The following is a 57,671-nucleotide window of genomic DNA, read 5'->3' as shown; positions in this document are numbered from 1 at the left end:
CGATAGGTCGGCACGTCCTGCGACGGAATCCAGACATCAGCTGGCGGTGCGCCAGTCTGCCAGAACACATCAATCGGAATACCTCCGCGCGGATACCAGTAAGCGCCAATGCGCAGCCAGACCGGGTTCAGGCGTTCAACCAGTGTGGTGGCAATCTGCACGGAGCAGGCTTCGTGAAATGCACCGTGGTTGCGGAAACTGGTCAGGAACAGCTTGAGGGATTTGCTTTCCACAATCCACTGGTCCGGCACGTAATCAATCATGATATGCGCAAAATCCGGCTGGCCGGTAACCGGGCAGAGCGACGTGAATTCCGGAGCCGTAAAGCGCACCAGATAATTCTTGCCGGGATAGGGTGCGGGCACGCGTTCCAGAACGGCTTCTTCCGGGCAGGTCGGAGCAGGGGTTGCGCGGCCAAGCTGGGTGAGGGCGTCACTGCCGTCATCAGGGCGGGTCATGGCGTTTCTTTCCGTTAGGGTCTGTGTGTGTCTCATGTCGAAGCTGTGTGGAGTTTCGTCAAGCTTTTCAGAAAGTCAGGGGCTGCTGTCCGCTTCTTTTTCCCGTCAGGTGGTGTATGAAGGCAGACATGGCCAGAGCTTCCTCCCCCGCATTTCCCGAACCCCGCCTCATTTCCACAACGGACGATCTGGCGACCACTCTTACCCGCCTGCGTGCAGAGCCGTATCTGACGATTGATACGGAATTCATGCGTGAGCGCACCTACTGGCCGGAACTGTGTCTGGTGCAGATTGGCGGCGTGCAGGAGGTGGTGCTGATTGACACCATGGCGGACGGGCTGGATCTCGCACCTCTGGCTGACCTGATGGCGGACGAGTCCGTTCTGAAAGTTTTTCATGCTGCCCGCCAGGATCTGGAAATTTTCCTGCACCTGTTTGATGCCCTGCCCACACCGCTGTTCGATACGCAGGTTGCGGCTATGGTGGCGGGGTATGGGGATCAGGTTGGGTATGACAGTCTTGTCGGCTCGATCACCGGTCACGCGATTGATAAAAGCCATCGCTTTACGGACTGGTCCGTGCGTCCGCTTTCCGCTGCACAGCTGACCTATGCCGCAGGCGACGTGACATGGCTGCGCCTTGTGTATGAGCGGCTTCTCAAAAAGCTGGAGCAGGAAAAGCGGCTGGACTGGGTTTCTGCCGAAATGGCGGTCCTGACAGACCCGGCCACCTTCCGGGCCGACCCGGAAAAACAGTGGGAACGCCTGCGCGCCCGCACGACGAACCGCCGTATGCTGGGCATTCTACGCGCCGTGGCAGCCCTGCGGGAGCGGGAAGCGCAGCGCGTGAATGTGCCGCGTCAGCGTTTGCTGAAAGACGAAAGTCTGCTGGAAATTGCGGCGACAGCGCCGACCACGACTGACGCTCTGGCCCGCGTGCGGGGTGTGTCTCGTGGTCTGGCCGAAGGGCGTACAGGGCTGGGCTTGCTGGATGCCGTGAAACAGGCTCAGGCTCTGCCGGATGCGGAACTGCCGCGCCTGCCGAAAAACCGCAGCAAGGATGCCCCCCGGGCGTCCGCAGCCCTTATGGCTTTGCTGAAAGTGTTGCTCACCAGCTGCTGTGAAGAGCATGACGTCGCGCCAAAGCTGGTTGCGTCTATGGATGATCTGGAAGCGCTGGCGCTTGATCCGTCCGCACCCAACCCGGCGCTGGCCGGCTGGCGGAAAGCGGTGTTTGGGGATGCCGCTCTGGCCCTATGCAATGGTGAGATTGCGCTGGCCGTAAAAGGTGGAAAAGTCGATATTCTGACCCGCTGAGGCCTCTGCCTTCCGCAATAACAGGGAAGGCAGAAACGACAGCGAATAACGGAGAGGGCTTCTTAGAAGCCCATTTCCTGCCAGAGATTAGCCAGCGGGCGTGCGCCCACATGCGAGATAATTTCAGACGCCGCGACAGAGGCCAGACGCCCACATTCCGGCAGAGTGCGGCCAGAGGTCAGACCTGCGAGGAAGCCTGCGGCATAGGCATCGCCCGCGCCCGTTGTATCCACCACCTGCGTGGGGACCGGGGCGACAGTTGTCATCTGCCCATCATGAATGACGACACTGCCCAGACCTGAGCGGGTGAGTGCTGCAAAGGTGGTGTCTTGCAGCGTATGGCGCGCTGCTGTCTCAAAGTTTTCTGTTTCATACAGCGCGCAGATTTCATCTTCATTAGCGAAGAGAATATCGACGTGGCCTTTTACCAGATCCAGAAAAGCCTCACGGTGGCGGCCAACGCAGAACGGGTCAGACAGGGAGAGCGCAACCTGACGGCCGTTCTGATGCGCGAGTGTTGCTGCACGGCGGAATGCTTCCTGCGCATGCGGCGGGTCAAACAGATAGCCTTCCAGATACACGATTCTTGAAGCAGCAATCACGTCCGTCAGCACATCGTCCGGCGTGAAGTGTGTGCAGGCACCCAGATAGGTTGCCATGGTGCGCTGGCCGTCCGGCGTGACCATAACGACGCAGCGTGCCGTCGGCAGGTTTTCAGAAACATGGCCGTCCAGCGGCGTGGAAGGGAAGGTGATGCCGTTATCGCGCAGATCCTGCGCAAATTTCTGGCCAGCCGTATCGTGCGCAACTTTGCCCAGATACGCCACGCGTGCGCCAAACTGCGCGGCCACAACACAGGTATTTGCAGCAGAGCCACCACCCATCACCTGTTCCACTTTCAGGTTTTCGGTCAGGCTGTCGGCACGGGCCGCATCGATCAGCGTCATGCTGCCGGGGGTCAGATTCTGCTCAAGCAGAAACGTGGGTTCGACAGTGGCAAGAATGTCCGTAATGGCGTTGCCAATGCCGAGAATATCGTATTTTGCCTCAGAGCCAGTCATGACGATGTCTATTTTCCTGAAAAAATGAGCAGATCGGCTCTTTCGGTATCGCGCTGCCATAAAAAGGGCAACAGCAAGCGCTAACGGATGCTTGCCGCACGGTCTGTCAGCTGTATAACAAATTGGCTGCCAGCTTGATGGATCGACGCGGGCAAGTACAGACGTATAACCGCTGTCGCAGATACGGCAGCCAGCATGGCGGGGGGATTCTTGTTTAAAAGACGCAAGCCTGAAGATAACCGACCGGCCGGGCAAAATGCCGGTCAGAGTACCAGTCAGCCGGGCGCTGCGCGTCCTGCCGGAGCATTTGGTACACTTTTCCCTTCTTCTTCTCCCGCGGGTTCGCCTCCGTCATCCGGCACCGGCACGGCACCTGCTTCCCGTCCAGACGTAACAAAGGAGACCTCCATGGGTCGTGCGCCTCTCCCCCCCGGTTCCCCTCTCTCTCCTAACGCTGGCGTGCCCCCCATGCCGGGTGCAGCTGCACGCGGCATGAACCCGCAGCAGCCGAAAAAAGACGTTCCGGAACAGCGGACGCTTGTTGTCGGGCGCGGTATCAGCGTTCAGGGCACCGTGCAGGATGCCGAGCGTCTGGTTGTGGAAGGCACTGTGGAATCCAGCATGATTTCCGCCAAGGAACTTGCTGTCATGCCGGGTGGCCTGTTCCGCGGTGGCGTGGAAGTTGAGAACGCAGAAATCGCCGGGACGGTTGATGGCACGCTGACGGTGCGCGGTAGCCTGACGGTGCGTGCAACGGGCCGCCTGCTGGGCAAAGCTGCCTGCCGCCGCCTGAAGGTGGAAGATGGTGGTCAGATCACCGGTCAGCTGGAAATGCTGAGCGATGACAACAAAGCGCCGAAGCCTGCTGCCCCCGCAACGCCTGCTGCGGATGCACCGGTTAAAGCTGAAGGCTGATCTGGTTTGATCAGACGGGGGTGAAAGCCCCCGCTTTCAGAGAGGCACAAAAAAAGCGCGCCCTTTGCTGATGCAAAGCGGCGCGCTTTTTTATGGAACGTCGTGTGGGACGTCAGGCGACGTTATCGCGCCGGTCACGCAGTTTGACGTAAGCAATCTGTGCATGTTCTGCACAATAGGGCTTACCCGGCAGCGGCGTGGCTCCACAAAAATGGAAGCCCGGTGTGCCGGGGTCACCAATCGGCCAGCAGCAGGACGGGCCACGGCGCTTTTTGGGTTCCGGGTCAGAAATGCTGCGCAGGGACGTTTTGGGCTTTGCCGAGGCGCGTGGCGCTGCCGGAGCTTTGGCCGGTTTGGCTTCAGCCTTGGGCTGCGGAGCAGGTTTGGGAGCCGGAGCGTCCACAGCGGGTGCTGCAGCGACAGCAGGCTTGCTGTCTGCTACGGGGGCTGTAGCCTGAGGTGCTTTTTCCTTGGCGGGCGCTGCGACAGCCGGAGCCGCTTTTGCAGCAGTTTCCGTGCCAGCGACTTTGGTTTTGTCACTCCGCCGGATGGGGGACGGACGCGGGGGCAGGCTCAGACGATGCGCTTTGCCCACCACGGCGTTTTTGGTGATGGAGAGCCGACGGCCAATTTCTGCAGTTGAGAGGCCTTCCGCCCAGAGCTCTTTGAGCCGGGCGATCGTTTCATCGGTCCACTCCATGCACAGGCACCTTTTCGTATTGTCACGGGTCAGTGAAGCCAGATGCTTCAGTGCCGGGCATATTAAGGGCAGAGCAGGGGTATCTCAAGGAGAAAGGCCAGAAATTCTTGAAATCAGGCGGGTTTCTGGCTGTTTTACCTGCCTTAATGCGTGCCGGCTTCCATCATCAGGGGGTAGAGGGAGGCCACCAGCAGGGCGGCCATGGTCAGGTTGAACCCACGCAGGATGGCAGGCTGGCTCAGCCAGCGGCGCATCAGCGCGCCAAAGCTGGTCCACAGGCCAATGCAGGGGAGCGTCATCAGCCCACAAATCAGGCAGGCGAGCGTCAGGCCATAGAGAAAATTCTCATGCGGCAGATAGGCGGAGACAATGCCAATGGCAATAATCCACGCCTTGGGGTTAACCCACTGGAAGCCCGCAGCCTGCAGGAAGCTGATGGGCCTGCTTGCCCCGGCTTCAGCCGAAGCGGGTGTTGCTGTGGCAATTTTCCATGCCAGCCACAGCAGATATGCCGCACTCAGATATTTCAGCCAGACATACAGCAGAGGAAAGCGCTCAAACACCACACCCAGCCCCAGTCCAACCAGCGCGACCATCAGCACAAACCCAAGGGTAACACCGAGCATATGCGGAATGGACCGCCGGAAGCCGTGGTTCAGGCCCGAGGCAGCCAGCATGGTGTTGTTCGGACCGGGCGTGATGGAGGCCACCAGAGCGAAAGCGGTCAGGGGGCCGAAGGTGCTCCAGAAGGACATGATGCGCAAAACTCCGTTTGCAGAAGGCGGAAGACCCATCATATTCAGGAAAATGCCGGAACAGACCCGGTACAGTTTGCGCAACACTTTCCAAACTGTTCTGGAGGAAAGACCATGTCAGTTTCAAAACGAGGGGCGAACGCTCTCACACCACACTGGCACCCCGTGCGTGGGAGTGACACCACGCTGGTTGTGCAGCTTGAGCAGGAACTGACAAGCCGGATTGCAGACCACCTCCTGCGCGCAGGCAGCCGCCTGCCCTCTGTGCGGAGGATGGCGGAAAGTGCCGGGATCAGCCGCTTTACGGTGCTGGAAGCGTATGACCGGCTGGTGAGCAAAGGTCTGGTCGAACCCCGGCCGGGAGCGGGCTATTTTGTCCGGGCGGCTGTGCCGGCTCCACCTTTGGCGGATGCTGCCCCGGCACCGGCGGCACTCCCGTCCCATCTGGATGTGGCATGGTTGCTGCGGGGGATGTTTCCGGAAAGCACGCCGGTGGATATTCCCGCTGCCGCCGGGTTGTTGCCTGCCGACTGGATGAACCCGGACATGGTTAACGGAGCTCTGCGGGCGGTGGGACGCGGGGCCGGAGCTGTTTGCCTCAGTTACGGGCATCCACGTGGGTATGCGCCTCTGCGGGAACAGCTTGCCGCTCAATTGCAAAGTCAGGGGATTGCCGCACACAAAGACCGAACCGTGATGATGACGGCGGGCGTGACGCACGCGCTGGACCTACTGTTCCGCCTGCTGCTCCAGCCGGGTGATACCGTGATGGTGGAAGACCCCGGCTGGTTCCTGATTTTTGGGCGGCTTGCGGCCTGTGGTGTGCGGATTGTCGGCGTGCCACGGGGGCCGGATGGGCCGGATCTGGGTGTGATGGCGCAACTGGCCGCAGTTCATAAGCCCAAATTATTTCTGATTAACAGCGCCGTGCACAACCCAACCGGGCACACGCTCTCCGCCGCTGCGGCGCATGATGTGCTGAGACTGGCCGAAAAACATGATTTTCTGATTATTGAAGACGATACCTATGCAGATTTCCATCCTGGCGTGCCCGTTCGGCTGGCGTCACTGGACCGGTTGAAACGGGTGATTCTGGTGGGCGGTTATGCCAAAACGCTGGCGGCTGGTTTGCGTGTGGGCTTTCTGGCGGCTTCTCCGGAATTGATCGTTCGGTTGACAGATCTGAAACTTCTGGCTGGGCTGACAACGTCCAATCTGGGGGAGTGTGTGGTGCATCGCCTGTTGCAGGACGGGCAGTACCGGCGGCAGGTGGTGCGGCTGCGCCAGCGGGTTGATCAGGCCCGGCAACGCTGCATTGAGCGCGTGACGGAGTGTGGCCTGACAGTGCCGCATCTGCCCTATGCGGGTATTTTTGTCTGGGCTGATTGCGGGCGAAATTCCGAGGTGCTGGCGCGTCAGGCTGCGGAAAAGGGAGTGCTGCTGGCTCCGGGGGTTCTGTTCTCCCCCGTTCAGGCGCCATCCTCCTATCTGCGGCTAACCGTTAGTATGGCAGACCATCCAAAATTCTGGTCTATTTTGCGGGAATTAGTATAATATAAGAGAAATATTGTTTTCTTGTATTATGAAAAATTCCATATTTCTGCATATTTTGCGCAGAATGTGTAAAGCGTGCCTGGAAAGCGCTGGCGAGGAAAATATCGGATAGCGAAAGATGTTTTTCAAAGAGTATCCGTTATAGTGTAACATTCGGCCGTCTTGTTGTGTTTCCGATACAGATGTACCCTCACGGAAAAGCAGATGTGACCAGAGAACACGAGCAGCACGGTAGCTCTCGGGTTCAGCTTGGGGCTATTCTGAAAAACACACAGGCACCTGAGACGCGGTGCGCATAAACAGACGCAATACACAGGGGATGAGCATGGACGTACGGGCAGCCGTAGCCTTTGAAGCGGGGAAACCGCTGGAAATTGAAACCGTGCAGCTGGAAGGCCCGCGTGAGGGTGAAGTTCTGGTGGAAATCAAGGCAACGGGCCTGTGCCACACGGATAAATACACCCTCTCCGGCGCGGACCCTGAAGGTCTGTTCCCGGCCATTCTGGGGCATGAAGGCGCTGGCATTGTGGTTGAGGTTGGCCCCGGTGTGCGCCACCTCAAACCCGGTGACCATGTGATTCCGCTCTACACGCCGGAATGCCGGGAATGTAAATCCTGCCTCTCCCGTAAGACTAACCTGTGCACAGCTATTCGTTCCACACAGGGAAAAGGTCTGATGCCTGATGGGACCTCGCGTTTTTCCTTTAAAGGTCAGCCAATCCATCATTATATGGGCTGCTCCACCTTTGCGAATTACACGGTTCTGCCGGAAATCGCGCTGGCCAAAATTCGGGAAGACGCTCCGTTCGATAAGGTCTGTTACATCGGCTGTGGTGTGACGACCGGCATTGGGGCGGTGCTGTTTACGGCCAAGGTCGAGACGGGCTCTACCGTGGTAGTGTTCGGGCTGGGTGGCATTGGGCTCAATGTCATTCAGGGGGCCAAAATGGTCGGGGCTGATCGCATTATCGGTGTGGACATCAACCCGGAGCGGGAAGCCATTGCGCGCAAATTCGGTATGACTGATTTTGTGAACCCGAAGGATCTGGGGCCGAATGGCGATCTGGTTGCCTATCTGATTGAACTGACAGACGGCGGCGCGGATTACACGTTTGAATGTGTGGGCAACCCGACCCTGATGCGTCAGGCGCTGGAATGTGCCCATCGTGGCTGGGGTGTTTCAACCATCATCGGGGTGGCTGGGGCCGGGCAGGAAATCAGCACGCGCCCGTTCCAGCTTGTTACGGGTCGTCGGTGGATTGGCTCCGCATTTGGTGGGGCGCGCGGGCGGACCGATGTTCCAAAAATTGTTGATTGGTACATGGATCATAAGATCAATATTGATGATCTGATTACCCACAAGCTCCCGCTGGAAAAAATCAACGAGGGCTTTGATATGATGGCGCGCGGAGAAAGTATCCGCACAGTTGTAGAATATTAAAGTCTGTTTCAGCCCCGGCCTGTTTGTGCCGGGGCTTTTTTAGCGGGTTGATCAGGGCAGAAGGCGGAGCACTGTGTCCGCAGGCCGGCACGCCGCAGCCCCTTTATCCGTCACCACAATCGGGCGGTTGAGCAGAGCCGGGTGTTCGGCAATCGCGTCCAGAATCTGGTCATCCGTGACACTCGGGTCTTTCAGCCCCAGCTCTTCATAAAGCGTGCCTTTCTGGCGTAGCAGATCACGCGCTGTCAGCTCGGTCTGGTTTACCAGTTCGGCCAGCTTTTCACGGCTGGGCGGTGTTTTCAGGTACAGCACAATTTCCGGCTCAATCCCGGCATCCCGAATCAGGCCAAGCACCGTGCGGGACGTGCCGCAGGCGGGGTTGTGGTACAGCGTGACAGTCATGAACAGCGTCCTTGTTGCAAGTGAAAAAGAAAGACAGTCTCAGACGGGGAGAGGCCGATTATCGGCAATCGCTTCCATCGCCATGTAAGAGGTAACGGTATCAATGTCGATTTTTTCTATCATTTTGCGATAAATGGCATCAAACGCATTCATGTCCCGCGCGACTACCTTCAGCATATAGTCATACTCACCAGCAATCCGATAGAAATCGACAATATTGGGGATGGAGAGGATGATCTGTCGAAAGCTTTTCAGCCACTCCTGTGAATGATGACGCGTTTTAATAAGCACCAGCACAGTCAGATCCAGTTCCACAGCAGCACGGTCCAGCCGGAGCGTTTCCCCTTGCATGACCCCCGCTGCGCGCAGGGCTTGCAGTCGCCGCCAGCATGCGTTTTGAGACATACCAACCCGCTCCGCCAGATCCCTCTGAGACAGCGAGGCATCCTGCTGCAAGGCGCGTAGGATTGCACGATCAAAACTATCAAGTTTATGGCTCATAACAGATCATATGATCGAATATAGAGGGATTCAATCATGAAATAGGGAAACTTTTTTGGAGCGGTGTTTCTTATGATGACGGAACAGCCTTTTTCAGTCGTGTGGTTCCTGAATATGATGACGTCTGCCCCCGAAAACTTCTTTTCCCGTTTTGCTAAAATCCTGCAGGGTGATGATGTGATTACCCGCCTGCGGGACGACCTGATTGGCGATAATCTGACTATCCCCGGTCCGTTTGGCCCCAGAAAGCTGGTGTATGCGGATTATGTTGCCTCAGGCCGCGCTCTGGGCGTGATTGAGCAGGCCGTCGCCACGCAGGTGCTGCCTTACTATGCCAACAGTCATACGGAGGCCTCGTTCTGCGGGCAGGTTATGAACCGCCTGCGGCATGAGGCGAGGCAGATTATTGCGCGTCTGTGCGGGGCTGAGCAGGGTTTTGCGACAATCTTCACGGGGAATGGGGCAACCGCAGGCCTGAACCGCCTTGTGCATCTGCTGGGGGTGCGGGATGCTGTGCGGGCCGGCGAGTGCCCGCTTGTGCTGATTGGCCCGTATGAACACCATTCCAATATCCTGCCCTGGCGGGAAAGCGGTGCGGAACTGATTGAAATTGCGGAAGCGCCTGATGGCGGTCCGGACTTGACCCAACTGGAAGCCCATCTGGCCGCAGCGGACCCGGAGCGTCTGAAAATCGGTGCGTTTTCCAGTGCGTCGAATGTTACAGGTATTGTGACAGATACTGATTCTGTAACACGACTTCTTAAAAAATACGGCGCGAAATCTGTCTGGGATTATGCCGGGGGTGGTCCTTACCTGCCGATTGATATGCGGGCCGGGACAGATGCGGAAAAAGACGCCGTTGTGCTCTCCACCCATAAGTTCATTGGCGGTCCCGGCGCGTCCGGTGTGCTGATTGTGCGGGAGGCGGCTGTGGCCACGCAGGAGCCAACGCTGCCGGGTGGGGGCACGGTGCGGTTTGTCTCGCCGTGGGGCCATGACTATTCAGAGAGTGTTACGGCACGCGAAGAAGCCGGCACCCCGGATGTTGTCGGGAATATTCGGGCGGCTCTGTGTTTTCTGGTCAAGGATGCTATTGGCGCAGCTTTTATGGCAGAGCGTAACCAAACGCTTTATCAGCGGGCGTATGAAGTATGGAATGCCAACCCGCATCTGGAAATTCTTGGAAACCCACAAGCAAAACAGCATCTGCCTATTTTTTCATTCCGTGTGAAGGATGCAGACGGAAAGCTGATTCACCATCAGCTGTTCACGCGGATGCTGTCAGATCTGTATGGTATTCAGGCGCGTGGAGGTTGTGCGTGTGCAGGCCCGTATGCGCATCGGCTTCTCTCGCTTGGTCAGGACGAATCCATGCGGATGCATGAGGCAATCCGAGCCGGGCAGGAAGTAGAAAAGCCGGGCTGGGTGCGGCTGAATTTCAGTGTGCTGATGGATGATGCCAAGGTGGCGTATATTCTAAAATCCGTGAACGAGCTGGCTGAAAATGCCAGTGTTATTGCGCAGTCTTATCTGTGTGATACCGCGACGGCGCGCTTTAAATATCAGGAGATATTGGCTGCGGAATAAGCCGCAGTTGGCAGATATGTTCATTTCACGATGAACTTTTCTGCTCTTTTCCTGTTCACTTAGTCAAACGTGCGCGCAGAGATCGACCTCACCTTGTCGCTCTTTGCGTCCATAAGATCAGTTCCTTACCAAATCCGGCCTCAGAAGGAGCTGGTTGCCGAGAACTGAGTGAACAAAGAAGGAGCGCAGTCGCATCATGAAATTTGATCTCAAAGGCCGGAACGCTATTGTCACGGGGTCTACTCTCGGGATTGGTCTGGCAACAGCCAAAGGGCTTGCAGCCGCCGGGGCAGAGGTTGTGGTGAATGGACGCAAGCAGGAGGCTTGCGAGAAAGCTGTAGCTGCTATCAAAAAAGATATGCCGGATGCGCGGGTGACAGCCTGTGTGGCAGATCTGGGTACAGCAGAAGGATGTGACGCTCTCTTTTCGGCCCATCCTGCATGCGATATTCTTGTGAATAATGTCGGTATTTTTTCACCCAAAGATTTCTTTGAAACATCCGATGAAACGTGGACGCAGTTTTTTGATGTGAACGTTATGTCCGGCGTGCGGCTCTCGCGTGCTTATCTGCCTGCTATGGAAAAGAAGGGCTGGGGACGTGTTATTTTCATCTCGTCTGAATCTGCACAGAATATTCCAGTCGATATGATCCATTACGGCTTCTCCAAAACGGCGCAGCTTGCTGTCTCCCGTGGTCTGGCCAAGCGGATGGCCGGTACAGGTGTGACTGTCAATGCTGTCCTGCCCGGACCGACGCTGTCCGAAGGGGTGCAGGCCATGTTTAAAGAGAAAATGAAAGAAACCGGGAAATCTCTTGAAGAGGTCAGTGAAGAATTTGTGCGTACCCAGCGCCCGTCTTCTCTGATCAGACGCCCGGCCAGCGTGGAAGAAGTCGCTAACATGATTCTGTATGTGGCGTCACAGGAAGCCTCGGCCACAACGGGAGCTGCTCTGCGGGTTGAAGGTGGTATTCTGGAAACGATTTTCTGATATTGGAAAAGTCTTTAAATTAAAATTATCTTTCTGATGGCATGAGATGAGTGTCATTGCGGGGAATGAGAGGGGCGTATAGTTTTATGACATAATGTTCATAAACCCATATGCAACGTCTGCGCAGTTCCCTCGTTGGAAGGGTAAGGTTTTACAATGGGCGAGCACAATCAGCGCCGAGGCGACACAGGTGCTGGTGTTTCGTTTTTACACAATGCGGTGTAGAGACATCCTGATGCTTTCGTCCACTTTCCTATAAAGGGGACTATCATGACAGCTTCCACCACAGACAAAATCAGCTCTACCCTGACGGCTGTGGCCGATACGGTAACGGCGGCTACTACGGATAAATCCGGTCTGTCTTCCGCCCTCATCCATTATCTGGAGCGCAACAATAATGCGGGGCAGGCGACTGTGCGCCAGCATGCAGAACAGCATGGCTTGCAGTCCGTTGTGTCTCACTGGGAAAACCACGCTGTTGTGGAACCCACGACGGAAGACGTTGTGCAAAAGCTCCTGCCGTCTGAGGTGATTGATCGACTGGCCGCAGAAAGTGGCCTGTCCCGCAGCGCTACGATTACAAACCTACAGGAAGTGCTGCCGCCTGCTTGCCGCACGGACAAGGTTGATACGCAGCGTAAAGCACGCCAGGCCTAAAAAATCTCAGCCCGTAGGTTCATCCTACGGTTCGCCTTGCATTATCTGAGTGCTCTAAAAGCCATCGCGTTCCTTTGCTGGAGCGAGGTGGCTTTTTTTATGGGAGAATGCGTATTTTTAAATAAGGTGACGCAGCGCCGGAATGGCGGCAAAAAGCCCTGAGAGATCGGAATACCAGTAGGGTGGGCAAGATGCTGAAAGACCTGTTCAGGCGGTGGGGGCAGGGAGGCTGGGCCAGCACTGCGCGCGATAGTCTGGCGGGGCTTTCTCTTGCCTGTATGAATATCCCGCAGGTTCTGGGATATGCCCGTATTGCCGGGATGCCTGCTGTAACCGGGCTTTATACAGTTTTGCTACCACTCGTGGCGTTTGCTGGTGTCGGGTCTTCCCGGCATCTGGTCGTGGCGGCAGATTCTGCAACCGCAGCTATTTTTTCCAGTGCTCTGTCGCGCATGGCCCCGCCGGGCAGTGCGCATTACATGGCGCTTGTCAGCATGGTCGCGCTGTTGAGCGCCGGGTTCCTGCTGGCGGCGCGGCTGTTCAGGCTGGGGTGTCTGGCTGACTTCCTTTCCCGCACTGTGCTGGTGGGGTTCATGGCGGGTGTTGGCCTGCAGGTTGGCATTGCCATGACGTATGACATGCTGGGCTTACAGGCCACAGCGCATAACCCTTTTCTCCAACTTGTGGATTTGTTGCAGGCGCTCCCGCATCTTGCGCCATTGAGCGCTGCAATCTCACTTGTCATGTGCCTGCTTTTATACGCTGGAGAGAAATTTGCGCCGCATAAGCCGCTGGCATTGGTTCTGGTGGTCGGCAGTATTGCGGCCAGTTGGGCGCTGGGGCTGGAAGCGTGCGGTGTTGCGCTGGTTGGCCCATTGTCTGGCGGCTTGCCGTCTCTGCATTTTCCTAGGGTGGGATGGAATGACATGCTCAGCCTGTTGCCGGTGGCGGCTTCCTGCGTGTTCGTCATTATTGCGCAAAGTGCTGCAACATCCCGAACCTACGCGTATAAGTTTCAGGAAGATGTTGATGCCAACAGGGATATTCTGGGGCTGAGTGCTGCAAATGCTCTGGCCGGTCTGAGCGGAACATTTACCGTCAATGGCAGCCCGACGCAGACAGCCATGGCCGTGCAGGCCGGAGCCCGTAGCCAGAAGGCGCAACTTGTTTTTGCCGCTGTCACGTTGGTTGTTTTGCTCTTTTTCACGAGTCCTTTGCGCTATCTGCCACGGTGTGTGCTGGGGGCTATTGTTTTCAGTGTCGCGATGGGGATGATTGACCTGCGCGCCTTATGGCGCATACGGCACGAAAGCCCCGGAGAGTTCGGTCTGGCGCTGATCACCGCTGCTACGGTTGTAGGTGTTGGTGTGGAGCAGGGTATTCTGGTGGCGATTGTGCTCTCCCTGTTTCGCCATGTGCGGCACAGTTATGAACCACATACCATGGTTTTGCAGGAAGATGCGCAGACAAAGCTGCTGGAGGCCTCTCCCGTCAAAGCCGGAGTTGAAACGGAACCGGGGCTGATTGTGTATCGGTTTTGTGCGGATTTATTCTATGCAAATTGTAACCGCTTTGCAGATGATATCCGCTTTCTGATTACAACAGCCCCCAACCCGGTTCGCTGTGTTGTGGTGGATGCCAGCGCCATTACGGATATTGATTACTCTGCCGCCAGCCTTCTGCGTACCGTTTTGCAGGAATTGCAGGCCCAATCTGTTCTGATTGCTTTTGGGCGGGTTAATCCGTTTTTACGGGCCGATATGGATCGCCATCGGATTAGTGCTGTTCTGGGGGAGGGGAATATTTATGCCCAGCTCCATACCGCAGTGGCCGCGGCCCGCTCTCATGCCTGGTGCGAAAAGGCATGAGAGCGGCAGCTTGTGAGGCTTTTCGTCAGAACAGGCTCAAAGAGGAGGCGTGCGCTCCGCTGGAAGCCATGTCTGTAAAATACCATAGAAACCCAACAATAAAACAGAATTAATCATTAAAAACTTATGAAATAAAAAGAAGTTTCTGAATGATGTAAAAAACCCCACACCAGAGGTCTGGCGTGGGGTGGAAAAGGCCTTTCTGCACAGAGCCTGTTACGGGAAAAGCTTACGCACAACCCGATAGGCAATAATGTAAAGCAGAAGATAAAAGGCGGGAATAAACAGAATTATTCCTTCAAGATCACCGAGCATGCTTAAACCTCCTGATCGGAAGAGGAGCCGATTTTGCCGTCCTGCTGCGCATCCAGCAGGATTGCACCAGCACCGGAAATGAGAATGATCATGATGGTACCAATCACCCACGCGAAGTACCAGGGGCCCTGATCCCCCACAAAAACGGCAAACAGCAGGGAGACGACCAGAACAGCGGCCAGACCGGCCAGACGTAACAGTTGCATGGTAAAGTTCCCTTTTAGTAGCTGTGGCTATCGTTAACGATGTCCGCCGTGTGAACCTTGCCGCGCATCACGTAATAGCACCATGAGGTGTAGCAGAGGATGATGGGCACAAAGATCAGCGCGACAACCAGCATGCAGGTCAGGCCATAAGCACTGGCGGAGCTGTTCCAGATGGTCAGGCTCTGGTCCGGTGTGGTGGTGGAAGGCATGAAGAACGGGAACATCGCCGCAGCAACCGTGCCAATGGTGCCAATCCATGAACCAAGCCCAATCCACCAGGCAAGAATGACTTTATTCATCCGTGCGGCCAGTGTTCCGCCAACCATGCTGGCCAGCCCAAGCAGGGGCAGAAGCCAGAGGACTGGGTGGGCAGCGTAATTATGCAGCCAGCCCCCGGCAACCATGGCGACGTGCTGACCGTGCATGGGGGAAGCCGGCATAGCCGGGTCCACCGGGGCGGTGAACACAAAGCCCTGCATACGGGTAATAAAGAAACCCCCAATGATAAACAGCACTGCTGCCGTCAGGCCGCCGCGCAGGGCGTAGCGACGGGCGCGGTCATGAATCGGGTTTTCTGCCCGCAGCATCAGCATCACGCCACCCTGATACACACTCAGGGCAACCGACATCAGGCCGCACAGGATGGCAAACGGGTTCAGCAGATATGAGAAAAAGGAGCTGTCCTGATAATACTGCCCTGTCCAGCCAAAATGGTAGCCAACGCCGTGCAGGATATTCCCGAAGGCCGCGCCATAAATGAACATGGGCAGGAAACCGGAAACCAGAAACACCCAGTCCCAGCTAGCGCGCCAGAGGTGGGAGTCCGCCTTGGAGCGATATTCAAAGGCGACAGGCCGCAGGATCATGCTGAATAGCAGCAGGATCATTACGACATAAAAAACGGAAAAGGACGTGGCATACAGGGTGGGGAAGGCGGCAAAAATCGCACCGCCTCCCAGAATGAACCAGACCTGATTCCCATCCCAGTGCGGGCCGATGATGTTAAGGGCCGTGCGGCGCTCTCCATCATTCCGGCCCACAAAGCGGAGCAGGGTGCCAACGCCCATATCCATGCCGACCATCAGCCCCAGGCCGATTAGCAGCACGCACAGCAGAGCCGCCCAGATCAGTTTGAGAAGTGCATAAAGTTCCATATCAGGACCTTTCTTTCAACAAAAGCATCAGTGGCCTGAGGCATGCGGGGTGCCGACAACAGCGCAGTGTGCGGCATACGCATCATCACTGTGCGGGGCGTCATGCGCTTCCGGGCCAAGGCGTGCGAACTTGAACATCAGATACAGTTCTGCCGCGATAAAGATGCTGTAGAGCAGCGCAAAGCCTGCCAGAGAGAACACCATGTAGGACGTGCTGTGCGTGGAAGCGGACAGGAAGGTCGGCAGCGTGTTGAACACCGTCCAGGGCTGGCGGCCAGCTTCTGCTGTAATCCATCCGAATTCCGTTGCCAGAATAGGCAGCGGGATAGACCACATGCAGGCCTTAAGGATGAGCTTGTTCCGCTCCAGCTTGTTCTTCAGGCTCAGGTAAGCGGAAATGGCAAACAGCGCGAAGAAATACAGCGCCAGAAACACCATGATACGGAAAGACCAGAAGGTGACAAACACGTTCGGAAGAATGTCCGGTTTGGTCTGTTCCACAACGCTCTGCAGGGCGTCAGCCGGAATGGCGGTTACGTCCTGATTCGGGGCGTGGCGGGTGGCCAGAAAGCCAAAGCCGAGGTCGGCCTCATGCGCCTTGAATGCGTCCAGATCAGCCTGCTGGTGTGTTTCCTGATATCGGCGCAGGGCGGAGACAGCGGCAATCCCGGATTCAATACGCGGTGCGGCAGCATCTTCCAGCTCGTGCATGCCACGGATAGGCGTGTTGAAGTCATGCGTAATAAGCGGTGTGAGAACAAACGGAACACCGATTTCAAAATGGTTTTCCTGTTTGGCGTCATCCGGCAGGGCAGCCAGAATCCACGGTTCATACGGCGGTTTGCTGGTGTGCCACAGGCCTTCAATGGCAGCGATTTTGGTCGGCTGTTCCATATAGTCTTCACGGCCCAGAACATCGCCCAGCGTGATGACGGCAACGGTGGAGATAATGCCGAACAGTGCCGCCATGCGGAAAGACCGGGCTGCAAACTGCCTGTGCTGACCACGCAGCAGGTAAAACGCGCTCACACCCATAACAAGCAGAGCCGCAGAGACATACCCGGCAACAGAGGTGTGCACGAACTTGGCCTGTGCATCCGGGCTGAAGATCAGTTTTACAAAGCTGTCAAACTGCAGGCGCATGGTGTCCGGGTCAAAATGCGCGCCGTGCGGCACGTTCATGCCGGCGTTGGCAATCAGGATCCACAGGGCAGACAGGTTGGAGCCGAGGGCCACCAGATACGTCACGGCCAGATGGGCCTGTTTGCTCAGGCGGTCCCAGCCAAAAAACATCAGACCCACAAAGGTGGATTCCATAAAGAAGGCCATCAGACCTTCAATGGCCAGAGGCGTGCCGAACATATCCCCAAAAAAGCGGGAATACATGGACCAGTTGGTGCCGAATTCAAACTCCATGGTAATGCCGGTGGCAACGCCGAGGGCAAAATTGATGCCGAACAGCTTGCCCCAGAACAGGACCATATCTTTGTAAATTTTTCTGCCGGTTACGACATAAACTGTTTCCATGGCAGCCAGCATGAATGTCAGCCCCAGCGTAAGGGGAACAAACATGAAGTGGTAAAGCGCTGTCAGCGCGAACTGAAAGCGTGAAAGATCAACAACAGTCGGGTTGATCATGTCCATTTTAAAAATCCTTTATCATAGGAACTCTTAAGCGGGATCTTTGGGGTTAACGTCTCATGGCACCTCCTCCGCCGGGCAGATCTGGCCGCCTGCAAGCGTGAGTATCCGGTCCATAAACGGGATCAGGGTGCGCCGATGCGTAATGCACAGGATGGTGGCATCAGGCCTTGCGGAAATCAGGCCTTGCATCAGGGCGTATTCGGTTTTCTGGTCTAGCCCTTCTGTGGGCTCATCCAGAATAAGCCATGGGGTGTTGCGCAAAAGGGTCTGCGCAAGAACAAGTCTTCTGGCCTGACCACCGGAGAGTGCCAGGCCTTCATCCCCAATCAGCGTATCCAGCCCATGGGGCGCGTGCTGCACAAACTCTTCCAACTGCACGGGACGAAGGGCCTCAGCCATCTGCGCATCATCCGCATCCGAATCAGCAAGCCGGAGTGTGTCCCGAATGGTGCCGTTGAACAGATGGAAATCCTGTGCGGCAACGCTGATGGTTTTTGCGAGATCTTCCGTTGAAAACTGACGAAGATCCTGCCCTCCCAATGTGATTTCACCGCCCTGATACGGATAGAACCGGCTCAGAAGGCTGATCAGACTGCTCTTGCCAATGCCGGACGCCCCGACAAGCGCCACACGTTCCCCCTGGTGGATGGTGAAGCTGGCATGCTCCAGAACCCAGTGCCGGGTATTCGGATACCGAAAGGAGATATCACGAACGATAAGATCCAGCGGGTGGTGCAGAGCAGGCGTGGGGGCGGTAGGGGCAGGGACGCACGGGGCTGCATTGCAGGAGGCTTGCAGCCGCTCCGCGGCAATACGAGCGCGGGTGAAGGCCTGACAGGCTGCGGGCAGCGGTTGTGTGACATCAAACGCAGCGAGACACCCCAGCGCCAGCATTGGAATTTCCGGTGCAGAGAGCGCACCCTGATGAAAACCCTGAACCGCCAGCATAACGACGTAAAGAGCGGTCAGCAGGCCGATAAAAGTCATCAGTCTGCGTGCACCGCTTTCCAGCGCGGCAAGATGCCGTTCTGTAGCCTGTAGGGTTTTCTGGTGGGTATCCAGCGCCTCAATCCGGGCTTCACTAGCCCCCAAGGTCAGATACTCCCCTAAGCCAGCAAGCGTGTCTGCAAGGTCTGCCTGAAACGTACCGCGTTGCGTGGTGAGGGCGCGCAGGCGTGGCGCGGAGAAGAGACCCACACTCATGGGGATTGGCAGAATGCAGACCAGCAGGCCAAGAGCCAGAACAAGGCCTGCACTTTTCAGGAAAAGTCCTGAAATAAGCGCAAAGACGAGACCGCAGAGAATGGCGCGCGCAAAAGGGATGAACGTTTCTGTGTAGGACTGGCCGACACAGTCGGTATCCGACACAAAGCGAGAGAGCAGATCGCCACCCCGTTTGTCCGTCAGCCCTGCGGGGGCCTGAGGGGCGAGTTTTGTATAAACCCATACCCGCATGCGGCCCGTCAGACGCAGACTGGCATCATGCGTGACCAGTCGTTCCAGATACCGTGTGACAATGCGCAGCGTTGCAAAAAAGCGCACTCCTGTTGCGGGCAGCATCATGTTGAAAGCCTGCTGTGCCGCAAGCCCAGCAGCTCCGGCGCAGGCCGCCCCGGCCAGCAGCCAGCCTGACAGGAACAGCAGCCCGAAGTTGGCAAGGGCTGCCACACAGGCCAATGCCAGACCTAGGAAAACAGGCCAGCGTAGAGCGCGCGTGAAAAGCCCTGAGAAAGTAAGGGGATTCATGCGCAGGCCCTCTGTGGTGCGGAGAAGAGTTCTCCGTGCCCGTCACTGATATGCAGGCACTGGTCAGCCAGCGCGACCATGTCGGCATGGTGTGTGGCAACAAGCACAATCCTGTTTGCGGCACAGCGGCGAATGGCGTGGGCGACCCGCAGGGCACTCGCCGGGTCCAGGTCGGACGTTGGTTCATCCAGACACAGGATATCGGGATTGCGGAGCAGGGCACGTGCCAGCGCCAGCCGCTTGATCTGCCCACCAGAGAGGCATGCGCCTCTTTCCCCAACAGAGGTTGCAAAACCCTGCGGCAAGGCCTCGATAAATTCCAGCGCATCGGCCTGCTGAACTGCGGCATGCAGTTCCGCATCGGTTGCGTTGGGTTTGGCTAGCCGCAGAGTGTCGGCAATGCTCCCCATCGTCATCACAGGACGCTGCGGCACCCATGCGGTGCGGTTTTGCCAGTCTTTAACCGGGGCGTCTGTGGTGTCCCATGCGGTGATCTGGCCGGAAGATGGCTGTAAAAACCCCAGTATTACACGAAGGAAAGTTGTTTTCCCGGCGCCACTTTCTCCGGTGATAACGGTCAGTGTGCCGCGTGACAGCGTGCAGGAAAGCGCCTGCAAAGCCGGTGCTTTTCCCGGATAGCCTGCTGTCAGGTCGGAACACATCAGGTGGGCTATCGGGTGATTCCGGGTGTGTGCCAGCCGGGACTGGGTTTCCGGTTGCGTCATCTCCGGCAGGGCGAACAGATCAGCAAGCCTGGCAGCCGCTGCCGTTGCATTCTGGCGTGCGTGGTAGCTGGCGGAAAAAGCCCGGAGCGGCATGAAATATTCCGGTGCCAGCAGCAGGACCAGAAAGGCGGAACGGAAATCAACCGTGCCAGACAGCAGCCGCGCGCCAAAAACCACAGCGACCAGTGCAATGGACAGGCTGGAGAAAAATTCCAGAACAGCCGAGGTCAGGAAGGCGACTTTCATGACGGAAAGCGTGCTGGCCCGGTGTGCGTCGGTCGCAGCAGCCATACGGCTGATGCTGGCTTCTGTCTGGCCCAGAAGACGCAGCGTGCTGAGCCCGCGCAGGGAATCCAGAAAGCTGGAGCCCAGCACAACCAGCTGCATCCATTGCCGGTCCATGATGCTTTGGGCGCTATAACCAACCAGCGCCATGAAAACCGGAATCAGCGGGCCCGTGCAGGCCAGAATGACAAAGCTCCAGCCGTCCAGATGGAACACCATGGCCAGAATGAGCAGTGGTAGCACGATCATCATGGCGGCACGGGGAATGTACTGCGCAAAATAGGGTTCCAGCGCATCTACCCCTTCCGTCAGGGTAGTGAGAATGCGTCCTGCCGGAAGGGTCGTGCAGCCAACAGGTCCGGCACGGAACAAATGCCGCAGGGCATCGCGCCGCACATGGGCGGCAATGCGCAGCCCTGCTTCTGTGCCTGCCATATCAGCAAGCCATTGCAGAAACAGGCTTCCGCCGAGGCAGGCGAGCAGCAGGAGAACGGTGTGCTGTTCCGCTCCAAAGGATGCGCCTTTGAAAGTCAGATCATCCACAAGTCCGGCCAGCAGCGTGAGGTGCAGCACAAACAGGACTGCCGCCATGCCACCCAGCGTGACGCTGCCAGCCAGCCAGCCTTTGGCCCGCCGGGCCATGCCAGCAGTCTGCCAGTCGTTTTGGGGTTGCTCGGAGTGCATGAAGGTTTGCCTGCCTGCGGGAAAGGGTCACAAAGAGATAAACTTTCATAATTAATGAAAGTCATATTAAAATATTTACGAAAGTATCTGACGTCAAGGGTACGTCAGTGTGCGCGGCCTGCAGGGCAGCTGCGTCCGGGTCTGAAAATTTCAGCGATTAAGGAAGGGTTGCCGGGGAAAAGACAAAAAACGGGGCCGTAAAGGCCCCGTCGCTCTCCTCATGGAGAAGATGATATTTAATTTATGTTATTAAGTGTCGGGGTGCTTATCGCCCAAACAGGCACTGCCAGATCATGTAAGTCGCCACGCAGAAAATCACGCAGGCGAAAAAGATGGTCAGCGCCCCTTTGGACTGCGCCATGGAGCGGGCCACGCGGGTGCCGATCAGGCTGCCAATGGCGCCCCCCAGAATAAACAGTCCGGCCAGAGACCAGTCCACATAGCCTGACGCCATATAGCTGGCGGCCGTGCTGAATCCGAAAGCGGAGACCGCCACAAGTGACGTGCCCACAGCATTCAGAATCGGCATGCCGGTGGAGGCAATCAGGCCCGGCACAATGAGAAAACCGCCGCCAATGCCGAAAAAGCCTGAAAGCAGACCCGTGCCGGCGCCATAGCCTGCGACTTTGGCAGCGTTATCGCGGTTGCAGCTTGCGCCGGGGCAGCCCTCGTTCTTGCGGCCACGGAGCATGAGGATACCAACCCCGATCATAAGGATGGCAAAGCAGAGCAGGAGTTTTTTGCCATCGACTGCCTTGCCGAGACTCGCGCCCGCAAATGCCCCTAGCACGCCGCAGGACGCAAAAATGGCAGCGCATCGCCATTTGACCGTATGGGCGCGGGCATGCTGCGCCAGCCCGACAAGTGCGTTAATGGCCACGGCCAGTGCGCTGGTGCCGATAGCGACATGCGGGTTGGAAACACCGACCAGATAGACCATCAGCGGCACCGCCAGAATGGAGCCGCCCCCGCCAATAAGCCCAAGAGTAAAGCCGACCAGTGAGCCGGAAAAAATTTCCAGCCCGGTCTGTAAAAGGGGATCTGACATTTTACGCTTTGTGCCTCAGGTCAAAAAAACGGGGGTGCTGTGGTCTGGGGTGTTGGGGCTTAGAGTTTGTTGACGGGGATCTTGATGTAGCTGACGCCGTTTTCTTCCGGCTCCGGCATGTGGCCGCCTCGCATGTTGATCTGCACGGACGGCATAATCAGGTTGGGGAGAGAGAGTGTGGAGTCGCGCTTGGTGCGCATGCTCACAAAGTCCTCTTCTGCCACGCCATCATGCACATGGACGTTATGGGCGCGCTCGGCCCCCACTGTCGTTTCCCATGCAAATTCCGTGCGGCCCGGTGCCTTGTAGTCATGGCACAGGAACAGGCGTGTCTGTTCCGGCAGGGTGAGCAGGCGACGGATGGAGCGGAACAGCATCCGGGCATCTCCACCGGGGAAGTCTGCGCGGGCGGTGCCGTAATCGGGCATGAACAGCGTATCGCCAATAAAGGCGGCATCGCCGATCACAAACGCCATGTCAGCCGGGGTGTGGCCGGGTACATGCAGGGCGGTGGCTTCCAGATTGCCGATCTGAAACTGGTCGCCATCATGGAACAGGTGGTCAAACTGGGAGCCATCCCGGGCGAAGCGGGTGCCGGCATTGAAGATTTTGCCAAAAACCTCCTGCACCCGGATAATGTCAGCTCCGATGCCCAGTTTTCCGCCAATCTGCTCCTGCAGCCAGGGGGCGGCAGAAAGGTGGTCGGCATGAGCATGGGTTTCCAGCTGCCATTCAACTTTCAGCCCCTCTGCCCGCACATAGTCCACAATTTTCTGTGCGGAGTCGTAGCGCGTGCGGCCAGACGCTGCGTCATAATCCAGAACGCTGTCCACCACGGCGGCGGCCTTTGTTTCCGGGTCATGCACAACATGGCTGGCCGTAAAGGTCGCTTCATCGAAAAAGGTTTTAACAACTGGCTTTTGAGCCGGGTTGCGTTCAGCATTCAGGATCTGGGTTGTCGCTGCGGCAATAGGGGCATCCGTCATAAGGTGCGTCCTTGTTAGTTTCTAAATTAATTTAAAAGTGTATCTTCATTTTCATTAAATACGAAACCATCTTGCGTCAAGGATAGTAACCCGCGTAAGTAACGCAGCATGAGCGATCCTACGTTTGAAGCATGTCCCCTCTTTCAGGCTCCGCCACCCCTCAAGATTGGCGATATGGCCCCGGATTTCGTGGCACGGACCACGCAGGGCGACCTGACTTTAAGCAATCTGCGCGGGCATTGGGTGATCTTGTTCTCCCACCCGGCGGATTTCACGCCCGTTTGCACCAGTGAGTTCATCGCTTTTGCCAAGGCTGAGCCGCAGTTCCGGGCCATGAATTGCGCGCTGGTAGGGCTTTCCATTGATAGTCTGCCCTCCCATCTGGCGTGGGTCGATGCCATCAGGGCGCAATTTGGCGTGGTGATCCCGTTCCCCGTGGTGGAAGACCCCTCCATGGCCATTGGTCGCGCCTACGGCATGCTGGACAGCACGGCGCAGAGTAGCGCCACGGTGCGGGCGGTTTACGTGATTGACCCGGAAGGCATTGTGCGGGCCATTACGTGGTACCCGATGACAGTGGGGCGTTCCGTCATGGAACTGATGCGCCTGCTGGCGGCTTTGCAGCGCGTGGCGGAAGGCGATGTGCTGACCCCCGAAGGCTGGATGCCGGGGGATGATGTGGTAAGCCCCGCAGCCCAGACGCAGGATGCCGTAGCAGAGGCCGGACCGGCATGGTTCATGGCGTTGCAGCAGGATGCAAAGGCATGAGCTCCCTCTCGTTCGACATGGCCAAGCAGCTGGTGGAACGATTGAAGCTGTTTGCCCAGCCTCAGCGCCTGATGATTCTGGATGCCCTGCTGGATGGCGCTCTGGCGGTGAGCGAGCTGGAAAATACAACCGGTATCGGCCAGCCTACGCTGAGTCAGCAGCTGGGCACTTTGCGGCGCGCCGGGATTATTGTGCCGCGCCGGGAATCCCGCACCATTTACTACAGCCTCGCCAATGATGAAGAAGTGTTGCGCGCACGGGCTTTGATTGGCCTTTTGCGGGAAGACCGTATGGCGCTGCCGCTTTTGCAGGAAGTCTCCGAGCGCCGCGCAGCTCTGCCCGCCCGTGCCAAAATGCAGGAAGAAGGCGGGGCGCAGTTTGCGTTCATCCGCCCCGGTTTATCTGCATCCTCATCCTGATAGGCAGCCTTTTTAGGTGATGAGCCCAGCCTAAAAGGGCGGCCTACATAGCGTGTGGCCACCCCGTAGAGGCGAAAACATTCAGGTGGCGGTGCTGCCTGATACCTTCGGGGCTGCCAGTCGGAAGAGCGGCCCGGTCAGAACTGTGGAAATCACCGCCAGCACCATCAGGGACGCAAAGGCGAATTCTGAAATCATGCCCTGCTCGTGCAGAATGGTGGCCGCGACAATTTCCATCAGGCCCTTACACTGCAACAACGCACCAATGCTCAGCCGTTGCCTGCCGTTAAGCCCCGCAGCGGGCGGGAACAGAGAGACTGCGCCAATTTTGGTGACGACGGAGAGCACCACCAGCATGAGGGAGGCGATGACGGACGGCCATGTTAGCGCGTCGCCATCAATATGCAGCCCGCTATGGCCGAAGAACATAGGGGCAAGCCAGACCAGCGAGAACGTGCCGACTTCTTCCACCGGCAGGCGACGCACCCAGCTGGGGGGCATGATGGCTCCGGCAAAATACGCGCCAATCAGCTCATGCAGGCCAAGCTGCATACTGGCCCAGGAGCCAGCGGCCAGATAAACGGGCACGGCCAGCCAGATCAGCCACAGCGGCGGATGTTTTAAATTGCGGGTGGCCCAGCTTCCGGCCAGCGCCAGCACAACCAGCAGTGCTACGGCGACAAATTCCAGCCCGGTCCAGCCTTTCAGGCTGGCGGAGCCTCGGGCGGCAAATTGCAGAATTGCAAGCCCGACCCACAAGGCGGCATCATCCACCACAGCCAGTTTGAGGGCCAGATGGCCGATGGGGCGATGGGCGGGGGAAAGCTCTCGCACCACGCCAATCAGCACCGGCAAGGCACTGACTGCCATGCACAGCCCGACAGACATGGCGCCGATCAGCGGGGTTGTATGCGGGGGCGTCCAGCCACGCAGGGGCAGGAAGAAGTAATAGACCAGCACGGAGCCAATCACGAAAGGCCCGGCCAGCGCCACCAGTGCCCCGGCCAGTAAGCGGCCGAGAGAGGGGGAGGGCAGGGGGTCATTCTGATCTTTTTCCGGCGTTTGCCACATTTCCAGCCCGGCAGTGAAGGCGAGGATGAGCACCGCCACCCAGCCGATGGAATTCCCGTAAAAGGACGGAATGCCAAGTTCCTGCACAGGGGCATGGGTAACAGCGAAAAGAATACCCACAAGAATCGGGATGACGGCAATAGGAATAGCTTTGTTAATCAGGCGCCAGAATCCCCATGGCACCAGAACAAATATAAGCACATCAGCAACAAGCGCTAAGATTTTCGGCATGCGTTGATCCTGCCTTTCTTTTTAGTTATTCGCTTTATTATATGAGAATGGACGGAAAGTGAAACAATATTGAAAAAAGTTAATAAATTGATATAAAGCTCTATCAGTTCTGATATTACAGATCCTTTTTCTGGTCTGGTATTTTCGGATATCATCCCGATACGCGGATGTGCTGGAGTTTGTGGTTTGTAAGCACAGAGTGTATTAAACAAGACGCTATAATTTTAAAAAAGTTCTTTCGGCTGTTGCAAGAGGCTTGCTGTCTGGTGCCGGTTTGAACCAGAACCATTTGGCTGCTATTGTCAGCCCGATATCAGTATTACGAAACGATTTTTCTGTTTTTTCGAGAAATGATGCGTAGGGTTGATCTATTGTGCCAGATAACAATTCTGAAAAGACAAGTAGAACGCCAGAGCGTCTTCTGACTTATGATGCCCCTCTTCTGCTGGAAGAGGATAAGCCGACCCGATTAGGAAAACTGAAAACCCGCGTCAAAGCTGTTGGGCAGAAGGTCGGGGCTGTCCGCCAGACTGTGGTGGAAAAATATACACCGAAGGCTGCTGCCTCCAAACGCTTCCTGAAAAAATACAGGCCTTATCTCGATAAAGCGGTGCTGATGGTTGCCGTGGCAGCGGCCAGCGAAGTTCTGAATGACCGCGAGAAAATGGAAGCCGTTTACCGGTGGGTGCTGAAGCTGGTGCCCTCATCCATTCGGTTGTTTCTGCCAGAAAAGCTTCTCTTTAATGCCATCTGGTTTGTCAAAGATGACCTGATTAAGAAATTCTATGACTACAGAGAAAGGCTTGCCTCTTCTGGCGAGAGTAAAGAAGAAATCCAGCGTCTGACGGATGAGGCTGATCAGTCCATTAAAGAGATGGATCAGGCCGAGACCGAGGAACATCCATCACGCGAGACGCCTGCGGAACACTGAGTGTGGGCGGATTTACGGTTCAATAAATCTGGCAATTTAGGAAATCATACCCGGAAAACAGGCTGTTGGTGTCCACGACGGGATTCGAACCCATGGCCCCAGGATTCATCCCACTTCGGCTTTCACCGCCACCTGGCTTTGCTCCCTTTAAAAGGGGCCGGGTGTTCGTGGTCTGGACTGTCCCTTTGCCTTAAGCCGTTTCCGGCCCGTAGGCACCGCCCGTCCAGTCTCTACACCTTCCGGCCCTGTTGCCAGAGCGCGGCTTGGCTCGGGATCGGCACGGCAAAAGCTTGCCAGAGCGTTCCCCGAATTTGAGCGGATACACCATGGGGTTTCCCGTCATGGCGCCCAATTACCTTAGGAATCCTGTGCTCTATCCTGCTGAGCTACGTGGACACACCCCACTGTCTATACTGAAAGCCCCCAGCAGGAGCAAGGGGAAGGCGGCTTAGCGGCGGGAGGCCAGAACGGCCCGTGCCGCCAGCCCCGCCACAAAGCGTTTGCACAGCAAGGCATCCGGCGCACCGGTCTGTTTGCAGGAAAGTTCCAGCGCCTGCGTTTCCTGCACGGCTTTGGTCAGGGCGGGTAGCGGCCAGAGTTCCACAGCCCGGTTAAAGCTGTTGGTGCGTTTGAAAAAGACCGGCGGACGCAGCCCCTTGATGGCATCACTCCGGCTGGCCCCATCCGCCATGGCGGCCCGCACACGCCGCAGGCGGTGCAGGTGGGAGAGAAAAGTGCGGGCAATGGCAATCGGGCTGATGCCCTCGGCCAGCGCGCGCTCAATGGCCAGATCGGCTTCCGTGCGGCGCCCTTCCGTTGCGGCAAAGGCGGCATCTTCCACGGAGACGCTCCCTGCATCCCCAATGCAGACATGCACATCATCCAGCGAGAGCGTGCCACTGTCACCTGCATAAAGAGCCAGCTTTTCCACTTCACTGCGGGCAGCGCCCCGGTCAGCCCCCAGCCGCCCTGTTAGCCAGTGCAGAGCATCCTGATCAATGCGCACGGAGTGGCTGGCCAGCATCTGGGTGATGGTGGCTTCCAGCGTGCGGCCTTCTTCCGGGTAGCAGCCAACGCTGGCGCAGTCCGGATGCTTTTCCAGCAGAGCGCGGAGTTTGGAGCGGGAGGGCAGGCCCGGTGCTTCCAGCACCACAAGCGTATCGGTGTTTTGCTCCAGCACCTGCGTGACGGCTTTAAGCAACCCATCTCCGGCGTCCCGCACGCGCACGGCGCGGCGTCCGCCCATCAGGGAAAAGGCAGTGGCTTCCTCTTCCAGCCGGTCGTGCGTTTCCTTGTCCAGCACGGCCACGCGGAACGGATCATCCACTGATCCGGCAATCTGTTTGACGGCATCCTGCGCCCGCTCACGGATCAGCCCCGTATCCTCGCCATGCAGAAGGATAACCCGCCACGCGCCGGGGTCCCGGGTTACGCGCGGCAGGGTGCGGGCATCGATCTTCATGGGGCTGTGTCCTGCCCTTGGCCGTTACAGGCCGCCGGTCGGGCTGGGGGCGCCACGGCCTGTGGCCATATCCGGAATGGCGTCATCCCCTTCCTGCTCCATAGGGGCATCCTTTTCAGAATTCGGGATGGCGTTGGGCATGGGGTAGAACGCTTTGGGGCCTTGCGTGCGCTTCTGCGCCGGGGTGGCCTGTGTGCGCAGCCAGGTTGCCACCTGCAGGGTGACCTGATCCGCCAGCGTTTTTGCCACGCGGCCTGTCGCCGTCTCGTTGTTCAGAGTCTGAGCAAAATACTGCTCATATGTCGCGGTATACCCGTCCAGCGCCGTGGCATCCCCCTGCGCCAGAAATTTGGGATACTGTTCGACGGTGTAAAGCGTCCAATGCGCATGGCCATTCATACGCACACGTCCAGAGGTGTTGTCCGAGTGGATATCAAGAGATTCTGAGCTGACGGAAGGTTGGACGACCAGCGTGTAGCCGTCCGGATCTTCCGGCCCGTCACCGGCCATATTTTGTTGCAGAGCAAGGCGCAGTTGCTGGCCTATCCGTTCAGGGATGTTGGCAACATAAACGCGCTTAAGCTCTGCATTGATCTGTGGCGCGTCCTCGCGCTCACCGTAAAGCGGCTGAAAGCCACACCCGCCCAGCGCAAGAGGAGCCCCCAGCAGCAGAACTGCCAGAGAGCCATTCAAAAGAGTTTGCGTGATGCGGGGTCTGGACATCAGCCTGCCGTTACAAAGTTGACGATACGGTTGGGCACGTGAATGCGTTTGACAATCCGCTTGCCTTCCAGCAGCCGCGCCACATTGGGCTCGGCCTCTGCGCGGGCAATCACGGTGACACTGTCTTCATCCGGTGCGGCATCAATCTTGCCGCGCAGTTTACCCATAATCTGCACAGCCAGCGTGACCTGAGTTGCAGCCAGCAGACTGGGGTCAGCTTCCGGCCAGGGCAGGTCCACCACCATGGTCTTGCCCGGCTCCAGTTGCGCAAACATTTCTTCCGCCAGATGCGGCATCATGGGGGCGCAAAGCTGGCAGAGTGCGCGGGCGGTTTCACGCCGTGCAAAAGCCATGCCGGGCAGATCCGGCGTTTTTTCCGCATCGGCCAGAGCGGAGGTCAGCTCATGGATACGGGCCACAGCCACGTTGATGGTGAAGGTTTCCAGCGCTTCCGTCACCGCCGCAATGGTGCGGTGCGTGGCGCGGCGCAGGGCATCTGCCTGCGGGGCGATTTCTGCAGGGCAGGCGTCCTGAACTGGCACGGTTTCTGCCACGGTGCGCACAAGGCGGAACAGACGCTGTGCAAAACGAGCGGCCCCGGAGACACCGGCTTCCGTCCATTCCATATCGCGTTCCGGCGGGCTGTCAGACAGCACGAACCAGCGGGCCGTATCCGAGCCAAAGCGTTCAATAATGGCCTCAGGTGAGACCGTGTTCCGCTTGGACTTGGACATTTTTTCCACGCGGCCAACGGTCACGGCTTCACCCGTGTCGCGCTTGACGGCAGCATTCCCGCTGAGGTCCACTTCTTCCGGATACAGCCAGTTTCCGGAAGCATCCTTGTAGCTTTCATGGCTGACCATGCCCTGCGTGAACAGCCCGGCAAACGGTTCGCTCAGATCCAGATGCCCGGTCTTGCGCATGGCGCGGGTAAAGAAGCGCGCATAGAGCAGGTGCAGAATGGCGTGCTCAATCCCGCCAATATACTGGTCAACGGCCAGCCAGCCATCGGCCGCGGCGCGCACGGTCGGGGTCTCGGCATGCGGGGCCGTGAAGCGGGCAAAATACCATGAGCTGTCAACAAACGTGTCAAACGTGTCGGTCTCACGCACCGCAGGCTTGCCGCACTTGGGGCAGTCCACATGTTTCCATGTGGGGTGATGGTCCAGCGGGTTGCCCGGTTTGTCGAACGTGACGTCTTCCGGCAGTTTGACCGGCAGTTGGGCGTCCGGCACGGCCACGGGGCCGCAATGGTCACAATGGATGACCGGAATAGGGCAGCCCCAGTAACGCTGGCGGGACACGCCCCAGTCCCGCAGGCGCCAGTTGACCACGCCTTTGCCCACGCCCAGTTCTTCCAGCCGGGTGATGGCTTCCTTGCGGGCGTCCTCGGTGGTCAGGCCATCCAGAAAACCGGAATTGATCATCGTGCCATCGCCGGCAAAGGCGTTTTTGGTGATGGCGAAGTCGGCCTGATCCTTGCCCTGCGGCAGGACAACCGGTGTAACGGGCAGGTCGTATTTATGCGCGAAGTCCAGATCGCGCTGATCGCCACAGGGGCAGCCGAACAGCGCGCCGGTGCCGTAATCCATCAGCACAAAATTGGCGATCCAGATCGGAAAGCTCTTGTCCATGAATGGATGGTTGACGCGCAGGCCGGTATCAAAACCGCGCTTTTCAGCCGTTTCCACAGCTTCGACCGAGGTGCCGAGGCGGCGACATTCCGCAATAAACTCAGCGGCGTCTTTATTGCTCTGGGCCACATAGGCGGCCAGCGGATGGTCCGGGGCGATCGCCAGAAAGGACATGCCGAATAGCGTATCCGGGCGGGTGGTGAAGACCTCAACCGCGTTCAGATTGCTATCCAGCCCCTGTGGCGGCTGATGCAGGGAGAAGCTGATGTGAGCGCCTTCCGAACGGCCAATCCAGCGTTCCTGCATAACGCGGACGCGGTCCGGCCAGCGGTCCAGCGTTTTCAGCCCGTCCAGAAGGTCTTCCGCAAAATCGGTAATCTTGAGGAACCACTGGGAGAGCTTCTTTTTCTCGATCAGCGCGCCGGAGCGCCAGCCGCGACCGTCCACAACCTGCTCGTTGGCCAGAACGGTCTGGTCAATCGGGTCCCAGTTCACCCAGCTTTCCCGGCGTTCCACCAGGCCCGCCTGCAGGAAGTCCAGAAACAGCTTTTGCTGCTTGCCGTAATAGTCCGGCAGGCAGGTGGCAATCTCACGGTCCCAGTTCAGGGAGAAGCCAAGGCGCTGCAGGGTGGCGCGCATGGCGGCAATGTTTTTCAGCGTCCAGTCCTGCGGATGCACGCCGCGTTCCCGCGCGGCATTTTCCGCCGGCAGGCCGAATGCATCCCAGCCCATGGGGTGCAGCACCGCGTAGCCACGGGCGCGTTTGTAACGGGCGACCACATCCCCCAGCGCATAGTTGCGCACATGGCCCATATGGAGTTGGCCGGAGGGGTAGGGGAACATTTCCAGCACATAGTATTTGGGCTTATCGGCCGGGGGGACGTCCGGCACGGTGAACACACCGGCATCATCCCACGCCTTCTGCCACCGGGGCTCAACGCTCTGAAAATCGAAGGACGCTCCTGTAGAGGGCTGCGCCGGGGCGGTGGACGTGTTGGCAGGCTGTGTCATGGAACTCGCGCGGGTGAATTTTTAAATCAGGAAAAACCGGCCCACAAAGGGGCCGGAGACAGCAAAAGGCCGGGACGTCAGTCGTCCCGGTTGCCGTTGTCTGCGCGCAGTTTACGTGCGCGGGAGAGAATGCGGGCCGCAATATCAGACGCCGTATTGGCGGCGGGCGGCGTATCCACCCATTCCGTGCCCTGCTGGACCTGGCGGAAAACCGTCAGACGCAGCGCATCGGAGCGCAGGCGGCGGTCCAGAATGAACGCTGTCATTTTAAAGCGTTCGCCGTGGGCTGCGGGCGGTGTGTACCAGTCCGTCAGGATAATGCCGCCTTCCGCATCCGCCGTGGCGACGGGCATGAAGGAGAGCGTATCCAGCGTGGCGCGCCACAGATAGGCGTTCACGCCGCCTTTCAGCACATCCTCACCGCCAGATGCGCCCCGGTCTTCATGCAGAAGATGGTTGCGTGGGGCGGTCAGATCACTACTGGTGCGCGGGCCGCTGGAGCAGGCCGGCAGCAGCAGAAGGCCGGAAAGGGCAACGCCAGCCAGCCAGAAAGCAGGCCGTGAGCCGCTGGAGGCAGAACCGGAAGCGGAAGGGCAGGGCATGGGACGACGTGGCATAATGTCGATACGGCTCCTTCGGCGGTGGGGCGCCGATGTTCCCCGGCCTGCCTGATGCGCAGGGTCAGGTCCGGTTCATGGTCGAATGGGTCTTGGTTCTCTTCATATCCTGTCGGGGCAATCCCGCCAAGCGTCTGCTTACGCTCTCTGCGGACAAGGGGCGGAGGAGGGCTGGGTCGCCCTGTGGAAAGCCGCTCTTTTCCAAAGCGTCTGTCAGCAGTTTCATCAGATAAGGGTGGCAGAGAGGTGTAACGGGTTTCAATGCGGAATGTGGTCAGATCCGGCCTGTAGCAGGCTAAGGCGCTCGGCATAGCCATTCGCCTGTTTATACTGCCCGGAGCAGAGGCCGCAAAAAAAATAGAGAAAATTTACTGATTAACAACCAGAATACAGGATAGCCCCTGTTGCCGAAGCTGCGAGCAGATCGGGCTGGTTTGTGTAGCGGACAGGCCCGCCAGCCGTGTCCGCCAGATCTGGCGACCGTTTGTGGTGGGGATCAGCTCAATCCGGTTGACGGCACTCGCCAGTCCACCGGAGGACTGTCTGGCCAGAGCCGCCGCCTGAAGGGCGCGTTCCTGTGTGGAAAATGCGCCAATCTGGATCATGGCGTTCCCCCCGGTGTCCTGTTGCCAGACCGTGGTGGCCGCCGGGGTAGCATAAGTTGCAGGGGTGACGGCTGGTGTTGTTAACGCTTGTCCCGCGGCCTCAGTCCCTGCGGCGGAAGAGACAGCAATATCTCCGTCCGATGATGCATACGGGGCTGGTGGGGCAAGGTCATCATCAGCAAGGGGCGGAGCCGTGGCGGTTCCGGCCGGGCTTGCTGGCGCTGCGCTGGCAACCGCCACCGTGGCCGGAGCGGAGGCGGCAACCACGCGATACGCTGGTGGGCTGGCCGGGACTGCAACCTGCTGAGGAATGGCCGCACTGGGGGCGGTGGCATACGCCATCTCGGTTGTTGTGGTCGTGGCCGGAACTGGGTCATTCAGATGCGGGCTGACGGACGCCAGATAGGTCCGCGCGTAGGAGGGCAGACTTGTGCCGCGGCTACGGTGGTTTTCCGCGCATTGTGGGCCGCAGTTATAGGCAGTCACAAAACCCGGAGAGCCAAAGCGGTCATACAACTCGCGGATATACCCACTGCCTGCCATGATGTTGTCATGCGGGTTGTACGGGTCGGACCCCAGATGGTAGCGTCTGGCCAGTTCCCTGTAGGTGTCAGGCTTGATCTGCATCAGGCCGACCGCCCCGTGTATGGAGCGGATGGGCCGGCCATGCATATACTGATGCCCACCGGACTCCTGCTGCATGATAGCCCGAATCCAGGACTGCGGGATGGAAAACCGCGTGGAGGCTTCCTGAATATACGGCCCCCACGGGTTAAGAGCCGCACCGGGGGCGCGGTATGTAGAGCGTGTTGGCCCGGCACAGGCAGAGAGCGTTGCCAGCCCGCCAAGAAACAGCGAGCAGAGTGTGCGTTTTCTCTTTTGCGCTGTTCCGGGAAGAAGAAAAGTCCGAACCATGCGCGCATGGTGCCTCTCCTGAAAGCCGGATGCAATCACAACCTTGAGCGGGCGCATGGTCACGCTTTGGCTCCCGGAGGCCGGGTAAAAAAAATCCCCACATAAAGTGGGGATTTTCCTGTGTTCCGCTTAGTGAGTTTTTGGCCGCTTATTTGGCCGCAACATCATCCGGCAGCGTGTAGGCAATAATATAGTCACCCACATCTGGAGAGTGGCTCATGCCGCCAGCAGAGATCACCACATATTCCTTACCCGTTTTGGGGGAGCGGAAAATGAGCGGGGCTGCCACAGCACCAACCGGCAGACGCTCACGCCAGACTTCCTTACCCGTACTGGAATTCAGCGCACGCAGATAATAGTCCTGTGTGCCAGCAAAGAAGACCAGCCCGGACGCGGTGGAGGTGGGGCCACCCAAAGTCGGCATACCCATGGGAACCGGCAGATGGGTTTTGATGCCCATCGGACCCAGATCCTGCGTTGTGCCCATGGGCACCTGCCACAGCAGCTTTTTGCTATGCAGATCAATGGCGCTCATGGTGCCGAAGGGCGGCGTGTTGCACGGCACCTGCAGCGGAGACTGCAGAATATCAATGCGCACACCGGCATAGGGGCCAGCCACCTGCGGGCGCATGGTGCCCATAAAGCCCGGCACTTCGTCGGTTGAGGCTTTATATTTCTTGGCTTCTTCAAGGTTCACCAGAGACATACGCAGGGGCATACGCATGTCATTCACAAACATGACGCCACGCGCTTCATCAATGGAGATGCCACCCCAGTTCATGCCACCCAGCAGGCTGGGCCATTCGATATAGGGTTTTTCACCCGGCGGCGTGAACGGACCTTCATAAACCGAATCCTTGAACATGATGCGGCAATAAAGCTGGTCAAACGTGCTGACACCCCACATGGAGCTTTCCGTCAGCGGATCAGCCCCAATGGTGGGCATGCCAACAGAGAACGGCTGGGTGGGGGAGAGATGTTCGCCCTGCGCTGAAGGAGAGGTTGCAACGCGGCGTTCCTGCACTTCCGTCACCGGCGTGCCGGTGCGGCGGTCCAGAACAAAGATGTGGCCGGTCTTTGTGGTCTGGATCAGTGCCGGGACTTTTTCACCCTGCGCGTTGGTCACATCATACAGAACGGGCTGAGACGGCAGGTCATAATCCCAGACGTCGTGGTGCACAGTCTGGAAGACCCACTTTGTTTTGCCTGTAGAGGCATCCACGGCAACAACGGCAGCGCCGAATTTTTCTTTGGCAACCGTCCGGTCTCCACCCCAGTAATCGGGCGGTCCGTTGCCGGTGGGCAGATAGACGAGGTTCAGCTCTTTATCATAGGTCGGGATGGTCCACACATTGGGGGTTTCCAGCGTGTAGGTCTGATCATCCGCAGGTGCGCCGGTGTTTTCCGGATCCCCAACATCCCAGGCCCAGACCAGAGCGCCAGTCCGCACATCGTAAGCCCGCACAACGCCGGAGGGTTCGCCGTGAACAATATCACGCACCCAGCCGCCAATAACGGCAACATGGCCCATCACCACAGGGATGGAGGTGGGGTGGTAGCGTTTACCCGCAGCAACCGGACCCATCTGTTTCTTCAGGTCCACAAAGCCGTTTTCACCAAAGCCGGAGCACTGCGCGCCGGTGTGGGCATCCAGCGCAATAAAGCGGGCATCCACGGTGGAGACAAGAATACGCTGATGGCACATCGGGGCCGCATCATCCGCTGCTTTGTCTTCAGCGGTCAGGCTCGCGTCTTTTGTGGCATCGTAATAGCCAACGCCACGGCAGGTGACATGTTCAGCAGAGTGCGCCTTGGGGTCGAATTTCCAGATTTCTTTACCGGTATCCGCTTCCAGAGCCGTAATCAGGTTTTCCGGCGTGCAGGAATACAGCACGTTGCCAATCTGCTGGGGGGTGTTTTCGTCAACCCCCGTACCCGGACCCTGCGTTCTTCTACCTGTATGATAAACCCACGCGACTTTCAGCTTGCTGACATTGTCCGGTGTGATCTGGGTATAGGGTGCGTACCGCGTACCCTGAGCATTACGCCCAAAGAATTCCCAATCCTCTGCTGCATCGGTCTTGCCTGCCTGAGCCACCTGCGGGTTGGCTGATGCGGCATCGGGGTTGCTGATCTGCCCGTGCGGGAAGAAGGCTTCTGCCAGCGTCACCAGCAAACAGCCGACAATGCCAAGACCACCAAAAACGCTGCCCCGCCGGATGGGGGAGGACGTTGCGGGGAATGTCGCGACGGCCCACAGGCTGAGGGTGAAGAGAATGGCAGGCACAACCAGACGCGGCAAAAGGGCCCAGTAGCCAATTTCCGGCGTGTCACACAGCGCCCATATAAAGGTGGCGGCAAAAACAACCGCAGACACAGCCAGAGTATAGGGGTGCTTCAGAAAAACCAGAATGGCCAGAGCACAATACGCTATCCCGGCCAGCAGATAATATGCCGAGCCGCCCAGCATCAGAAGCTTTACGCCACCGTAAGCAAGCGCCAGACCGGCAGCAAGGCTGATGACAGAAAAGATGGCACGATAAATGCCACCTAGCGGAGAATGGTGATCTACGGGTTGACCGTCACCCATGCTGTCACTCCAGTATTGAAATCGTCCTGACAGCAGGGTGCCGGGCCGAGGTTACGACTAAATCCAGATACACTGGCTTATGACAAGAAATTTTCCCTGCGGGCCATGGGCTTTGGGAAGAGTCCTTTATCATTGTTTCCAGAGGAGCGGAAAATGCTCTGTGTCCAATCTGTTTCATTCTGTCAAGAAGTCCTTTGGGGAAAATCTCTATAAAAACGGTCATTTTTTTAAAAATTTTACCAGGGCGGGCACAGCTCCTCTTTTGGGATAGATTTTTTGTGAAAAGGCAGACTCTTTTCCGGTGCCGATGCGGTGCTGGATCGGGGGGATGTTTGTCCTCTCCGGCCCAATAAGGGGCCTTTCGCAATATTTGTTGGGGTAACGTTCCGGTGAGAAGTATCGCCCTTTTCCCTCATGCTTTTTCCGGATAAGTGGCATTGTGTTTTTGGGTTAAATAAGAATAAACCATTGATAATAATATGTTTTATGGAGAAATTTGCTTAAGGGAAATGGTCTTTCCCGCTTATATCCATATAGAAAAAATATGGAAAATCCCTCTTTCATATATTGGACATTGCACGGGTTTCAGCGCCTTAAAGGGTTCATGCACAGCAACAGCCAAACGCGATGTTTTTCAAGGTGTTCCTCAGATCATTCCTGATGCGTCCTTTTGGTTCGGTAAAGAAGGTTTGGAACGGAAGTACGGTATTCTTGATTTTTATATCTTGCGTTTTCTGTTTTGATCTTGATGTGGCCTGACGTTTCGGTCAGATCCTTTAAGGTGCGCGCTCTATAATCACCCCTAAATAAAATTCCACAATATAAAATCATTACTTTATGTTTATTTGTATACTTATTAAATGTAACGGTTTTGTGTTTTTTATACTGTTAGTTTTTCAGGCTCTCTCAGAAAAAACATGCTATCGCATTTTGCCGTCTTTCAGATGAGAGAGGGCATTCCTGGCGGAAGGCGGGCCCTGATGTGTCAGGGTCCGTTTTAAAAATTGTTGGATTTTCAAATGAGTGACCTGATTTCATGAGTGCATAACAGGACGTTCCTTTTTTAGGTCACATCTCCAGCTTTCCACGCTTTAACCGGGCACTTTCTGGCCAGAGTGCTAAAACTTATTCATGGTCAGATGATGTATCGCAAACGCTGCAACAGATTTCCTGTGCTTAAACCGTCTTCTGCTTTGAGGGGGGTAACACTTGCAGGAAGCCTGTTAATCACTCTCTCTACCGGTGTCGCTCACGCTGAAGACGCTGGCATCTTACCGTCTCCGACCAAAAAAACCGTTTATGTCGATGTTCTTTCCGGAACGCCCCCACAGGATGATCCGTCTCAGCCGGATGCCCGTGTGCTTGTGCGCCCAAAGAACTCCCCGCTTCCGGCAAGTGGCGTACCGGTTGCACCCTGGCCCGGTCTGGCGACGATGGATGTTCCCAGTGTGGATGAATATCAAAGCCCCAAGACATTTCATAAACTGGAGCTGGATGCTCTGACGGGAAAAGAAGGACCGTCCTGGCTGCTTCCCTCAGAAGTGGATGCCCAGCGCCGCACGGATATGGATGACCCCTATTATGTTCCCACCGCCGGGAGCGGGCATCTTGTTCCTCTGATTATGCCATTTAGGGAAAGACTACAGAAAAAAGGCTTTGTTTTCTCTTTTACGTATAAAGGAGAAGCAATGGCCAATATCCATGGCGGCATGCAGCGCGGCATGGATTATGTGCATGAGCTAACCCTGCAGATGAACTTTGATCTGGGGAAACTGGCGGGCCTGAACGGGTGGTCTATCCATACCCTGCTTATGAACCGTGCCGGGCGAGAAGTCTCGCATGACCGGGTTGGGGATTATTATGTAAACCTTATGGAAGTTTACGGACTTTCCGGGCATGTTGTGGCCCATCTTGTTGATTTCTACGCGGAAAAAAAGTTTCTCCAGAACCGCATGGATATCACGTTCGGACGTATGTCCCTGACGCATGTTTTTGCAACATCGCCGCTTATCTGTTCCTTTATGGTGACATGCTCGGCCCCGGTGGCTTTAAAAGTCGATCCCGGGTTTGCAGTTTATCCAAAAGCGACATGGGGTAGCCGGGTGCGCTTTCGTCCAACGCGCGATACCATGGTGCAACTGGGGGCTTATCAGGTCAGCCCGCTTTCCACTAACCCCAGCGGCTGGGCATGGGGGAGTGAAAACACCACAGGCCTGATGTTGCCGATAGAGTTTACATGGCAACCCTTCCTGACGCGAAATCGCCTGCCAGGGCATTATGTTTTTGGTTATGCGCATGATACCTCGCGCTATCCGGATGTTCTGGGGGCCTCTCCGGCCAACAAGGTTGTCGCGACGGGGCGTCTGCATAGTGCCCCAATGGATATGTTCTGGTTTGAGGGTGACCAGATGATCTACCGTAAAGGGGGGCGTAATCAGATGGCCGGGGGGTACCTCATGGCCGGGTATATTCATAACACGCCGCATGTGTCCTCCATCTCTGATGAAGCCTATGGAGGCCTGTCCTTCAATGGTGTCATTCCGGGTCGTGTGACGGACAGACTGGGAATTTTATATTCCTGGTATCACGTCAGTCATCGGAAAGAGCTTGGGCAGATGTATGCGCGGGATGCCGGTCTTTCTTTGGGCGCTCAGGTTCTGGCACCGCAAACGGACTCTCACGTTATCGAGGCCTATTACGCCATTGATGCTGTTCCCGGTGTGCTGGTTCAGCCTGAATTCCAGTATATGATCCGTCCGGGTGAAACCTCTCGCAGGCCGGATGCCGCGCTGGTCGGGTTGAAAGTGATTGCCAACCTGTAAGGGCTTTTTTAGCGCCTGCTTTTTTTCTGCACGATATGCGCGCCCAGAGATTCCAGCGCCTCCTTTAAGGGACTGTCTTCCATATCCGGCAGATGGCACGGGCGTGTGGCGGCCTTGGGTGTGCGGCGTGCGGTTATGCGCTGCCCGGCGGCCGGGTCCTGCACAAAACGCAAACGCGCCACCAGAGCCTGCCCGCACCATGTGTTGATGCGGGCAATCAGAGCGTCGCTCAGATGCTGGAGTTCCATGGCGACCGGCCCGGCGCAGGCAATGCTCAGGGTGCCGGCAGACAACTTGCGGGGCGTAGTGACGGCAGCATGTGCCGGGCCGACAATATCTGCCCAGTCAGTAAAGAGCTGCACGCCTGCCGGGGAGCGTTTCTTGAACGCCGGGGCTGTAACATTGGGCAGGAGTGCGGCCAGACTGCGGGCCGTCATGGCGCGGCGCGGCGGCGCTGGCGGTGTTTCTGCTTTTTTGGTCGTGGCAGTTTTGCGCCTTGTTGTCTTGCCGGAGGGACTCTCCTTCGTCATAACACTCTCCGTGAAAAAGCCATCCGCCCGATCCCTGCTCGACTGGTATGACAGACATCGCCGCACTCTGCCATGGCGCGCCGAAGTCGATCAGCATGCTGACCCATACCATGTCTGGCTGAGCGAGATCATGCTTCAGCAGACAACGGTCAAGGCTGTTGGTCTATATTACCATCGTTTTCTGGAAAAATTCCCCACCGTGCAGGCTCTGGCGGCGGCGGACCGCGATGATGTGCTCTCCGCATGGGCCGGGCTGGGCTATTACTCCCGCGCCAGAAATCTGCATGCCTGTGCGCAGCAGGTTGTAGCGCTCGGCGGCTTTCCACAGGATGTCGCTGGCCTGCGTGCTCTGCCCGGTGTGGGGGCTTATACAGCGGCGGCTGTCGCAGCCATTGCGTTCGGCGTGCCAGTGGTGCCGGTGGATGGCAATGTGGAGCGCATTACCTCCCGCCTGTTTGCTGTGGAAGAACCGCTACCCGCCGCCCGCAAAACACTGGCGAAGCTGGCTGAAGGGTTGAACGGGTGCCCTGAAGCACAGGCGCGCCCTTCCGATTTTGCACAGGCGTTGTTTGATCTGGGCGCGTCCCTGTGTTCGCCGCGTTCTCCGGCCTGCGGTTTGTGCCCGTGGCGCGAGAATTGTGCCGCGCAAAAAGCCGGTATTGCCGCCACCCTCCCACGCAAGGCCCCCAAGGTGGCGCGGCCCGTGCGCTATGGCGCGCATTTTCTGGCGGTAGATGCAGCGGAGCAGGTCCTGCTGCGGAAAAGGCCGGAAACCGGGCTACTGGCAGCCATGACGGAACTTCCCGGCACGGACTGGCGTTCGGAGCCCTGGTCAGAGGTCGAGGCTCTGGAGCAGGCTCCCTGCAAGGCTCCCTGGCAGGCTGCTGGTGTGGTGCGGCATGTGTTTACACATTTCACGCTTGAGGTCACAGTTTACGCTGCGCGGGTGCAGCATTTTTCCAATCAGGCCGTGCAGTCGGGTTTTCTGGCGCCGGTTGGCAGTGTGGCCGGGCTTTCACTACCCTCCGTCATGCTCAAATGCATAAAACTGGGGCTTAAAGCTCTGTAAGAGGTTTCATGGTCTTCCACCACATTCCCTCCCGTAAACAGCCCAACGGCAAAGCGCGGCATGAAGGCCGTCCGGGTATTCTGCTGCTCAATCTGGGCACGCCTGATGATACGGGGTATCGGGCCGTGCGGCGGTATCTGTCCGAATTCCTCTCTGACCGACGGGTGATTGAAGGCTCTCCGGTGCTCTGGCAGCCCATCCTGCAAGGTGTGGTGCTGACGGTCCGCCCCGGCAAAAGCGGCAAAGCCTATGAGCGCATCTGGGACAAAGAGAAGAATGAAAGCCCGCTGAGGGGCTACACGCGCGGGCAGGCGGAGGGGCTGCACGCCCGGTTTGCTGCTGATAATGTGCCGGTTGCCTGGGCCATGCGCTACGGCACGCCGTCCGTTGAGGCCGGGGTGCGTGAACTGCTGGAACATGGGTGTGACCGTATTCTGGCCGTGCCGCTCTATCCGCAATACAGCGCCACCACCACCGCGACCGCGAATGACCAGCTTTTCCGCGTTCTGATGACGCTGCGCAACCAGCCCGCCATCCGCACGCTGCCAGCGTTCCCGGATGAAGCCACCTATATCGAGGCACTGGCCAATTCTGTCCGCAAGACGATGGCGACACTGGATACTCCGCCGCAAATGCTGGTGGCGTCGTTCCACGGTCTGCCTCAGGAGTATGTGGATAAAGGGGATTCCTACCTTGCGGACTGCCAGCGCACTGTAAAAGCTCTGCGTGAAGCATTGGGAATGGACGAGGCGACACTGCCGCTCACCTTCCAGTCCCGCTTTGGTCCCACCAAATGGCTGGAACCCTACACTGCACCATTTATTGCAGGCCTGCCGGAAAAAGACGTGAAGCGCATTGCCGTTATCACGCCGGGCTTCATGACGGACTGTATTGAAACGCTGGATGAAATTGGCAACGAGGTCTGTGAAGACTTCATCAAGGCAGGAGGGGAAGAATTTACCCTCATTCCCTGCCTGAATGACAGTGTGGAAGCCATTGATGTGCTGGAACAGCTCACCCGGCAGGAACTGGCTGGTTGGTTATAAGGCGCTGCTGAATACCTCGTCAGGGCTGTAAGGCGATCTTAAAGTGTCTGACGCGGCGGCTTGATAACGGGCCGGTCTGTTTTCACGGGATACAGGCACGGCTCACTGGCCGCACAGCGCCAGCATTCCGGCTTGCGGGCTTTACACACGTAGCGGCCCTGCAGGATCATCCAGTGGTGGGAATCACGGATCATCTCTTTGGGGATGCGCCGTTCAAGTGCGGCTTCCACCGCTTCCACTGTCTTGCCACGCCCTAATCCCGTGCGGTTAGCCAGCCGGAACACATGCGTATCCACCGGCACAGTGGGCTGATGGAAAGCGACATTCAGCACTACATTGGCGGTTTTGCGGCCCACCCCGGCCAGCGCTTCCAGCTCTTCCCGCGTACCGGGAACCTCGCCTTTGTGGCGTTCTATGAGTTGGCGAGAGAGTTCCACTACATTTTTTGCCTTGTTGCGCCACAGGCCGATCGTGCGGATCAGTTCCCCCACGCCGTCTTCTCCCAGTGCCACCATGGCCGCCGGATTGGGGGCGGCGGCAAACAGGGCCGGGGTTACGCGGTTGACGGAGGCATCGGTCGCCTGTGCAGAGAGCACCACGGCAATCAGCAGCGTGAACGGCGTGCTGTAATGCAGCTCCGTTTCCGCATCCGGCCAGGCACGCTCAAGGTCCGTCAGAAACTGCGCAATTTCCGGCCGCGTCATGTCACGCGGGGCTGTGGCTTTGCTGTCTGCGGCGGCGGCAGGCTTTGCGGCCTTTGCTGTTTTGCGTCCGGCAGCGGGGGATTTGGAAGGGTGAGCCTCTGCCTTGGCAGGGGTGCGTGTCTGTCTGGCCATGCGTAAACTCTACCGCGTGCGGGGCGTTGGCGTCTATCTCCGGTCGGCCAGAACAGAGCGGCGGTTAGTGCCGGAATGTTTGCTAAATATGAGGCCGCACGATACAGACACAAAACCAGACCTCAGCCGAGGTTCGCTGTTTTCTCCCTTTTTTCGGATTGTTCTGATGAGTACCTCCTCTTCCGATACGGGTCGTGCCGTACGGGGGCCAAACCTGTTTGTTGATGTTCTGAAGTTTGTCATGCGGCGTTGGATGGAGTTTCCCCGCCCGCTGACAGTCACAGTCGCCGGGGTCATGTTTGCGACCCTGCTGGATGTGCTGATGCCAGTTCTGGCGGGCCGTCTGGTGACCGATGTTGCGCAGCCTGCGGCTGAGTCCGGCCTGATCCGGGATGCCTTGTGGATGCTGGCTGGCATGGCCGCCTGTGGCGTGGGCAATGTTCTGGGCAAGCGCGCGGCGTATCTGGGCATTACGCATCTGAGCACACAGGTCATGCAGAAAATTGTCGGGCAGGCCTTTGCGCATGTGCAGCGGCTCTCCACGGACTGGCATGCCAATACCTTTGCCGGTTCCACCGTGCGGCGGCTGACGCGCGGCATGTGGGCCGTGGATATGCTTGATGACACGCTGCTGCTGATGCTCATCCCGGAAGCCTGCCTGCTGGTGCTCACCACACTGGTGCTGGCATGGCACTGGCTGCTTATGGGTGTGCTGCTGGGCGTGTTATCCGCAGTGTTTATCACGTGCTCGTGCCTGCTCACACTGCGCTATGTGGCTCCTTCTGCCCGGCAGGCCAACCAGTGGGACAGCAAGATGGGTGCCGCGTTAGCAGATTCCATCACCTGCAACGCCGTGGTGAAAGCCTTTGGTGCGGAGGAGCGGGAAGAAGCACGGCTGATGCAGGTTGTGTCTGAATGGAAGAAGCAGACCTGCCACACATGGACGCGCGGCACCAACAGCGCCAGCATCCAGAACCTGATGGTCACGGCCATGCGGGTTATCCTGTCCGGTGCGGCGGTCTGGCTGTGGCTGGATGGCAAGGCGGGGCCGGGGGATCTGGCTTATGTGCTGACCATGACGTTTCTGGTGCAGGGCTATTTGCGCGACATTGGCCAGCAGGTGTCCGTGGTGCAGCGCTCTGTGAATGAAATGGAAGAGCTGATTGAGCTGTGGCGGACTGAACCCGGTGTGAAAGATCTGCCCGTTGTGCAGCCTTTTACTATTCGGGAAGGGGAAATCCGGTTCGAGCATGTATCCTTCCAGTATCCCGGTCAGACACGGCCCATATTTACAGACCTCAGCCTGACGATTGCGCCCGGCAGCCGCGTGGGTCTGGTAGGGCCGTCCGGTTCGGGTAAATCCACCTTCACCAAGCTGTTGCAGCGGCTTTATCCGCTCAATGGCGGTCAGATTCTGATTGATGGCGTGGATATCGCCACGGTCAGCCAGTCCCGCCTGCGGTCGCAAATTGCCATTGTGCAGCAGGAGCCCACCTTGTTCCACCGCAGTCTGGCGGACAATATTGCCTATGGCCGCCCGGATGCCACGCAGGCGGAAATTGAAGAAGCCGCCCGGCTGGCCAACGCGTCAGACTTTATTGCGCGCCTGCCGGATGGGTATCAGACGCTGGTAGGGGAACGGGGTGTGAAGCTCTCTGGCGGTGAGCGCCAGCGTGTTGCCATTGCTCGTGCTTTTCTGGCGGACAACCCCATTCTGGTGCTGGATGAAGCCACGGCCAGCCTTGATTCAGAATCTGAATCTCTGGTGCAGGACGCCATGCAGCGGCTGATGGAAGGCCGCACTGTGATTGTGATTGCGCACCGTCTGGCCACAGTGGTGGATCTGGACCGCATTCTGGTATTTGAGCGCGGGGAGGTGGTGGAAGACGCCCCCCATGCGGAACTGGTGCAGAAGCCGGGTGGCCTTTATCGCAGGCTCTATAATCTTCAGTCTTTGTAATAGAAACTTTCCGGAGCAAGGGGCGTTGTCTCCTCGCTCTGGTTTGCCTCGCGTAAGAGCAGGGAAGGTGCGGCCTTGTGGTGGCACCCTGTTGCAGGATCACCACACCTCCTAATAATACGAGACAATTCGCACCAACCCTAATTGCACATTAATAAGAGTGTTATACATAAACACGCAATATGTGTGTTTATTAAGCATGTGCTTGGGAGCGTTCTGCTGTGCGCAAAGGTTTTTCGTCAGACACTATCATTCGGGTCCGTTCAGCACAGGGGCACGCACCGGGCTGCGGTCGGGGTTTTTCCTCCGCGTTGCTGGCTGCCACCCTGTTGTCCGGTTTTGCCGGAGGGGAGGCTTTTGCGGCGGAGGGACAAAAGCCCGGCACAGCCGTAAAGCACACAGCTCACTCTGTGCCCCATAAAGCTGCGGGGCAGGCTGTTCGTCCGGCAGCGGTGCGTCCGGTCTCCGGCACGGCGGCTTCTGGCACAACCGCCGCTCCTGCCACGCTGACGCCCCAGCAGGTGCGCACGCTGCGGGGGACGGTTGCGGCTCCCGGGCCGGTTGTGGCCGAGGGTGAAGAGTCCGTGATTGTCACCGGCACGCGTGAGACGGGCCGTAAGGCGCGTGAAAGTCTTTCCCCCATTGATGTCGTCTCCGCCAAACAGCTCAGCCAGACTGGCCAGCCCAACCTGCGGGAAGCGCTGGCCCAGCTTCTGCCGTCTCTCACCATGCCGACCGGCGGGTTTGATAGTGGCGCGCTGACAGATTCCATCAGCCTGCGCGGCCTGAACCCGAATGAAACACTGGTTCTGGTGGACGGAAAGCGCCGCCATACCACAGCCAATATCTATGCTGACCCCGGCCCGCAGCAGGGCTCCACGGCTGTTGACATCGACATGCTCCCTATGGCTGCCATCGACCATGTGGAAGTGCTGCGGGACGGGGCTTCCGCCCAGTATGGGTCAGATGCCGTGGCGGGCGTGGTGAACATCATCCTCAAAAAGCAGGATCACGGTTTTCACGCACAATCCATTTCCGGCATTACCGCCGCCAAGGATGGCTTCCAGCAGGGCGTGTATCTGGATGGTGGCGCACAGCTCGGCAGCCGTGGCTTTGTGCATGTGAGTGGTGATTTTTTCCATACTGACCACACCTATCGCAGTGCCCCGGATGCCCGCACAGGCAAAAAAGACAATAACGTGCTGGGCCAGCCGGAACAGACGCGTGAGAGCGTTGCCATCAAGGCCGGGTATGATCTGACGGATAGCATCCAGCTTTACGGCACGGGCACGTATGCGCACCGGCATGCGGAATCCTACCAGAACTATCGCCTGCCCAGCTCCCTTGCCAACTATCCCGGTTATGCGGCCATCTATCCGGGTGGCTACTCGCCGCTGGAAACGATCGAAGAGAATGATTTCGAGCTGACTGCCGGTGTTAAGGGAAAACTCGCTGGCTGGAACTGGGATCTTTCCACAGTCTACGGGCGCGATTTCGACAATATCGGTCTGGCGAATTCCGCCAACCTTGCCATTGAGAAAGACACAGGCCGTACGCCAACGCATTTTGACGTGCAGGGCTTTAACAATTCCCAGTGGAGCAACAGTTTCGATCTCTCGCGCAAATTCCATTTTTCCGGCTGGCCGCATGATATCAACGTGGCCGGAGGGGCGTCCTACCGTTACGAAAGCTATTCCATTGGCACAGGGGATGCAGATTCCCTGTATGGAAGCGGGTCTGATGCCATGTCGGGCACCAACCCTGGCAATGCCGGTAACTTTAGCCGGGATGTTGTGGCGGGATATGTGGATGTTGCCACAAACCTGACGCGCCACTGGCAGCTCGATCTTGCAGGCCGGTACGAGCATTATACGGATGTAGGGGATACGGAAACCGGTAAGGTCTCCACGCGCTATGAGGTTTCTCCCCGTCTTGCGTTCCGGGCAACCATCTCCACCGGGTTCCATGCGCCTACGCTTGCGCAGGAACATTACAGCGCACTGGCTATTTCTCCTACGGCGGCACGCGGCCTGATTGCTGTGAACTCCCCGGGGGCACTGGCCAATGGTTCCTCTCCGCTTAAACCGGAGCGTTCAACCAATGTCAGCGGCGGGATTGTCATGGAGCCGTTCCGCAAACTGCATGTGACGGTCGATGTGTATCAGATCAACCTGCGCGACCAGATCATGCCCGGTGGGCAGGTATATGGTGCGCAGGCGGCTTCGGCCCTGACCATGAATGGCTTTGCCTTGCCGAGTGATGTGGGTTCATGGACTCCAGCCTCTCTCTCCACCCACTGGTTTGCCAACGTGGCCAGCACCCGCACACAGGGGTTGGACCTGACGGCAACCTACCCCACCCAGTTGGGCACTATTGGGCGTATTGACTGGGATGTTGCGATCAACCTCAACCGTACGCGCCTGTCCCATCAGGGGACAGATGCGCAGGGAAATCCGTTGTTGAATGCGCAGAGTATTGCGTATCTCACCACAGCCTATCCGCGCAGCAAGATGATTTTTGGCGGTCGCTTTACCAGCGGGAAATGGACGGTGGGCGTGCATGAAATCCGGTACGGCCAGACCACCTCTCAGCTTACCTATTACGGGGGTGCGGGGAACACAGGGTCTCTGTCCAGCACGCAGTTCAGAGAATTCCATAATACGCCGAAGTTTATCACCAATCTTGAAGTCACCTACCGCGTGCACCCCAGACTGGCGCTCACACTGGGCGGTAATAACCTGTTTGATGCCCGCCCCAGCCGGGTGCCGGATAACAACCGCTATCTGGGCGCGCCGCAATATTACATGAGCACGTCCCAGCTTGGTATGAATGGCGGGTTTTATTATCTGCGGGGTGATATCAACTTCTGATCTCAAAAGGATCAGACTGCTTGAAGGGTCTGATCAAATCAGGATGATTTTTGAGTATGCTGCAAGTTTGTCTGGCAGGCTTGCAGCGGATGCCCTGAGAAAGTCGGACATTTAAATTTCTTATAAAAAACGCCTGTGTGCATGGACTTGTTTCCATAGCGCACAGGCGTTTTTTTATTCAGCCTATGCTGGCGAGAGCCTCAAACATGCGGGCAATGGCTTCTGCGCCGGGGTCAGGGATGTTGGCCAGTTTGGCGTCCGGCACATAAGAGGCGCGGCCTGCGTTAGCGTGGGTCATGCGTTTGGTGGCGTCCGCACCATCACGCGCCGCCTGTGCGGCGTCTGCCAGTGCGCCACCAGCAGCCAGAACTGTAAAGGCCGGGTGGAGGGCATCAATCATAGTGCGGTCACCCGGCTTGGCGCCGCCATGCTTTTGCATGGTGGTCAGGCCTTCTACTAACGCCTTGGCCCATGTGTCCGTGCTGCGACCGGCGGCGGAGAACATGATGGAGAGCAGCACGCCGCTGGACCCACCGGCATGTCGGGCCAGAATGGCGCCGAAGGTGGCAAAAAGCTCCTGCGGGTTTGCCAGTGGTAGGCGATCAACCGTTTTCAGAATCTCCTGCGCGCCTTCCGCAAAGGTGGACCCCGCATCCCCGTCTCCAATCTGAGCATCCAGAGCGTTCAGGGCTTCTGCATTGCCAATCAGCGTTTTGGCAGCGTGCCGGATCAGCGCTTCAACTTTGGGGGACGCAGAGGGCGGGAAACGGAATGTTTCGGGCAGGGTGGGCAGAGGGCGCACGGTGGGGGCTGCAAACGGGGCAGCGCCCGGCCATGCCCACGGTTCCACTGGTGCATTCAGGGCGTCATGGATTTCTGCGCTCAGCGGAATGGCTGTCAGGGAGAAGCCGTTCATGTCCAGCGCCGTCATCATCGGGGCCGGGCCAATAATCAGATCCGTGTTTTTGGCCAGATCGGTTTTGGCAAAGGCGTTGAGCAGCAACGTCATTTCAATGGGAGGCACTGTGCCCAGCATGTTTAGCAGCAGAGCATAGCGTTCATGTTTGCCGGAGGCATTTTTGGCGGGCAGGGCTTGGGCGAGTGTGTCGGCAGCCAGCGCCATCAGTGTGTCCGCCTGCGCCAGTTCAATCTGCTGCGCGCCCGGTTCCCCGTGGATGCCTAAACCCAGTTCAGCCTGCTGCGCTGTCAGCCGGGTGGTGTGGGTTGGGTCATAGGCGTTGCAGTCTGTCAGCGAGAGGCCGATGGAGGAAATCTGTGCAGCGGCAGCGCGGGCGCGCTCAGCCACCCGGGCCAGCGGTTCACCCTGACTTGCGGCATAGCCTGCAATTTTATGCACAAGAACCGTACCTGCCAGACCGCGGGCAAAGCGGTTATCGGGCAGGGCAATATCATCCCCCACCACAACGGTTTCGACCTGATACCCCATGCTGCGGGCCTGCTCGGCGGCCAGCGCAAAATTCAGACGGTCCCCGGTATAGCTTTTAATGACCAGCAGGCAGCCTGCTTTGCCAGTCACGGCCAGAATGCCCGCCAGAATGGCGTCCACGCTGGGGGAGGCGAAGAGTGAACCGCACACGGCGGCATCCAGCATACCAGCACCCACAAACCCGGCATGGGTTGGCTCATGCCCGGCTCCGCCGCCGGAAATAACGGCGACATGTTCAGGGTTGCGCTCTTTTCTTAGCACCACGCGAATATCGGGATACCCGTCCAGCCGGCACAAATGCTGGCCCATGGAGGAGCGGAGCAGGCCACCCAGAGAGTCTGTTACAAGTGTTTCGCGTGTGTTGAAAAAACGCTTCATAGAAAACCGGTCCTGCCACTGTGCCAAAAAACAAGAATTAAAATTCTAATCCTTTGAAATTTTTTTGGAAGGCAAGTGCTGGTGATTTTTCAGATTTATGATTTTTCCAAGACTTGGAGTGCAATATAGGGCGCGATGGAATGCATCTTTTTGTAGGTGAATATTTTAGGAGATTTTCGATTAATGTAAGGAATTCGATAAAAAACCAGATTTTAAAAAAAATTGGAAATTTAAGACAGTGACGATTGTTTTTGTTCATTACTGTCAGGCCTCCCCCTCTGCGCAGTTCGCAAAGGGGGAGGGGGAAAGAAGAACCTTATTCCGCAGGCACGTAGACGGTGCCACCAGCTTTACGGAATTCTTCGTTTTTCTGCTCAATGCCAGCCATACGGGCGGCATCTTCCTTCAGATCCTGACTGATCCGCATGGAGCAGAATTTCGGGCCACACATGGAGCAGAAATGTGCGGCTTTATGGGCTTCCTTCGGCATGGTTTCATCATGATACGCACAGGCCGTATCCGGATCGAGTGACAGGTTGAACTGATCCTGCCAGCGGAAGGAGAACCGTGCGCGGCTGAGCGCATCATCCCGCAGTTTTGCCGCCGGGTGGCCTTTCGCAAGGTCTGCCGCATGGGCGGCAATGCGGTAGGTAATCACACCGGTTTTCACATCATTGCGGTCTGGCAGGCCCAGATGCTCCTTGGGTGTCACGTAGCAGAGCATGGCCGTGCCAAACCAGCCGATCATGGCCGCACCAATCGCTGAGGTAATGTGGTCATACCCCGGTGCGATATCGGTCGTCAGCGGGCCAAGCGTGTAGAACGGGGCTTCGCCACAGTCGCGCAGCTGCTTGTCCATGTTCTCTTTGATCTTGTGCATGGGCACATGGCCCGGCCCTTCGATCATCACCTGACAGCCCTTGGCCCAGGCAATCTGGGTCAGTTCACCCAGTGTTTCCAGCTCGGCAAACTGTGCGGCATCATTGGCGTCGGCAATGCTGCCGGGGCGCAGGCCATCGCCCAGAGAGAAGGAGACATCATAAGCGCGCATGATGTCGCAAATCTCTTCAAAATGCTCATACAGGAAGCTCTCGCGGTGGCCGTTCAGGCACCAGCTGGCCATGATGGAGCCGCCACGGGAGACAATGCCGGTCACGCGGTTTGCGGTCAGCGGCACATGCTGGAGGCGCACGCCGGCATGGATGGTGAAGTAATCCACACCCTGTTCCGCCTGCTCAATCAGCGTATCGCGGAAGACTTCCCAGCTCAGTTTGCTGACTTCACCGCCAACTTTCTCAAGAGCCTGATAAAGCGGCACAGTGCCGATGGGGGTGGGGGAGTTCCGCAGAATCCAGTCACGGATATTGTGAATGTTACGGCCTGTGGAAAGATCCATCACCGTATCTGCACCCCAGCGGATGGACCAGACCAGCTTTTCCACTTCTTCCGCTGCGGAGGACGTCACCGCAGAGTTGCCGATGTTGGCATTCACTTTCACAAGGAAGTTGCGGCCAATAATCACCGGCTCAAGTTCCGGGTGGTTGATGTTAGCCGGAATAATGGCGCGGCCACGGGCGATTTCTTCCCGCACAAATTCCGGGGTGACAAACGTCGGAATAGCGGCATCAAAGGAGTTGCCATCCGCAAGGCGGGCAGCCGCATCGTCAGCCGCTTTCTGGCGGCCCAGATTTTCACGGTGCGCCACATAAATCATCTCTTCCGTGATGATCCCGGCTTTTGCGAATTCATACTGCGTGACGGGCTTGCCTGCCTGCCCCTGCAGCACAGTGTGCGGAGCCGGACAGGGCGCGACGAGCTGTTCGCCCTGTGCGTTGCCATTGTCTTCCGGCTTAACCGCACGCGGGGTGGCCTGCACCAGGTTGCGTTTGGCCAGCCAGGCTGCGCGGGGTTTGGGCAGGCCGGTGCGGACGTCAATCTGCTCGGCATCATCCGTGTAGGGGCCGGATGTATCATACACGCGCAGCGGTGGCTCGTTAGCGGACGGGTCCAGCATGATTTCACGGAACGGCACGCGGATGTCCGGGCGTCCTTCCGGGCTGGAGTAGACTTTTCTGGAGCCGCGAATAGGGCCGGTTGTCACCTGGCCGGGGGCCGGTGCAGCGGTATTCGCAGGTTTCGGGTTACCCGTGACGGCCTGTGTGGCGGTCTTGAGGGTGTCAGTTTGGGTCACAGCGTTCTCCTCTGACCAGAGGAGGACAGAGGCCGGAAGGGGGGCTGCTGCAGGGGGCGCGCTTTACGGTCCTTGAGCGGCAGCATCTTCTGGCACCAGTCCCTCCGCCGGTATAATCCGGATCAGGTTCCCCACCAGTGCAGTATGCTTCTGGTGGCAGGGTCACCACGCGTTGCCCTTGCGGGACACAGTGGACTCTCAGTTCCTTGTCGGAACCCCCCTTGGTCTATGGTCTGGAGCAGATAGCGTTCCGGGTGTGTCTGTCAAGAAAAAACCGGGTGTGGTGAGGCGTTTTGCCGGGCACGAACCGCGTTATGCTGCGTTGAATACGGGCGATCTCAGATCCTCGAAATTCCCCGGTTTGCGAGGGGCTTCAAAAGACCTGATTTTCTGCATGAGAATAAAAAATTTCATTTTCGATGCAACCGTTACAAAAGTGTGGTATTAAGAAGGCATGCAAGCAGAAAGAAACAAAGCTCAGGAAGCAATCGCGAACGTCGAAATCTCCCCACATGCTCACCGTGTCTTATGGATAGCTGCAATTGTTGCTGCCATATGCGGTGGTCTTTATGGATATGATACGGGTATTATTTCCGGCGCTCTTCTTCTTATTACAAAAGACTTTCACCTGACTTCCGGTCAGGAAGAAATGGTAACCTCCGCCATTCTTGTCGGGGCCGTTGTGGGCGCACTTTGCGTCTCGTGGCTGTCCGAAAAGTTTGGGCGGCGTAATTCCGTTATGGTCGTGACAGGTGTGTTTGTGGTGGGTGCTGTCGCCTGCTCCCGCGCACCGGATGTGACCACTCTGATTATTGCCCGTGTTTTTCTCGGGCTTGCCGTAGGCGGTGCCACGCAGGTGGTGCCAACCTATATCTCGGAACTGGCACCAGCCAGTAAACGCGGCAATCTGGTCACCATGTTTAACGTCGCCATTGGTGTTGGTATTTTTCTCGCCAACCTCGTCGGTTTTACCATGCGCGATGCATGGGGCTGGCGGCCGATGATTTCCGTTGCGGCGCTGCCGGCAGCGTTTGTATTTGTGTGCATGTTCTTCCTGCCCAAAAGCCCGCGCTGGGCTGCGGAAAATGAAGGACTGGCGTCGGCTGTTGAGCATCTCAGCCGCGTGCGGACTTCCCGCAAGGCCATCCGTCGTGAAATCCGGGAAATTCATGAAAATGCCTCAGGCATTGATGACGACGAGCGCGGCTGGAAAGGCCTGATGCTCCCCTGGGCGCGTCCGGCTGTTATTGCTGCTCTGGGCATTGCCTTCTTCACGCAGGCCGGTGGTCTGGAGATGATGATTTACTACGCCCCGACCTTCCTGTCGGATGCCGGCTTTGGAAGCTCTGCGGCTCTTCTGGCCAGTCTTGGTATTTCCATCGTCTATCTGGTCATGACCCTTCTGGGCTGCATTTTTGTGGACCGCATTGGTCGCCGCCGTCTGGTGCTCATCATGGGGCCGGGGTCTGTGCTGAGCCTGATCGGGCTGGGCATCATGTTTGCCATCCACCCGGACAAGGGCAGCGTGGGGAGCTGGGCGATTATCGCATTCCTGCTGCTGTTCATGATGTTCAATGCCGGTGGTATTCAGGTTGTGGGCTGGCTGCTGGGTGCTGAGCTGTTCCCGCTGCCCATGCGTGCCGCAGCAACCAGTGTGCATGCCGCCATGCTGTGGGGGGCCGATCTGCTGGTAACCTCCACCGCGCTGACGCTGGTGCAGATTGTCACGCTGGGTGGCACCATGTGGATTTATGCCGGGGTCAATCTGGCGTCCGTGCTCTTTGTTTACTTCTTTGTGCCCGAAACCGCCGGGGCAACGCTGGAGGATATCGAGATTGCTCTGCGCCGTGGCGAGTTTAAGCCGCGTGTGGGGCAGGACCCGCGTATCCGTTCATACGATGATGAAGAAGACGAAGAAGAAACCGCTCAGGCTCCCTCAGCCGCCTGAGGCACCGGACCCTTATTATAAAGAATGGAAGAAAGGCTCCTTTGGGAGCCTTTCTTTTTATCTCCAGAATGCTGCCCCGCAGGGAATGACAGAATGACCTCTTATAAAGTTCTGATTTGCGACTTTGATGGCACTCTTGCGGACACACGGGCGTCTGTTGCCATTTGTGTTCGTCGGACGCTGGAAGAGCTTTGCGGTGCGTCAGCAGCTTTAGGGGATGGGGAAATCGAGGCTGTGCTGGCACGTGGGGCCACGCTGAGGGGCACGTTTGAGCAGTTTATCGGGCAGCTTGTATCGGGCCAGTCCGTAACCGTGGACGCATGTGTGGCGCGTTACCGGCAGCATTATGCGGCAGAAGGATTGCGGTGGACCACGCTCTTCCCGGGTGTCCGGGCGTCTCTGGCTTATGCCCGCTCTGTTGGCGTGAAGCTGGCGATTGTCAGCAACAAGGGAGAGGCTGCTTTACAGGCCGCCCTGAAGCATTTTGATCTTTCCGGGTATTTCGATCTTGTGTTGGGAGAACAGCCAGACCTGCCGCCCAAACCTGCGCCAGATCTGTTTGAGCAGCGTATTCTCCCATTTTTTGCCTCAGCAAACCGCGCAGAGATGCTGTTTGTAGGCGATACATCTGCCGATCTGCTCTTTGCCCGGAATTGCGGCATTGATGCCTGCTGGGTGACGTATGGGCATGGCAAGCCTGACGCCTGCCGTGCCCTGAAGCCACGGTATGAAATAGAGACTTTTCAGGCGTTGGAGGGGTGTTTCCCAGCCCGTTCTCAGCGGAAAACCAGCCCGCCATCAATCATTACGGATTGGCCCGTCATGTAGTCTGCATCTGCACTGGCCAGATAGGAGACAAAGCCAGCTACATCGTCCGGTGTTTCAACCCGGCCCAGAGCGATGCCTTCCACGTATTTTTTGTAGGTTGCGCCAATTTCGGCTCCGGTCGTCTCGGCCATGCGGCGGTCGATCTCAGTCCACATATCCGTGCCCACAACGCCGGGACAGTAGGCGTTAACGGTAATGCCGAAGGAGGCCAGCTCCTTGGCGGCGGCCTGCGTGAGCGCCCGCACGGCAAATTTGGTGGAGGAGTAGATGCCAAGAAACGCGTAGCCTTCATGCCCTGCAATGGAGCAGGCATTGATAATCTTGCCCTTGCTCTTCTGGGCTTTAAACGCCTGAGCCGCGGCCTGAATGCCCCACAGCGTGCCCTGCACATTGATGCGGTAAATGGTCTCCACTTCCTCGGGTGTCGCGTCCAGCACGGAGCCGACATGCGCGATACCGGCATTGTTGACCATGATATCCACATGCCCGAACGCTTTGCCGGCTTCCTGCACGACAGCAAAAACCTGATCGCGCTGGCTGATATCAGCTGTCTGCACGAGGGCTTTGCCGCCAAGCGCCTCAATTTCCGCAGCGACGGCAGCCAGCTTGTCTTTTTTGAGGTCCGTCAGCACCACGGCCGCGCCGTCACGCGCCAGACGCAGGGCAATGCCCCGCCCGATTCCCTGAGCAGCGCCAGTGACAATGGCGGTTTTTCCGGCAAGTTTTTCTGAAAGAGACATCGCGAGATCTTCCTCTTGAAGCGCATTGTGCGCAGAACCCCACGCTGGAAAAACCAGCGGTCGTAAACAAGGGCAGAGGGAAGGATGTCACGATATTGTGTCCCCGGCCAGCGGCTCCCGTAAGGAGGCACAGGCCGGGGCAGGCGTGCCGTCTTAGTGCGGGCGCGCGGTAAACTGTTCCAGCCAGTGGATGGTGTAATCCCCCTTCTGGAACTCAGGGTCAGCCAGAATGCGGCGGTGCAGCGGAATAACGGTCTTAATACCTTCCACCACAAACTCATCCAGCGCACGGTGCATACGGGCAATGGCCTCGGCCCGTGTGGGGGCGTGGACAATCACCTTGGCAATCATGCTGTCGTAATACGGCGGCACCTTGTAGCCCGTGTAGAGCGCGCTATCGATGCGCACGCCCAGACCACCCGGTGCGTGATACACCGCCACCGTGCCGGGGCAGGGGGCGAAGGTATCCGGGTCTTCCGCGTTGATGCGGCATTCAATGGCATGGCCAGAGAAGGTCACGTCAGACTGCGTGTAGCCCAGCTTTTCACCTGCCGCGATGCGGATCTGCTCACGGACCAGATCAACATCACACACCATTTCCGTCACCGGATGTTCCACCTGCAGGCGGGTGTTCATCTCGATGAAGCAGAACTGGCCGTCCTGATACAGGAATTCCAGCGTGCCTGCGTTGCGGTAGCCCATTTTGGAGAGGGCGTCCGTCACCGTCTTGCCAATGGCGTCCCGCTGCTCTGCTGTAATAGCCGGAGAGCCAGCTTCTTCCAGCAGCTTCTGGTGGCGGCGCTGCAGGGAGCAGTCACGTTCCCCAAAATGCACCACGTTGCTGTAGTTATCGCCCAGAATCTGGAGTTCGATATGCCGGGGCTTATCGAGGTATTTTTCCAGATAGACCGCATCATTGCCAAAGGCTGTGCGGGCTTCCGTGCGGGCCACGCTCCAGGCTTCCTCAATCTCGCTGGCATCATGCGCGACTTTCATGCCGCGCCCGCCACCGCCTGCGGTCGCCTTGATCAGCACCGGATAGCCAACCTGTGCGGCCACGGTCCGGGCTTCGTCCAGGCTCTTCAGCTCACCATCGGAACCGGGGACCAGCGGCACACCCAGCGCTTCCATGGTGGTTTTGGCGGTAATCTTATCGCCCATCATGCGGATATGCTCCGCCGTCGGGCCGATAAAGGTCAGGCCGTGTGCTTCCACCGTTTCCGCAAAATCCGCGTTTTCAGACAGAAAGCCATAGCCGGGGTGAATGGCTTCCGCCCCGGTGATGGTAGCGGCAGACAGAATGGCGGCCACGTTCAGGTAGGAATCCCGCGCGGCAGGCGGCCCGATGCACACGGCTTCATCCGCCAGACGCACATGCATGGCGTCTTCATCCGCTGTGGAATGAACCGCTACGGTCTTGATGCCCAGTTCCCGGCAGGCGCGCAGGACACGAAGGGCAATCTCGCCGCGATTGGCGATGAGGATTTTGGAAAACATCACTCGATAATGGCGAGCGGCTGGCCAAATTCCACCGGGTCACCAGAGGTGACGAGCAGGGTTTTCACCGTGCCGGCTTTGGGGGCTTTGATCTGGTTGAAGGTCTTCATCGCTTCAATCAGCAGCAGGGTCTGGCCAGCGCTGACAATCTGTCCTTCGCTGACAAACGGCGGAGAGGACGGGTCCGGCGTGAGATACGCCACACCCACCATCGGGCTGTTAACAGCACCCGGATGGCGGGAGAGGTCCGCAGGGGCTGCCGGCACGGGGGCGGCAGGTGCTGCCACCGGAGCCGGAGCAGGGGCTGCAACAGCCGCCGGAGCCGTAGCCTGCACCGTTGCGGGGGCACGGGCCACCCGGATGCGGCTGTCTTTCTCCGAGACCTCGATTTCAGTCAGTCCGGTGTCGGTCAGAATTTCGGCCAATGCCCGAATGGCATCTGCGTCCACGAGCAATCCGCTCATTGGTCATCCTCATCTAGAATAAGATCTGTCATTGCCTGCAATGCCAGAGAATACCCCGCCACGCCTAGCCCACAGATCACGCCAACAGCGGCGCGGGAGACATAAGACATGTGACGGAACGGCTCACGACGGTGAATGTTGGAGATATGCACCTCGATCACGGGCAGGTCCGTGGCCAGCAGTGCATCCAGCAAAGCCACAGAGGTGTGGCTGTATCCCGCCGGGTTGATGATGATGCCGCGCGCACGCTTGCGGCATTCCTGCACCCAGGAAATCAGCTCCCCTTCAATGTTCGTCTGACGGAAGTCGATGGCCAGATCCAGCTTGTCGGCTGTCTGAATGCAGATCTGCTCCACATCATCCAGGGTGGCGCGGCCATAAATTTCAGGCTGGCGCTGGCCAAGCATGTTCAGGTTCGGGCCGTTAAACACAGCGATGAGGGGTCTTTCCATAGTGCTCCGGGCCGTAGCACGATGCCGGACAGCATCCAAGAGAAGAGATGCCCTGCACCCCTAAATCCTGATTAAAAACCTGTCGGCCCGGCTCCCTCTGTCTGCGGAAGCGGGGAGAATTGGGCACAGGCATGCCATGTTTTTGCCATTCGGGCAGGGCATGCACGGGGAGAACCAAAAGGTTTGCGGGGCAGAAAGCGGTTGCTTTTTACCCCTGGCACCGGCTTTATTGGCCGGGATTAATGGAAAACGGAGTAAACAAGCGGATGTCAGCCCTGCGCCGGGCACTTCTGGGAAGTGTGTTTGTTATGGCCTCCATGGCCTCTGTCTCCGCTGCCAAGGCAGCTGATGAAGGACAGGGGACGACCAGCTGGGCCGACTCCGTTCAGCGCGCTCTTGCCGCGCGGGAGGAGCAGGATCCGACGTTCAGCACTCCGGAAACCGGGCGGACTGCGCACGCGCACCGTTTTCAGAAAGGCATGGCCAGCTGGTATGGCGGGCGTTTCCATAACCGCCGCACCTCTTCAGGCGCTTTGTTCAACAAGGCCAGCCTGACCGCAGCGCACCCCACAGCCCCCCTCGGCAGCAAGTTGCTGGTGACGTCTGAAGAGACGGGC

At 57.9% G+C, this 57,671-nt stretch carries 48 protein-coding genes and 1 pseudogene (1 of these 49 running past the window's edge); 20 read left to right on the top strand and 29 right to left on the bottom strand.

What is annotated here, in order from left to right:
• Positions 1-458, bottom strand: the 5' portion of a protein-coding gene (queF, locus tag AD930_RS04340) for a preQ(1) synthase (protein ID WP_061505269.1). Its footprint begins 13 nt before the window's first position; only the first 458 of its 471 coding nucleotides appear in the window; it begins with the start codon at positions 456-458; its stop codon lies beyond the left edge, outside the window.
• Between the two features lie 128 nt (positions 459-586).
• On the opposite strand from queF, the gene rnd reads away from it, so the two are divergent.
• Positions 587-1,774 carry a ribonuclease D gene (gene rnd, locus AD930_RS04335; RefSeq protein ID WP_043549266.1) on the top strand — a complete coding sequence of 396 codons (1,188 nt, stop codon included), beginning with the start codon at positions 587-589 and terminating at the stop codon, positions 1,772-1,774.
• A 62-nt stretch (positions 1,775-1,836) separates the two neighbouring features.
• Here the strand turns inward: rnd and AD930_RS04330 are convergent, their stop codons facing one another.
• Both AD930_RS04330 and AD930_RS18480 read right to left on the bottom strand, forming a co-directional pair.
• Complete coding sequence (locus AD930_RS04330; protein WP_061505268.1) at positions 1,837-2,835, bottom strand: adenosine kinase; 999 nt, start codon at positions 2,833-2,835, stop codon at positions 1,837-1,839.
• A 275-nt stretch (positions 2,836-3,110) separates the two neighbouring features.
• On the bottom strand, positions 3,111-3,245 hold the full coding sequence (locus AD930_RS18480) for a hypothetical protein (protein WP_373320441.1): 135 nt from the start codon (positions 3,243-3,245) through the stop codon (positions 3,111-3,113).
• Here AD930_RS18480 and AD930_RS04325 point away from each other — a divergent pair.
• A complete protein-coding gene (locus AD930_RS04325) occupies positions 3,244-3,750 on the top strand; it encodes a bactofilin family protein (RefSeq protein WP_043549198.1) in 507 nt (168 codons plus the stop codon). The two genes, AD930_RS18480 and AD930_RS04325, sit on opposite strands and share 2 nt — an antisense overlap.
• A 112-nt stretch (positions 3,751-3,862) precedes the next feature.
• Here AD930_RS04325 and AD930_RS04320 read toward each other — a convergent pair whose 3' ends face one another.
• Together AD930_RS04320 and AD930_RS04315 are read right to left on the bottom strand one after the other, a co-directional pair.
• A complete protein-coding gene (locus tag AD930_RS04320; RefSeq protein WP_061505267.1) occupies positions 3,863-4,450 on the bottom strand; it encodes a GcrA family cell cycle regulator in 588 nt (195 codons plus the stop codon).
• Between the two features lie 143 nt (positions 4,451-4,593).
• Entirely contained in the window at positions 4,594-5,205 is a 612-nt protein-coding gene (locus AD930_RS04315; protein ID WP_208598564.1) for a LysE family translocator, read from the bottom strand.
• 114 nt (positions 5,206-5,319) lie between these two features.
• Between AD930_RS04315 and AD930_RS04310 the strand changes: the two genes are divergently transcribed.
• Together AD930_RS04310 and AD930_RS04305 are read left to right on the top strand one after the other, a co-directional pair.
• Entirely contained in the window at positions 5,320-6,759 is a 1,440-nt protein-coding gene (locus AD930_RS04310) for an aminotransferase-like domain-containing protein (RefSeq protein WP_061505266.1), read from the top strand.
• Between the two features lie 325 nt (positions 6,760-7,084).
• On the top strand, positions 7,085-8,200 hold the full coding sequence (locus AD930_RS04305) for an S-(hydroxymethyl)glutathione dehydrogenase/class III alcohol dehydrogenase (protein WP_061505265.1): 1,116 nt from the start codon (positions 7,085-7,087) through the stop codon (positions 8,198-8,200).
• A gap of 51 nt (positions 8,201-8,251) precedes the next feature.
• On the opposite strand, the gene arsC is transcribed toward AD930_RS04305, so the two are convergent.
• Together arsC and AD930_RS04295 are read right to left on the bottom strand one after the other, a co-directional pair.
• Positions 8,252-8,602: an arsenate reductase (glutaredoxin) gene (arsC, locus tag AD930_RS04300; RefSeq protein ID WP_061505264.1), complete on the bottom strand. Its 351-nt coding sequence runs from the start codon at positions 8,600-8,602 to the stop codon at positions 8,252-8,254.
• A gap of 39 nt (positions 8,603-8,641) precedes the next feature.
• Positions 8,642-9,103 (bottom strand): Lrp/AsnC family transcriptional regulator, encoded by a 462-nt coding sequence (locus AD930_RS04295; RefSeq protein WP_061505263.1) that lies wholly within the window; start codon positions 9,101-9,103, stop codon positions 8,642-8,644.
• 72 nt (positions 9,104-9,175) lie between these two features.
• On the opposite strand from AD930_RS04295, the gene AD930_RS04290 reads away from it, so the two are divergent.
• The 4 genes from AD930_RS04290 to AD930_RS04275 all read left to right on the top strand — a co-directional run bounded on the left by AD930_RS04290 (position 9,176) and on the right by AD930_RS04275 (position 14,206).
• Positions 9,176-10,690 (top strand): aminotransferase class V-fold PLP-dependent enzyme, encoded by a 1,515-nt coding sequence (locus AD930_RS04290; RefSeq protein ID WP_244150488.1) that lies wholly within the window; start codon positions 9,176-9,178, stop codon positions 10,688-10,690.
• 196 nt (positions 10,691-10,886) lie between these two features.
• A complete protein-coding gene (locus AD930_RS04285) occupies positions 10,887-11,681 on the top strand; it encodes an SDR family NAD(P)-dependent oxidoreductase (RefSeq protein WP_061505262.1) in 795 nt (264 codons plus the stop codon).
• 270 nt (positions 11,682-11,951) lie between these two features.
• Positions 11,952-12,338: a YidB family protein gene (locus tag AD930_RS04280; protein WP_052403622.1), complete on the top strand. Its 387-nt coding sequence runs from the start codon at positions 11,952-11,954 to the stop codon at positions 12,336-12,338.
• A 191-nt stretch (positions 12,339-12,529) separates the two neighbouring features.
• The gene (locus AD930_RS04275) at positions 12,530-14,206 is read left to right on the top strand and encodes a SulP family inorganic anion transporter (protein WP_082781699.1); all 1,677 of its coding nucleotides are present in this window, start codon (positions 12,530-12,532) and stop codon (positions 14,204-14,206) included.
• 317 nt (positions 14,207-14,523) lie between these two features.
• Here AD930_RS04275 and AD930_RS04270 read toward each other — a convergent pair whose 3' ends face one another.
• The 7 genes from AD930_RS04270 to AD930_RS04240 all read right to left on the bottom strand — a co-directional run bounded on the left by AD930_RS04270 (position 14,524) and on the right by AD930_RS04240 (position 22,999).
• Positions 14,524-14,727, bottom strand: a complete 204-nt coding sequence (locus AD930_RS04270) for a hypothetical protein (RefSeq protein ID WP_043549186.1) — start codon at positions 14,725-14,727, stop codon at positions 14,524-14,526.
• A gap of 14 nt (positions 14,728-14,741) precedes the next feature.
• Positions 14,742-15,881, bottom strand: a complete 1,140-nt coding sequence (gene cydB / locus AD930_RS04265) for a cytochrome d ubiquinol oxidase subunit II (RefSeq protein ID WP_061505261.1) — start codon at positions 15,879-15,881, stop codon at positions 14,742-14,744.
• 27 nt (positions 15,882-15,908) lie between these two features.
• Positions 15,909-17,525: a cytochrome ubiquinol oxidase subunit I gene (locus AD930_RS04260; protein WP_061505260.1), complete on the bottom strand. Its 1,617-nt coding sequence runs from the start codon at positions 17,523-17,525 to the stop codon at positions 15,909-15,911.
• A gap of 54 nt (positions 17,526-17,579) precedes the next feature.
• Positions 17,580-19,271, bottom strand: coding sequence for a thiol reductant ABC exporter subunit CydC (gene cydC / locus AD930_RS04255; RefSeq protein ID WP_061505259.1), 1,692 nt, complete (start codon positions 19,269-19,271; stop codon positions 17,580-17,582).
• Complete coding sequence (gene cydD, locus AD930_RS04250; protein WP_061505258.1) at positions 19,268-20,965, bottom strand: thiol reductant ABC exporter subunit CydD; 1,698 nt, start codon at positions 20,963-20,965, stop codon at positions 19,268-19,270. The genes cydC and cydD overlap by 4 nt, the downstream gene beginning before the upstream one ends.
• A 265-nt stretch (positions 20,966-21,230) precedes the next feature.
• Complete coding sequence (locus AD930_RS04245; RefSeq protein ID WP_061505257.1) at positions 21,231-22,013, bottom strand: sulfite exporter TauE/SafE family protein; 783 nt, start codon at positions 22,011-22,013, stop codon at positions 21,231-21,233.
• A gap of 59 nt (positions 22,014-22,072) precedes the next feature.
• A complete protein-coding gene (locus AD930_RS04240) occupies positions 22,073-22,999 on the bottom strand; it encodes an MBL fold metallo-hydrolase (protein WP_061505256.1) in 927 nt (308 codons plus the stop codon).
• A gap of 108 nt (positions 23,000-23,107) precedes the next feature.
• On the opposite strand from AD930_RS04240, the gene AD930_RS04235 reads away from it, so the two are divergent.
• Both AD930_RS04235 and AD930_RS04230 read left to right on the top strand, forming a co-directional pair.
• On the top strand, positions 23,108-23,767 hold the full coding sequence (locus tag AD930_RS04235; protein ID WP_043549178.1) for a peroxiredoxin: 660 nt from the start codon (positions 23,108-23,110) through the stop codon (positions 23,765-23,767).
• On the top strand, positions 23,764-24,186 hold the full coding sequence (locus AD930_RS04230) for an ArsR/SmtB family transcription factor (RefSeq protein ID WP_043549177.1): 423 nt from the start codon (positions 23,764-23,766) through the stop codon (positions 24,184-24,186). Before AD930_RS04235 ends, AD930_RS04230 begins: the two co-directional genes overlap by 4 nt.
• 81 nt (positions 24,187-24,267) lie before the next feature.
• Here AD930_RS04230 and AD930_RS04225 read toward each other — a convergent pair whose 3' ends face one another.
• Positions 24,268-25,488, bottom strand: coding sequence for a cation:proton antiporter (locus AD930_RS04225; RefSeq protein WP_061505255.1), 1,221 nt, complete (start codon positions 25,486-25,488; stop codon positions 24,268-24,270).
• Between the two features lie 373 nt (positions 25,489-25,861).
• On the opposite strand from AD930_RS04225, the gene AD930_RS04220 reads away from it, so the two are divergent.
• On the top strand, positions 25,862-26,419 hold the full coding sequence (locus AD930_RS04220; RefSeq protein ID WP_061505254.1) for a hypothetical protein: 558 nt from the start codon (positions 25,862-25,864) through the stop codon (positions 26,417-26,419).
• Between the two features lie 448 nt (positions 26,420-26,867).
• Here the strand turns inward: AD930_RS04220 and holA are convergent, their stop codons facing one another.
• The 6 genes from holA to AD930_RS04190 form a co-directional block, all read right to left on the bottom strand.
• On the bottom strand, positions 26,868-27,881 hold the full coding sequence (gene holA / locus AD930_RS04215) for a DNA polymerase III subunit delta (RefSeq protein ID WP_061505253.1): 1,014 nt from the start codon (positions 27,879-27,881) through the stop codon (positions 26,868-26,870).
• A gap of 24 nt (positions 27,882-27,905) precedes the next feature.
• Positions 27,906-28,604 (bottom strand): LPS assembly lipoprotein LptE, encoded by a 699-nt coding sequence (gene lptE / locus AD930_RS04210; protein WP_061490566.1) that lies wholly within the window; start codon positions 28,602-28,604, stop codon positions 27,906-27,908.
• Positions 28,604-31,249: a leucine--tRNA ligase gene (gene leuS, locus AD930_RS04205; protein ID WP_061505252.1), complete on the bottom strand. Its 2,646-nt coding sequence runs from the start codon at positions 31,247-31,249 to the stop codon at positions 28,604-28,606. The genes lptE and leuS overlap by 1 nt, the downstream gene beginning before the upstream one ends.
• A gap of 77 nt (positions 31,250-31,326) precedes the next feature.
• Positions 31,327-31,866: a DUF3576 domain-containing protein gene (locus AD930_RS04200; RefSeq protein WP_052403647.1), complete on the bottom strand. Its 540-nt coding sequence runs from the start codon at positions 31,864-31,866 to the stop codon at positions 31,327-31,329.
• 368 nt (positions 31,867-32,234) lie between these two features.
• Positions 32,235-33,443 (bottom strand): lytic transglycosylase domain-containing protein, encoded by a 1,209-nt coding sequence (locus AD930_RS04195; protein ID WP_244150489.1) that lies wholly within the window; start codon positions 33,441-33,443, stop codon positions 32,235-32,237.
• A gap of 91 nt (positions 33,444-33,534) precedes the next feature.
• Positions 33,535-35,976: a membrane-bound PQQ-dependent dehydrogenase, glucose/quinate/shikimate family gene (locus tag AD930_RS04190; protein ID WP_061505251.1), complete on the bottom strand. Its 2,442-nt coding sequence runs from the start codon at positions 35,974-35,976 to the stop codon at positions 33,535-33,537.
• Positions 35,977-36,485: 509 nt separating this feature from the next.
• On the opposite strand from AD930_RS04190, the gene AD930_RS04185 reads away from it, so the two are divergent.
• Positions 36,486-36,719, top strand: a complete 234-nt coding sequence (locus AD930_RS04185) for a hypothetical protein (RefSeq protein WP_061505250.1) — start codon at positions 36,486-36,488, stop codon at positions 36,717-36,719.
• Between the two features lie 429 nt (positions 36,720-37,148).
• Positions 37,149-38,798, top strand: coding sequence for a carbohydrate porin (locus tag AD930_RS04180; protein WP_244150487.1), 1,650 nt, complete (start codon positions 37,149-37,151; stop codon positions 38,796-38,798).
• Between the two features lie 8 nt (positions 38,799-38,806).
• Here AD930_RS04180 and AD930_RS04175 read toward each other — a convergent pair whose 3' ends face one another.
• The gene (locus AD930_RS04175; protein ID WP_082781697.1) at positions 38,807-39,328 is read right to left on the bottom strand and encodes a DUF721 domain-containing protein; all 522 of its coding nucleotides are present in this window, start codon (positions 39,326-39,328) and stop codon (positions 38,807-38,809) included.
• A 10-nt stretch (positions 39,329-39,338) separates the two neighbouring features.
• On the opposite strand from AD930_RS04175, the gene mutY reads away from it, so the two are divergent.
• Positions 39,339-40,397, top strand: a complete 1,059-nt coding sequence (gene mutY, locus AD930_RS04170) for an A/G-specific adenine glycosylase (protein WP_061505282.1) — start codon at positions 39,339-39,341, stop codon at positions 40,395-40,397.
• A gap of 8 nt (positions 40,398-40,405) precedes the next feature.
• Positions 40,406-41,443, top strand: coding sequence for a ferrochelatase (hemH, locus tag AD930_RS04165; protein ID WP_043549406.1), 1,038 nt, complete (start codon positions 40,406-40,408; stop codon positions 41,441-41,443).
• Between the two features lie 38 nt (positions 41,444-41,481).
• Here the strand turns inward: hemH and nth are convergent, their stop codons facing one another.
• On the bottom strand, positions 41,482-42,279 hold the full coding sequence (gene nth, locus AD930_RS04160) for an endonuclease III (protein ID WP_082781692.1): 798 nt from the start codon (positions 42,277-42,279) through the stop codon (positions 41,482-41,484).
• A gap of 166 nt (positions 42,280-42,445) precedes the next feature.
• On the opposite strand from nth, the gene AD930_RS04155 reads away from it, so the two are divergent.
• Both AD930_RS04155 and AD930_RS04150 read left to right on the top strand, forming a co-directional pair.
• Positions 42,446-44,239 (top strand): ABC transporter ATP-binding protein, encoded by a 1,794-nt coding sequence (locus AD930_RS04155; RefSeq protein WP_061505280.1) that lies wholly within the window; start codon positions 42,446-42,448, stop codon positions 44,237-44,239.
• A 452-nt stretch (positions 44,240-44,691) separates the two neighbouring features.
• Positions 44,692-47,109: a TonB-dependent receptor plug domain-containing protein gene (locus AD930_RS04150; RefSeq protein ID WP_082781696.1), complete on the top strand. Its 2,418-nt coding sequence runs from the start codon at positions 44,692-44,694 to the stop codon at positions 47,107-47,109.
• A 178-nt stretch (positions 47,110-47,287) separates the two neighbouring features.
• On the opposite strand, the gene AD930_RS04145 is transcribed toward AD930_RS04150, so the two are convergent.
• Both AD930_RS04145 and thiC read right to left on the bottom strand, forming a co-directional pair.
• Complete coding sequence (locus tag AD930_RS04145; RefSeq protein ID WP_061505248.1) at positions 47,288-48,934, bottom strand: dihydroxyacetone kinase subunit DhaK; 1,647 nt, start codon at positions 48,932-48,934, stop codon at positions 47,288-47,290.
• A 316-nt stretch (positions 48,935-49,250) separates the two neighbouring features.
• Entirely contained in the window at positions 49,251-51,125 is a 1,875-nt protein-coding gene (gene thiC, locus AD930_RS04140) for a phosphomethylpyrimidine synthase ThiC (RefSeq protein WP_061491800.1), read from the bottom strand.
• Between the two features lie 454 nt (positions 51,126-51,579).
• Here thiC and AD930_RS04135 point away from each other — a divergent pair, with 454 nt between their 5' ends.
• Positions 51,580-53,073, top strand: a complete 1,494-nt coding sequence (locus AD930_RS04135) for a sugar porter family MFS transporter (protein ID WP_043549400.1) — start codon at positions 51,580-51,582, stop codon at positions 53,071-53,073.
• Between the two features lie 93 nt (positions 53,074-53,166).
• A complete protein-coding gene (locus tag AD930_RS04130; RefSeq protein WP_061505247.1) occupies positions 53,167-53,901 on the top strand; it encodes an HAD family hydrolase in 735 nt (244 codons plus the stop codon).
• On the opposite strand, the gene AD930_RS04125 is transcribed toward AD930_RS04130, so the two are convergent.
• From AD930_RS04125 to aroQ, 4 genes are all read right to left on the bottom strand, one after another.
• On the bottom strand, positions 53,850-54,641 hold the full coding sequence (locus AD930_RS04125) for an acetoin reductase (protein ID WP_043549398.1): 792 nt from the start codon (positions 54,639-54,641) through the stop codon (positions 53,850-53,852). The two genes, AD930_RS04130 and AD930_RS04125, sit on opposite strands and share 52 nt — an antisense overlap.
• Before the next feature lie 153 nt (positions 54,642-54,794).
• Positions 54,795-56,138 (bottom strand): acetyl-CoA carboxylase biotin carboxylase subunit, encoded by a 1,344-nt coding sequence (accC, locus tag AD930_RS04120; protein ID WP_061491797.1) that lies wholly within the window; start codon positions 56,136-56,138, stop codon positions 54,795-54,797.
• The gene (gene accB / locus AD930_RS04115; protein ID WP_043549395.1) at positions 56,138-56,602 is read right to left on the bottom strand and encodes an acetyl-CoA carboxylase biotin carboxyl carrier protein; all 465 of its coding nucleotides are present in this window, start codon (positions 56,600-56,602) and stop codon (positions 56,138-56,140) included. The genes accC and accB overlap by 1 nt, the downstream gene beginning before the upstream one ends.
• The gene (gene aroQ, locus AD930_RS04110) at positions 56,599-57,054 is read right to left on the bottom strand and encodes a type II 3-dehydroquinate dehydratase (RefSeq protein ID WP_025829366.1); all 456 of its coding nucleotides are present in this window, start codon (positions 57,052-57,054) and stop codon (positions 56,599-56,601) included. Before aroQ ends, accB begins: the two co-directional genes overlap by 4 nt.
• A 266-nt stretch (positions 57,055-57,320) precedes the next feature.
• Between aroQ and AD930_RS04105 the strand changes: the two are divergent.
• Positions 57,321-57,671: pseudogene (locus AD930_RS04105) on the top strand (septal ring lytic transglycosylase RlpA family protein); the annotation flags it as partial.

This window comes from Acetobacter malorum, from assembly GCF_001580615.1.
In the GTDB taxonomy this organism is placed as follows: domain Bacteria; phylum Pseudomonadota; class Alphaproteobacteria; order Acetobacterales; family Acetobacteraceae; genus Acetobacter; species Acetobacter malorum.
This window is presented reverse-complemented; position numbering and strand designations above follow the sequence as displayed.

Coding starts and splice junctions, on each gene's coding strand:
- cydD (WP_061505258.1), bottom strand. CDS start 20,965: ATGCACTCCGAGCAACCCCAAAACGACTGGCAGACTGCTGGCATGGCC.
- accC (WP_061491797.1), bottom strand. CDS start 56,138: ATGTTTTCCAAAATCCTCATCGCCAATCGCGGCGAGATTGCCCTTCGT.
- AD930_RS04325 (WP_043549198.1), top strand. CDS start 3,244: ATGGGTCGTGCGCCTCTCCCCCCCGGTTCCCCTCTCTCTCCTAACGCT.
- AD930_RS04295 (WP_061505263.1), bottom strand. CDS start 9,103: ATGAGCCATAAACTTGATAGTTTTGATCGTGCAATCCTACGCGCCTTG.
- AD930_RS04185 (WP_061505250.1), top strand. CDS start 36,486: ATGGTCTTTCCCGCTTATATCCATATAGAAAAAATATGGAAAATCCCT.
- AD930_RS04315 (WP_208598564.1), bottom strand. CDS start 5,205: ATGTCCTTCTGGAGCACCTTCGGCCCCCTGACCGCTTTCGCTCTGGTG.
- AD930_RS04245 (WP_061505257.1), bottom strand. CDS start 22,013: ATGTCAGATCCCCTTTTACAGACCGGGCTGGAAATTTTTTCCGGCTCA.
- AD930_RS18480 (WP_373320441.1), bottom strand. CDS start 3,245: ATGGAGGTCTCCTTTGTTACGTCTGGACGGGAAGCAGGTGCCGTGCCG.
- cydB (WP_061505261.1), bottom strand. CDS start 15,881: ATGGAACTTTATGCACTTCTCAAACTGATCTGGGCGGCTCTGCTGTGC.
- AD930_RS04145 (WP_061505248.1), bottom strand. CDS start 48,934: ATGAAGCGTTTTTTCAACACACGCGAAACACTTGTAACAGACTCTCTG.
- cydC (WP_061505259.1), bottom strand. CDS start 19,271: ATGAATCCCCTTACTTTCTCAGGGCTTTTCACGCGCGCTCTACGCTGG.
- AD930_RS04190 (WP_061505251.1), bottom strand. CDS start 35,976: ATGGGTGACGGTCAACCCGTAGATCACCATTCTCCGCTAGGTGGCATT.
- nth (WP_082781692.1), bottom strand. CDS start 42,279: ATGGCCAGACAGACACGCACCCCTGCCAAGGCAGAGGCTCACCCTTCC.
- AD930_RS04240 (WP_061505256.1), bottom strand. CDS start 22,999: ATGACGGATGCCCCTATTGCCGCAGCGACAACCCAGATCCTGAATGCT.
- AD930_RS04130 (WP_061505247.1), top strand. CDS start 53,167: ATGACCTCTTATAAAGTTCTGATTTGCGACTTTGATGGCACTCTTGCG.
- aroQ (WP_025829366.1), bottom strand. CDS start 57,054: ATGGAAAGACCCCTCATCGCTGTGTTTAACGGCCCGAACCTGAACATG.
- lptE (WP_061490566.1), bottom strand. CDS start 28,604: ATGTCCAGACCCCGCATCACGCAAACTCTTTTGAATGGCTCTCTGGCA.
- arsC (WP_061505264.1), bottom strand. CDS start 8,602: ATGACTGTCACGCTGTACCACAACCCCGCCTGCGGCACGTCCCGCACG.
- AD930_RS04310 (WP_061505266.1), top strand. CDS start 5,320: ATGTCAGTTTCAAAACGAGGGGCGAACGCTCTCACACCACACTGGCAC.
- accB (WP_043549395.1), bottom strand. CDS start 56,602: ATGAGCGGATTGCTCGTGGACGCAGATGCCATTCGGGCATTGGCCGAA.
- AD930_RS04285 (WP_061505262.1), top strand. CDS start 10,887: ATGAAATTTGATCTCAAAGGCCGGAACGCTATTGTCACGGGGTCTACT.
- hemH (WP_043549406.1), top strand. CDS start 40,406: ATGGTCTTCCACCACATTCCCTCCCGTAAACAGCCCAACGGCAAAGCG.
- rnd (WP_043549266.1), top strand. CDS start 587: ATGGCCAGAGCTTCCTCCCCCGCATTTCCCGAACCCCGCCTCATTTCC.
- AD930_RS04135 (WP_043549400.1), top strand. CDS start 51,580: ATGCAAGCAGAAAGAAACAAAGCTCAGGAAGCAATCGCGAACGTCGAA.
- AD930_RS04260 (WP_061505260.1), bottom strand. CDS start 17,525: ATGGACATGATCAACCCGACTGTTGTTGATCTTTCACGCTTTCAGTTC.
- AD930_RS04195 (WP_244150489.1), bottom strand. CDS start 33,443: ATGCGCCCGCTCAAGGTTGTGATTGCATCCGGCTTTCAGGAGAGGCAC.
- AD930_RS04290 (WP_244150488.1), top strand. CDS start 9,176: ATGATGACGGAACAGCCTTTTTCAGTCGTGTGGTTCCTGAATATGATG.
- AD930_RS04125 (WP_043549398.1), bottom strand. CDS start 54,641: ATGTCTCTTTCAGAAAAACTTGCCGGAAAAACCGCCATTGTCACTGGC.
- AD930_RS04270 (WP_043549186.1), bottom strand. CDS start 14,727: ATGCAACTGTTACGTCTGGCCGGTCTGGCCGCTGTTCTGGTCGTCTCC.
- AD930_RS04175 (WP_082781697.1), bottom strand. CDS start 39,328: ATGACGAAGGAGAGTCCCTCCGGCAAGACAACAAGGCGCAAAACTGCC.
- AD930_RS04230 (WP_043549177.1), top strand. CDS start 23,764: ATGAGCTCCCTCTCGTTCGACATGGCCAAGCAGCTGGTGGAACGATTG.
- AD930_RS04275 (WP_082781699.1), top strand. CDS start 12,530: ATGCTGAAAGACCTGTTCAGGCGGTGGGGGCAGGGAGGCTGGGCCAGC.
- AD930_RS04235 (WP_043549178.1), top strand. CDS start 23,108: ATGAGCGATCCTACGTTTGAAGCATGTCCCCTCTTTCAGGCTCCGCCA.
- AD930_RS04200 (WP_052403647.1), bottom strand. CDS start 31,866: ATGCCACGTCGTCCCATGCCCTGCCCTTCCGCTTCCGGTTCTGCCTCC.
- AD930_RS04330 (WP_061505268.1), bottom strand. CDS start 2,835: ATGACTGGCTCTGAGGCAAAATACGATATTCTCGGCATTGGCAACGCC.
- AD930_RS04320 (WP_061505267.1), bottom strand. CDS start 4,450: ATGGAGTGGACCGATGAAACGATCGCCCGGCTCAAAGAGCTCTGGGCG.
- AD930_RS04280 (WP_052403622.1), top strand. CDS start 11,952: ATGACAGCTTCCACCACAGACAAAATCAGCTCTACCCTGACGGCTGTG.
- AD930_RS04155 (WP_061505280.1), top strand. CDS start 42,446: ATGAGTACCTCCTCTTCCGATACGGGTCGTGCCGTACGGGGGCCAAAC.
- AD930_RS04305 (WP_061505265.1), top strand. CDS start 7,085: ATGGACGTACGGGCAGCCGTAGCCTTTGAAGCGGGGAAACCGCTGGAA.
- AD930_RS04225 (WP_061505255.1), bottom strand. CDS start 25,488: ATGCCGAAAATCTTAGCGCTTGTTGCTGATGTGCTTATATTTGTTCTG.
- holA (WP_061505253.1), bottom strand. CDS start 27,881: ATGAAGATCGATGCCCGCACCCTGCCGCGCGTAACCCGGGACCCCGGC.
- leuS (WP_061505252.1), bottom strand. CDS start 31,249: ATGACACAGCCTGCCAACACGTCCACCGCCCCGGCGCAGCCCTCTACA.